The sequence below is a fragment of the Micrococcus sp. KRD012 genome (assembly GCF_017168555.1).
Classification (GTDB): domain Bacteria; phylum Actinomycetota; class Actinomycetes; order Actinomycetales; family Micrococcaceae; genus Micrococcus; species Micrococcus luteus.
The window spans coordinates 4,591-62,261 of sequence record NZ_JABFBB010000021.1 but is presented as its reverse complement, the minus strand read 5'-3'; the positions used below and the strand labels follow the sequence as shown (position 1 = coordinate 62,261).

Annotated in this window: 43 protein-coding genes, 1 tRNA gene and 1 pseudogene (1 of these 45 running past the window's edge); 9 read left to right on the top strand and 36 right to left on the bottom strand. The window is 72.6% G+C overall.

The annotated features are described in order from the left end of the window. The 4 genes in view from rapZ to uvrA are tightly spaced (at most 40 nt apart) and all read right to left on the bottom strand, a layout consistent with a single transcriptional unit that may run on beyond the window. On the bottom strand, window positions 1-397 hold the 5' portion of the coding sequence (gene rapZ / locus J1M37_RS08885; protein ID WP_036315303.1) for an RNase adapter RapZ. Its footprint begins 500 nt before the window's first position; only the first 397 of its 897 coding nucleotides appear in the window; its start codon is at window positions 395-397; the stop codon falls past the left edge of the window. Further along, complete coding sequence (gene uvrC, locus J1M37_RS08880) at window positions 394-2,319, bottom strand: excinuclease ABC subunit UvrC (protein ID WP_180949559.1); 1,926 nt, start codon at window positions 2,317-2,319, stop codon at window positions 394-396. The genes rapZ and uvrC overlap by 4 nt, the downstream gene beginning before the upstream one ends. Then, complete coding sequence (locus J1M37_RS08875) at window positions 2,312-2,983, bottom strand: lysophospholipid acyltransferase family protein (RefSeq protein ID WP_036315306.1); 672 nt, start codon at window positions 2,981-2,983, stop codon at window positions 2,312-2,314. Before J1M37_RS08875 ends, uvrC begins: the two co-directional genes overlap by 8 nt. Before the next feature lie 40 nt (window positions 2,984-3,023). Continuing rightward, entirely contained in the window at window positions 3,024-6,008 is a 2,985-nt protein-coding gene (gene uvrA / locus J1M37_RS08870) for an excinuclease ABC subunit UvrA (RefSeq protein ID WP_036315307.1), read from the bottom strand. A 114-nt stretch (window positions 6,009-6,122) separates the two neighbouring features. Between uvrA and J1M37_RS08865 the strand changes: the two genes are divergently transcribed. Continuing rightward, on the top strand, window positions 6,123-6,803 hold the full coding sequence (locus J1M37_RS08865) for an MBL fold metallo-hydrolase (protein ID WP_206452451.1): 681 nt from the start codon (window positions 6,123-6,125) through the stop codon (window positions 6,801-6,803). 30 nt (window positions 6,804-6,833) lie between these two features. On the opposite strand, the gene J1M37_RS08860 is transcribed toward J1M37_RS08865, so the two are convergent. Then, the gene (locus tag J1M37_RS08860; RefSeq protein WP_036382741.1) at window positions 6,834-7,757 is read right to left on the bottom strand and encodes a methyltransferase domain-containing protein; all 924 of its coding nucleotides are present in this window, start codon (window positions 7,755-7,757) and stop codon (window positions 6,834-6,836) included. A 42-nt stretch (window positions 7,758-7,799) separates the two neighbouring features. On the opposite strand from J1M37_RS08860, the gene J1M37_RS08855 reads away from it, so the two are divergent. Continuing rightward, window positions 7,800-10,433, top strand: coding sequence for a DEAD/DEAH box helicase (locus J1M37_RS08855; protein ID WP_036382743.1), 2,634 nt, complete (start codon window positions 7,800-7,802; stop codon window positions 10,431-10,433). A 32-nt stretch (window positions 10,434-10,465) separates the two neighbouring features. Next, the gene (locus tag J1M37_RS08850) at window positions 10,466-11,932 is read left to right on the top strand and encodes an alpha/beta fold hydrolase (protein WP_206452450.1); all 1,467 of its coding nucleotides are present in this window, start codon (window positions 10,466-10,468) and stop codon (window positions 11,930-11,932) included. A gap of 52 nt (window positions 11,933-11,984) precedes the next feature. Here the strand turns inward: J1M37_RS08850 and J1M37_RS08845 are convergent, their stop codons facing one another. The 7 genes and pseudogenes from J1M37_RS08845 to coaE (J1M37_RS08810) all read right to left on the bottom strand — a co-directional run bounded on the left by J1M37_RS08845 (window position 11,985) and on the right by coaE (J1M37_RS08810) (window position 21,163). After that, on the bottom strand, window positions 11,985-13,244 hold the full coding sequence (locus J1M37_RS08845) for a TerC family protein (protein WP_144826485.1): 1,260 nt from the start codon (window positions 13,242-13,244) through the stop codon (window positions 11,985-11,987). Between the two features lie 214 nt (window positions 13,245-13,458). Further along, window positions 13,459-14,430 (bottom strand): annotated as a pseudogene (locus J1M37_RS08835) (TerC/Alx family metal homeostasis membrane protein); the annotation flags it as partial. A 76-nt stretch (window positions 14,431-14,506) separates the two neighbouring features. Continuing rightward, window positions 14,507-15,271: a hypothetical protein gene (locus J1M37_RS08830; protein ID WP_122054304.1), complete on the bottom strand. Its 765-nt coding sequence runs from the start codon at window positions 15,269-15,271 to the stop codon at window positions 14,507-14,509. After that, window positions 15,268-15,906 (bottom strand): SatD family protein, encoded by a 639-nt coding sequence (locus tag J1M37_RS08825; protein WP_044658956.1) that lies wholly within the window; start codon window positions 15,904-15,906, stop codon window positions 15,268-15,270. The genes J1M37_RS08830 and J1M37_RS08825 overlap by 4 nt, the downstream gene beginning before the upstream one ends. 76 nt (window positions 15,907-15,982) lie before the next feature. Continuing rightward, window positions 15,983-18,112: an excinuclease ABC subunit UvrB gene (gene uvrB / locus J1M37_RS08820; protein ID WP_049147864.1), complete on the bottom strand. Its 2,130-nt coding sequence runs from the start codon at window positions 18,110-18,112 to the stop codon at window positions 15,983-15,985. 37 nt (window positions 18,113-18,149) lie between these two features. Next, window positions 18,150-18,797 (bottom strand): dephospho-CoA kinase, encoded by a 648-nt coding sequence (gene coaE, locus J1M37_RS08815; RefSeq protein WP_036315330.1) that lies wholly within the window; start codon window positions 18,795-18,797, stop codon window positions 18,150-18,152. Beyond that, window positions 18,794-21,163, bottom strand: coding sequence for a dephospho-CoA kinase (gene coaE / locus J1M37_RS08810; protein ID WP_206452449.1), 2,370 nt, complete (start codon window positions 21,161-21,163; stop codon window positions 18,794-18,796). The genes coaE (J1M37_RS08815) and coaE (J1M37_RS08810) overlap by 4 nt, the downstream gene beginning before the upstream one ends. Window positions 21,164-21,317: 154 nt before the next feature. On the opposite strand from coaE (J1M37_RS08810), the gene J1M37_RS08805 reads away from it, so the two are divergent. Further along, window positions 21,318-22,019 (top strand): IMPACT family protein, encoded by a 702-nt coding sequence (locus tag J1M37_RS08805; protein WP_036315334.1) that lies wholly within the window; start codon window positions 21,318-21,320, stop codon window positions 22,017-22,019. Continuing rightward, the gene (locus J1M37_RS08800; RefSeq protein ID WP_241250975.1) at window positions 22,012-23,229 is read left to right on the top strand and encodes a class I SAM-dependent methyltransferase; all 1,218 of its coding nucleotides are present in this window, start codon (window positions 22,012-22,014) and stop codon (window positions 23,227-23,229) included. Before J1M37_RS08805 ends, J1M37_RS08800 begins: the two co-directional genes overlap by 8 nt. A gap of 135 nt (window positions 23,230-23,364) precedes the next feature. Here J1M37_RS08800 and rpsA read toward each other — a convergent pair whose 3' ends face one another. The 3 genes from rpsA to polA all read right to left on the bottom strand — a co-directional run bounded on the left by rpsA (window position 23,365) and on the right by polA (window position 29,135). Next, the gene (gene rpsA, locus J1M37_RS08795; protein ID WP_036315338.1) at window positions 23,365-24,822 is read right to left on the bottom strand and encodes a 30S ribosomal protein S1; all 1,458 of its coding nucleotides are present in this window, start codon (window positions 24,820-24,822) and stop codon (window positions 23,365-23,367) included. 142 nt (window positions 24,823-24,964) lie between these two features. Then, a complete protein-coding gene (locus J1M37_RS08790; RefSeq protein ID WP_134377160.1) occupies window positions 24,965-26,338 on the bottom strand; it encodes a GNAT family N-acetyltransferase in 1,374 nt (457 codons plus the stop codon). After that, complete coding sequence (gene polA, locus J1M37_RS08785; protein ID WP_044658964.1) at window positions 26,322-29,135, bottom strand: DNA polymerase I; 2,814 nt, start codon at window positions 29,133-29,135, stop codon at window positions 26,322-26,324. The genes J1M37_RS08790 and polA overlap by 17 nt, the downstream gene beginning before the upstream one ends. A gap of 67 nt (window positions 29,136-29,202) precedes the next feature. Between polA and J1M37_RS08780 the strand changes: the two genes are divergently transcribed. Continuing rightward, a complete protein-coding gene (locus J1M37_RS08780; protein WP_127435055.1) occupies window positions 29,203-29,721 on the top strand; it encodes a PaaI family thioesterase in 519 nt (172 codons plus the stop codon). Window positions 29,722-29,752: 31 nt separating this feature from the next. On the opposite strand, the gene J1M37_RS08775 is transcribed toward J1M37_RS08780, so the two are convergent. From J1M37_RS08775 to J1M37_RS08745, 7 genes are all read right to left on the bottom strand, one after another. Beyond that, entirely contained in the window at window positions 29,753-30,130 is a 378-nt protein-coding gene (locus J1M37_RS08775) for a cation:proton antiporter (protein ID WP_041102700.1), read from the bottom strand. A 13-nt stretch (window positions 30,131-30,143) separates the two neighbouring features. After that, window positions 30,144-30,428 (bottom strand): monovalent cation/H+ antiporter complex subunit F, encoded by a 285-nt coding sequence (locus J1M37_RS08770; protein ID WP_010078747.1) that lies wholly within the window; start codon window positions 30,426-30,428, stop codon window positions 30,144-30,146. Beyond that, complete coding sequence (locus J1M37_RS08765) at window positions 30,425-30,859, bottom strand: Na+/H+ antiporter subunit E (protein WP_010078748.1); 435 nt, start codon at window positions 30,857-30,859, stop codon at window positions 30,425-30,427. Before J1M37_RS08765 ends, J1M37_RS08770 begins: the two co-directional genes overlap by 4 nt. Before the next feature lie 38 nt (window positions 30,860-30,897). Then, entirely contained in the window at window positions 30,898-32,568 is a 1,671-nt protein-coding gene (locus tag J1M37_RS08760; protein ID WP_010078749.1) for a monovalent cation/H+ antiporter subunit D family protein, read from the bottom strand. Next, complete coding sequence (locus J1M37_RS08755) at window positions 32,565-32,996, bottom strand: cation:proton antiporter subunit C (RefSeq protein ID WP_010078750.1); 432 nt, start codon at window positions 32,994-32,996, stop codon at window positions 32,565-32,567. The genes J1M37_RS08760 and J1M37_RS08755 overlap by 4 nt, the downstream gene beginning before the upstream one ends. Then, entirely contained in the window at window positions 32,993-35,866 is a 2,874-nt protein-coding gene (locus J1M37_RS08750; protein ID WP_206452448.1) for a DUF4040 family protein, read from the bottom strand. The genes J1M37_RS08755 and J1M37_RS08750 overlap by 4 nt, the downstream gene beginning before the upstream one ends. 70 nt (window positions 35,867-35,936) lie before the next feature. Further along, window positions 35,937-36,018 (bottom strand) — tRNA-Leu (locus J1M37_RS08745). Window positions 36,019-36,194: 176 nt separating this feature from the next. On the opposite strand from J1M37_RS08745, the gene J1M37_RS08740 reads away from it, so the two are divergent. Continuing rightward, complete coding sequence (locus tag J1M37_RS08740; protein WP_010078752.1) at window positions 36,195-36,791, top strand: ANTAR domain-containing response regulator; 597 nt, start codon at window positions 36,195-36,197, stop codon at window positions 36,789-36,791. Between the two features lie 18 nt (window positions 36,792-36,809). Here J1M37_RS08740 and pyk read toward each other — a convergent pair whose 3' ends face one another. The 14 genes from pyk to J1M37_RS08670 form a co-directional block, all read right to left on the bottom strand. Next, complete coding sequence (gene pyk, locus J1M37_RS08735; RefSeq protein WP_010078753.1) at window positions 36,810-38,297, bottom strand: pyruvate kinase; 1,488 nt, start codon at window positions 38,295-38,297, stop codon at window positions 36,810-36,812. Between the two features lie 76 nt (window positions 38,298-38,373). Continuing rightward, window positions 38,374-39,834: a glutamate synthase subunit beta gene (locus J1M37_RS08730; protein ID WP_049147616.1), complete on the bottom strand. Its 1,461-nt coding sequence runs from the start codon at window positions 39,832-39,834 to the stop codon at window positions 38,374-38,376. Further along, window positions 39,827-44,479, bottom strand: a complete 4,653-nt coding sequence (gene gltB, locus J1M37_RS08725; protein ID WP_049147614.1) for a glutamate synthase large subunit — start codon at window positions 44,477-44,479, stop codon at window positions 39,827-39,829. Before gltB ends, J1M37_RS08730 begins: the two co-directional genes overlap by 8 nt. A gap of 203 nt (window positions 44,480-44,682) precedes the next feature. Next, window positions 44,683-45,666, bottom strand: coding sequence for a prolipoprotein diacylglyceryl transferase (gene lgt / locus J1M37_RS08720; protein ID WP_010078757.1), 984 nt, complete (start codon window positions 45,664-45,666; stop codon window positions 44,683-44,685). Between the two features lie 2 nt (window positions 45,667-45,668). Next, window positions 45,669-46,475: a tryptophan synthase subunit alpha gene (trpA, locus tag J1M37_RS08715; protein ID WP_049147612.1), complete on the bottom strand. Its 807-nt coding sequence runs from the start codon at window positions 46,473-46,475 to the stop codon at window positions 45,669-45,671. Beyond that, a complete protein-coding gene (gene trpB, locus J1M37_RS08710; protein ID WP_206452447.1) occupies window positions 46,472-47,797 on the bottom strand; it encodes a tryptophan synthase subunit beta in 1,326 nt (441 codons plus the stop codon). Before trpB ends, trpA begins: the two co-directional genes overlap by 4 nt. A gap of 29 nt (window positions 47,798-47,826) precedes the next feature. After that, window positions 47,827-48,633: an indole-3-glycerol phosphate synthase TrpC gene (gene trpC, locus J1M37_RS08705; protein WP_049146874.1), complete on the bottom strand. Its 807-nt coding sequence runs from the start codon at window positions 48,631-48,633 to the stop codon at window positions 47,827-47,829. A gap of 5 nt (window positions 48,634-48,638) precedes the next feature. After that, entirely contained in the window at window positions 48,639-48,962 is a 324-nt protein-coding gene (locus J1M37_RS08700; protein ID WP_036338645.1) for an HGxxPAAW family protein, read from the bottom strand. A gap of 125 nt (window positions 48,963-49,087) precedes the next feature. Beyond that, window positions 49,088-49,693 (bottom strand): Trp biosynthesis-associated membrane protein, encoded by a 606-nt coding sequence (locus J1M37_RS08695; RefSeq protein ID WP_044658968.1) that lies wholly within the window; start codon window positions 49,691-49,693, stop codon window positions 49,088-49,090. Next, the gene (locus J1M37_RS08690) at window positions 49,693-51,243 is read right to left on the bottom strand and encodes a chorismate-binding protein (RefSeq protein WP_206452446.1); all 1,551 of its coding nucleotides are present in this window, start codon (window positions 51,241-51,243) and stop codon (window positions 49,693-49,695) included. Before J1M37_RS08690 ends, J1M37_RS08695 begins: the two co-directional genes overlap by 1 nt. Then, complete coding sequence (gene hisI, locus J1M37_RS08685; RefSeq protein WP_206452445.1) at window positions 51,240-51,620, bottom strand: phosphoribosyl-AMP cyclohydrolase; 381 nt, start codon at window positions 51,618-51,620, stop codon at window positions 51,240-51,242. Before hisI ends, J1M37_RS08690 begins: the two co-directional genes overlap by 4 nt. Before the next feature lie 44 nt (window positions 51,621-51,664). After that, complete coding sequence (hisF, locus tag J1M37_RS08680; protein ID WP_206452444.1) at window positions 51,665-52,435, bottom strand: imidazole glycerol phosphate synthase subunit HisF; 771 nt, start codon at window positions 52,433-52,435, stop codon at window positions 51,665-51,667. Between the two features lie 46 nt (window positions 52,436-52,481). Next, a complete protein-coding gene (gene hisG / locus J1M37_RS08675) occupies window positions 52,482-53,276 on the bottom strand; it encodes an ATP phosphoribosyltransferase (RefSeq protein WP_206452475.1) in 795 nt (264 codons plus the stop codon). A gap of 13 nt (window positions 53,277-53,289) precedes the next feature. Continuing rightward, window positions 53,290-53,553: a phosphoribosyl-ATP diphosphatase gene (locus J1M37_RS08670; protein WP_010078767.1), complete on the bottom strand. Its 264-nt coding sequence runs from the start codon at window positions 53,551-53,553 to the stop codon at window positions 53,290-53,292. A 1,358-nt stretch (window positions 53,554-54,911) separates the two neighbouring features. Between J1M37_RS08670 and J1M37_RS08665 the strand changes: the two genes are divergently transcribed. Together J1M37_RS08665 and J1M37_RS08660 are read left to right on the top strand one after the other, a co-directional pair. Beyond that, window positions 54,912-56,333 (top strand): hemolysin family protein, encoded by a 1,422-nt coding sequence (locus tag J1M37_RS08665; RefSeq protein WP_036337238.1) that lies wholly within the window; start codon window positions 54,912-54,914, stop codon window positions 56,331-56,333. Next, on the top strand, window positions 56,333-57,349 hold the full coding sequence (locus J1M37_RS08660; protein WP_036337237.1) for a CNNM domain-containing protein: 1,017 nt from the start codon (window positions 56,333-56,335) through the stop codon (window positions 57,347-57,349). The genes J1M37_RS08665 and J1M37_RS08660 overlap by 1 nt, the downstream gene beginning before the upstream one ends. The last annotated feature ends 322 nt before the right edge of the window (window positions 57,350-57,671 follow it).

Here is a 57,671-nt window from a genome sequence, read left to right as displayed (position 1 = left end):
CGCGGATGCCGTCCAGCAGCCGGGCGTTGCCCTGCATCGGGTGGGGGCGGCGGCCGGCCTCGAAGCGTTGCAGGAGGACGTGGTCCTCCGCATCGAGGAACACGGTGCGATACTCCACTCCGCTGTTGGCCAGGTGCTGCAGGGCGGCGTACAGCTCCTCGAAGTAGGAGCGCGAGCGCACGTCCACCACGATCGCCAGGCGCGGGAACGCCTCCGGCGAGCGGGCGATGAGCTCGGCCAGCGTGCCGAACAGGGCCGGCGGCATGTTCTCCACCACGTCCCAGCCGTGGTCCTCGAGCGCGTGCGCGGCGGTGGTCCGTCCGGCGCCGGACATCCCGGCGATCACGAGCACCTCGGATGTCGGCGGCTTCTCCGGCTGGAGGGTCTCCTCGGTCATGACTCCACTGTATCCGCGGGCGTGTCGGCCGTGAGCGCCGTGTGGACGGCCTCGGCCAGCCGCGGCCCGATGCCGGCGACCTCGGTCAGCCGGTCCACGCCGGCGGCCCGGATCTCGGCGACGGAGCCGAAGTGGTTCAGCAGCGCGGTGCGCTTGGCCGGGCCCAGGCCCGGGATCCCGTCCAGGGCGGAGACGGTCATCGCCTTGGACCGCCGGCTGCGGTGGCCCGCGATCGCGAACCGGTGCGACTCGTCACGGATGCGCTGGAGCAGGTACAGGCCCTCCGAGGTGCGCGGCAGGACCACCGGGAACTCGTCGCCCGGCAGCCACACCTCCTCGAGCCGCTTGGCCAGCCCGACCACGGGCAGGTCGTCCAGGCCCAGCTCCGCGAGGACCGCCGCGGCCGCGGCCACCTGGGGCGGGCCGCCGTCGACCACCACGAGCGAGGGCGGGTACGCGAAGCGGCGCCCCGCCTCCTGATCGCCCCCCTCGACCTGACCGGAGAGCGGGGCGCCCTCCGCGCGCTCCTTGGCCAGGCGGGCGAAGCGGCGCCGCAGGACGTCGCGCAGGGACGCCGTGTCGTCCCGGGCGGCCTCCCCCGTGACGTTGAAGCGGCGGTAGTCCTTCTTCTTCGGCAGCCCGTCCTCCATGACGACCATCGAGCCGACCACGTTGGTGCCCTGGGAGTGGGAGATGTCGTAGCACTCGATGCGCAGCAGGGGCTCGGTGATCTCCAGGGCTTCCTGCAGCTCCCGCAGGGCGGCGGAGCGGGTGGTGAGGTCCCCGGACCGCCGCGACTTGTGCAGCTTGAGGGCCATCTCCGCGTTCTCCCGGACGGTCTCCATGAGGTCCGCCTTCGAGCCCCGCCGGGGCACGCGCACGGCGACCCGGGACCCGCGCAGGCCCGAGAGCCACTCGGTGAGCTGTGCGGCGTCGTCGGGCTCGACCGGGACGAGGATCTCGTGCGGGATGCGCTCCGGCCCCTCGAGGTCGCCGTAGACCTGCTGGAGCAGGTGCGCGACCATCTCCGGCTCGGCGACGTCCTCCACGCGCTCCATGACCCAGCCGCGCTGGCCGCGGATGCGTCCCTGCCGGACGTGGAACACCTGCACCGCGACCTCCAGCTCGTCCGCGTGCAGGGCGAAGATGTCCGCCTCCGTGTTCTCCGGCAGCACCACGGCGTTGCGCTCGAACACGCGGCGCAGCGCGGCGATGTCGTCCCGCAGCCGGGCCGCGTCCTCGTAGCGCAGCTCCTCGACGGCACGGGCCATGGCCTTCTCCAGCTCGCGGATGAACCGGTTCGCGTCCCCGGCCATGAAGTCGCAGAAGTCCTGGGCCAGCGCGCGATGGTCCGCCGGGCTGATCCGGCCCACGCAGGGCGCCGAGCACTTGCCGATGTAGCCGAGCAGGCACGGCCGGTCCTGGGCGCGGGCCCGCTTGAACACGCCGGCCGAGCACGTGCGGACCGGGAAGACGCGCAGCATCAGGTCCACGGTCTCGCGGATCGCCTTGGCCGGGTGGAACGGGCCGAAGTACTTCACGCCGGGCTTCCGGTCGCCGCGCATCACCTGGACGCGCGGGAACTGCTCGTTCATGGTCACGGCCAGGTACGGGTACGACTTGTCGTCCCGGTACATGATGTTGAACCGGGGGCGGTACTCCTTGATCCACGTGTACTCGAGCTGGAGCGCCTCCAGCTCGGAGCCGACGACGGTCCACTCGACCGCGGCCGCCGTGAACACCATGGTCCGGGTCTTGGTGGCCAGCCGGGCGGGGTCCTGGAAATAGGAGCTCAGGCGGGCGCGCAGGTTCTTCGCCTTGCCGACGTAGACGACGCGTCCGTCCGCGTCGCGGAAGCGGTAGACGCCGGGCGACGTGGAGATCTCGCCCGGAGCCGGGCGGTAGGAGGCCGGATCAGCCACGGGCACCCGGGGCGGCGTTGTAGGCGTCCACGCGCTCCTGCCCCGAGAGCGCGCCGATGGCGTCCATGATCGCCGCCGTCGCGTCGCGGCGCTGCGGCAGGGTGTGTCGACGCCCGGGGTGGCCGAAGTCCAGGGGCGCGCCCACGCGCACGGAGAACCGGTGGGGACGGAAGCCGTTCGTGTCCGGCGGCTGGAGGTGCTGCGTGCCGACGAGGCCCACGGGCACCACGGGTGCGCCCGTGGCCAGGGCCAGCCAGGCCGCACCGGTGCGGCCGCGGTAGAGGCGGCCGTCGCGGCTGCGGGTGCCCTCCGGGTAGATGCCGACGCCCTGGCCGGACTCGAGCAGGCCCACGAGGGACTCGAGCGCGGCCACGGAGGCGGCCTGCTCGCCCCGGCGGACGGGGACGGAGCCCACGGACTCGAAGAACCGCCGCCGGACGCGGCCCCGCAGGCCCGTGCCCGTGAAGTACTCCTCCTTGGCGAAGAAGTGGACCGGGCGGGGGGCGAGGGCCTGGAGGATCACCGAGTCGACGAAGGACAGGTGGTTGGAGGCCATGACGAAGGGGCCCCGCGCAGGGACGTGCTCCATGCCGACGACCTCGGGGCGGCAGGTGAGCCGCAGGAGCGCGGCGGCGCTCCTGCGCACGGGCTCCGACGTCGCCATGGCTCTCCTTCGTCCGCGTCCTGCGTGGGCGGGGTCCATGCTACGCGAGCAGTTCCGCGAGGAACCGGCCCGTGTGGCTCTCCGCGACGTGTGCGACCTCCTCCGGCGTGCCCGCGGCCACGATCGTGCCGCCCCCGGAGCCGCCCTCGGGGCCGAGGTCGATCACGTGGTCGGCACTCTTGATGACGTCGAGGTTGTGCTCGATGGTGAGCACCGTGTTGCCCTTGTCCACGAGGGACTGGAGCACGTGCAGGAGCTTGCGGATGTCGTCGAAGTGCAGCCCCGTGGTCGGCTCGTCCAGCACGTAGATGGTGCGGCCGTTGGAGCGCTTCTGGAGCTCGGCCGCCAGCTTCACGCGCTGGGCCTCGCCGCCCGAGAGCGTGGTGGCGGGCTGGCCCAGGCGGACGTAGCCCAGACCGACGTCGACGAGCGTGTCCAGGTACCGCGAGATGCGGGTGTACGCGCTGAAGAAGTCCGCGGCCTCCTCGATCGGCATGTCGAGGACCTCGGCGATGTTCTTGCCCTTGTAGGTGACCTCGAGCGTCTCCCGGTTGTACCGGGCCCCGTGGCACACCTCGCACGGCACGTAGACGTCCGGCAGGAAGTTCATCTCGATCTTCAGCGTGCCGTCCCCCGCGCACGCCTCGCAGCGCCCGCCCTTGATGTTGAAGGAGAACCGGCCCTGCTGGTAGCCCCGGACCTTCGCCTCGGGGGTCTCTGCGAAGAGCTTGCGGATCGCGTCGAACACGCCGGTGTAGGTGGCGGGGTTGGAGCGCGGCGTGCGCCCGATGGGGCTCTGGTCCACGTGGACCACCTTGTCCAGGTGCTCGAGCCCCTCCACGGACCGGTGCCGGCCGGGCACGAGCTTGGCGCCGTTGAGCCGGTTGGCCAGGACCTTGTAGAGGATCTCGTTGATCAGCGTGGACTTGCCCGAGCCGGACACACCCGTCACGGCCGTGAGGACCCCGAGCGGGACCTCCACCGAGACGTCCTTCAGGTTGTTCTCCTGGGCGCCGCGGACCGTCAGCACGCGCCCCTTCTCCGGGACGCGACGCCGCTCCGGCACCGCGATGGAGCGGCGCCCGGAGAGGTAGTCGCCGGTGACGGACCGCGTGTTCGCCTTGAGATCCGCCAGGGAGCCCGAGTGCACGACCTCGCCCCCGTGCTCGCCCGCGCGAGGACCGATGTCCACGATCCAGTCCGCCTCGGCGATCGTGTCCTCGTCGTGCTCGACGACGATGAGGGTGTTGCCGAGGTCCCGCAGGCGCAGGAGGGTCTCGATGAGGCGGCGGTTGTCCCGCTGGTGCAGGCCGATGGACGGCTCGTCGAGCACGTAGAGGACGCCGACCAGCCCGGAGCCGATCTGCGTGGCCAGGCGGATGCGCTGGGCCTCGCCTCCAGAGAGGGTGCCGGCCGGCCGCTCCAGGTTGAGGTACTCCAGGCCGACGTCCAGCAGGAACGCCAGCCGGGCCAGGATCTCCTTGAGCACCTGGTCCGCGATCTGCCGCTCCCGGTCCGTCAGCCGCAGCCCCGAGAAGAACTCCATGGCCTCCCGCATGGGCAGGCGGGTGGCGTCCGCGATGGACAGGCCGCCCACGAGCACGTTCAGGACCGTGGGGTTGAGGCGGGCCCCGTGGCACGCCGGGCACGGGATCTCCCGCATGAACGACTCGTAGCGCTCGCGGGCGCCGTCCGACTCGGTCTCCCCGTGCTTGCGCATCACGTAGGGGATGACGCCCTCGAAGCCCGTGGTGTAGCGGCGCTCGCGGCCGAACCGGTTGCGGAACGTCACCTCCACCTTGAAGTCCTTGCCGTGCAGGACGGCGTCGCGCTCCGCCTCCGTCAGGTCCTTCCACGGGGTGTCCAGGGAGAAGCCCATCTCCTTGCCCAGCCCGCCGAGCACGCGCAGCCAGTAGTCCGAGGTGGACTTGCCGAGCGACCACGGCACGACGGCGCCCTCGCGCAGGGACAGCTCGTCGTTGGCGACGACGAGGTCCGGGTCCACCTGCAGACGGGAGCCGATGCCGGTGCACTCGGGGCACGCGCCGAACGGGTTGTTGAAGGAGAACGAGCGCGGCTCGATCTCGTCCACGGTCTGCTCGTGCCCGTTGGGGCAGGAGAGCTTCTCGGAGAACGAGCGGTACCGGGGGTTGCCCTCGGCGTCCCGCCCGCCGAACTCCGCGGTGTTCTTCCTGCCCTTCTCGGCGACCGGCTCCACGTCCACGAACTCGGCCACGACGAGGCCGTCCGCCAGCTTCAGGGCGGTCTCCACCGAGTCGGTGAGGCGCTGGCGGATGCCCTCCTTCATGGCGAGGCGGTCCACGACGACGGCGATGGTGTGCTTGACCTGCTTCTTCAGCACGGGCGGGTCCGAGAGCTGGACGGTCTCCCCGTCCACGACGGCGCGGGCGAAGCCCTGCGTGGACAGGTCCTTGAACAGGTCCACGAACTCGCCCTTGCGGCCGCGGACCACGGGCGCGAGCACCTGGAAGCGGGTGCGCTCGGGCAGCTCCTCGAGCTGGTCCACGATCTGCTGCGGGGTCTGCCGGCTCACCGGCTCGCCGCACTGCGGGCAGTGCGGCACCCCGACACGCGCCCAGAGCAGGCGCATGTAGTCGTAGATCTCGGTGATGGTCCCCACCGTGGAGCGCGGGTTGCGGTTGGTCGACTTCTGGTCGATGGACACGGCCGGGGACAGGCCCTCGATGAAGTCCACGTCCGGCTTGTCCACCCGGCCCAGGAACATGCGGGCGTAGGAGGAGAGCGACTCGACGTAGCGTCGCTGGCCCTCGGCGAAGATCGTGTCGAAGGCCAGGGAGGACTTGCCCGAGCCGGACAGACCCGTGAACACGACCATGGCGTCCCGCGGGAAGCTGACGTCCACGTCCTTCAGGTTGTGCTCGCGGGCGCCCTGGACGACGATGCGGTCCCGCTCGCCCGAGCGCGCGCCGCCGGGGCCGGAGGCGAGGCCGCCGGGGTGGGCCTCGACGGCGGAGGAGACGGTGGTGGAGGAGTTCTTGGGCACGCGGCCAGCATAGGGGCGGGTACGGACACGACACCGGGGTCTCGCCTGTGGGCGAACCCACCGCGGGCCGGGCCCGCCCTGGCGCCTCACCGCCCCGTCCGTACACTGTTGCGCATGCCCGAGACCGCCCGGAACCGCCTCCTGCACGATCTGCCCGCCGCCACGGTGCGCACCTGCTCCGTGTCGGAGATGGACAACAACGTGTACCTGCTCACCTCCAAGACCACGGGGGCGCAGGTGCTGATCGACGCCGCCGCCGAGGCCGAGGCCATCCGCGACCTCATCGCCTCGGCCGCGGACGACACCCCGTGCGAGCCGCGCCTCGAGATGATCGTCACCACGCATCGACACTGGGACCACGTGCGCGCGTTGCCGGCGCTGGCCTCCCTGACCGGGGCCCGCACGGCGGCCGGCGAGGACGACGCCGACGCGATCGCCGAGGCCACGGGGGTCGCCCCCGACGTGCGCCTGCGCCACGGGGACACCGTGGGGGCGGACGGGCTCCGGCTCGAGGTGGTGGCCCTGCGCGGCCACACGCCCGGGTCCATCGCGCTGGTGTGCCGCCCCGAGGCGGACGAGCCGGCCGTGCTCTTCACCGGCGACTCCCTCTTCCCGGGCGGGGTGGGCAACACCGAGGGCGACGACGGCCGGTTCCGTCAGCTGTTCACGGACGTGAGCGATCGGATCTTCGACGCGTTCGACGACGACGTGGTGGTCCACCCCGGCCACGGCGCCTCCACGACCCTGGGCGCCGAGCGCCCCCACCTGCCGGAGTGGGCCGAGCGCGGCTGGTGACGGTGCGCCCGGGCGGTCCCGGGCCCAGCGTCAGGCCGGCTTCTGCCCCGCCATGAACAGGCGCCGGGCCGGGAAGATCGTGACCGGGCCGCCGTCGTCGGCCGTGACACCGGGCACCGGCGGGTACGCCTCGCGCATGGCGGCGCGGTACCGGTCCACGAACGCCTCGAGCAGCCCGGCGCCCTCGGCGGCGCCCTCCTCGGCGTCCCAGCGGGCCAGGGCCTGCAGGCTCGGTCGCAGGGCCGCGCCGGAGGTCCACCGGAACACCGGGTCCTCGCCCGTCAGCACCTGCTGGTACTCCGTCTCCCAGACGACCGGGGACCACCCCGCCTCGAGGAATAGCCGCGTGTACTCCTCGGGCGGCGCCACGGTGCGGGTCGTCGCCACCCCGTGCAGCGGCTCGGAGAAGGCCGGGTCCTCCGCCAGCGCCACGATCGCCGCGTGGGAGGGCTGCTCGTAGGGCCGCGGGATCTGCGCCGCGAACCACGCCCCCGGCGTGAGGTCCCCGAGCCAGCGCCGGATCAGGCGACGGTGCGTCGGGATCCACTGGAGCATCGCGTTGGACACCACGACGTCCGTCGCCCCCGACGGGCGCCACTGCGAGGCGTCGACCGCCTCGAAGCGCAGGTTGGCGGGGGCGCCCGTGCGGGCCGCCTGCTCCCGGGCCCGCTCCAGCATGGCGGGCGAGTCGTCCAGACCGATCACCTCGGCGTCCGGCCAGCGCTCGGCCAGCGTCCGGGTCAGGGTCCCCGGGCCGCAGCCCAGGTCCACCACGACGCGCGGGGCCTCGGCGCGCACGCGCCCCACCAGGTCGTGGAAGGGGCGGGCGCGGTGTTCGGCGAAGCCCTCGTACTGCGCGGGATCCCAGGTGAACCCCCCGCCCTGTCGGCCGGTCACGTCCCCCACGACGGCGTCGGTGTCCGGGTGCGGGCTCTCGGGCGCGATCTGACTCATGGCGGCACCGTATCGCGCGGAGCGGCCGATACCCTGGGGGCGATGACTTCTGCCGCCACGAACCCGCCCTCGCTGACCGACCGCATCGACGCGCTCCCGCCGGCCCCGGACGCCGACGACGTCTTCGGGGCCTTCGCGGCCTGGACCGAGGACCGCGGGATCTCGCTCTACCCCGCCCAGGAGGAGGCCGCCCTCGAGCTGGTCCAGGGCCGGCACGTGATCCTGGCGACGCCCACCGGCTCCGGCAAGTCCCTGGTGGCGCTGGCCGCGCACGCCGACGCGCTCGCCCACGACGCCGTCTCCTACTACACGGCGCCGATCAAGGCGCTCGTCTCGGAGAAGTTCTTCGCGCTGGTGGACGTGTTCGGCGCGGAGAACGTGGGCATGGTCACGGGTGACTCCACCGTCAACGGTGACGCGCCGATCATCTGCTGCACGGCCGAGATCCTCGCCAACCGCGCGCTGCGCGAGGGCTCGGGCATGGAGATCGGCACCGTGGTGATGGACGAGTTCCACTACTACGCGGACCCTTCCCGCGGCTGGGCCTGGCAGGTGCCCCTCCTCGAGCTGCCGCAGGCCCGGTTCCTGCTGATGTCGGCCACCCTCGGCGACACGACCCGCCTCGAGGCGGACCTGACCGAGCGCACCGGGCGCGAGGTCGCCGTCGTCGCCCACGCGCAGCGCCCCATCCCGCTGACGTTCGAGTGGTCCGAGGTGCCGCTGCAGGAGAAGGTCGAGGAGCTCGTGGGCACCCACCAGGCACCGGTGTACATCGTGCACTTCTCGCAGCTGGACGCCGTGGAGACGGCCCAGGGTCTGTCCTCGATCTCGGTGACGTCCAGGGAGGAGAAGGAGGCGATCGCCGCGCGGATCGCCGGCTTCCGCTTCTCCGCGGGCTTCGGGCACACCCTGAACCGCCTCGTCCGGGCGGGCATCGGCGTGCACCACGCGGGCATGCTGCCCAAGTACCGCCGCCTCGTGGAGAAGCTGGCCCAGGACGGGCTGCTCAAGGTCATCTGCGGCACGGACACGCTGGGCGTCGGGATCAACGTGCCGATCCGCACCGTGCTGCTCACCGCGCTCTCCAAGTTCGACGGCGAGAAGACCCGCCTGCTCCAGGCCCGCGAGTTCCACCAGATCGCCGGCCGGGCGGGCCGGGCCGGCTTCGACACCTCCGGCACCGTGGTGGTCCAGGCCCCCGAGCACGTGATCGAGAACAAGGCGGCCGAGCGCAAGGCCGCGGCGAAGTTCGCGAACGTCAAGGACGAGGCCGAGCGGGCCAAGCGCATGAAGCAGTCCGTGAAGTCCGGCAAGCGCAAGACCCCGCCGGCCGGCTTCGTCTCGTGGGGGCCGGCGACGTTCGAGCGCCTCGTCTCCGCCGAGCCGGAGCCGCTGGTCTCCCGCATGCGGATCACGCACTCCATGCTGCTGAACATCCTCGACCGGCCCGGCGACCCGGTGATCGCGGTCCGGCGCCTGCTGCGCGGCACCCACGAGACCCCGGCCCGCCAGGCGGTGCTCATGCGCCGCGCGCTCGGGATCTTCCGGGAGCTGCTGGCCACGGGCGTCGTCGAGCGTCTGCCCGAGCCGGACGCCGAGGGCCGCACCGTGGACCTCACGGTGGACCTGCAGCCGGACTTCGCGCTCAACCAGCCGCTCTCCCCCTTCGCCCTCGCCGCGCTCGACCTGCTGGACCCGGCCGATCCCGACCACGCGCTCGACGTGGTCTCCGTGATCGAGGCGACCCTCGACCCGCCGCGCCAGGTGCTCTCCGCCCAGGTCAAGCACGCCAAGGGCGAGGCCGTGGCCGCCATGAAGGCCGAGGGCATGGACTACAACGACCGCATGCGGGCCCTCGACGAGATCACCCACCCGCGGCCGCTGGCCGAGCTCCTCGAGCAGCAGTTCGAGCTCTACCGGCAGGACGCCCCGTGGCTCGCGGAGTTCGAGCTGACCCCCAAGTCCGTGGTGCGCGACATGTTCGAGCGGGCCATGGGCTTCGGCGACTACGTGCGGTTCTACGGGATCGCCCGGTCCGAGGGCGTGCTGCTGCGCTACCTCACGGACGCGGTCAAGGCGCTGCGCCACACGGTGCCCGAGGCGGCCCGCACCGAGGATCTCCAGGTGCTGCTGGACTGGCTCGACGAGATGGTGAAGCAGACCGACTCGTCCCTCCTGGAGGAGTGGGAGGACCTGGTGGCCGGGGACATCGACGAGCTGCGCCGGGACATGGAGGCGCTCGAGCCGCCGGCGCCGCCTCGCCTGACGGACAACGAGCCCGTGTTCCGGGTGATGGTCCGCAACGCGATGTTCCAGCGGGTGCGCCTGTTCGGCGACGAGCGGGACGAGGCGCTCGCGCGCCTGTCCGGCGAGCTGTCCGCCGACGACTGGGCCGACGCCCTCGACGCCTACTTCGACGACCACGAGGACATCGACGACGGCCCCGCCGCGCGCGGCCCCGAGCTGTTCCGCGTGGCCGCGGCCCCCGACGTCGCCGCCCCGCTGGAGCTGGCCGGCCCGCGCTGGTGGGCGGTGCGGCAGGTCCTGAAGGACCCGGACGGGGACCTGGACCACGGGATCAACGCCGTGGTCGACCTGGACGCCTCCGACGAGGCGGGCCATCCCGTGATCCGGGTGGTCTCCGTGGGCGCGCCCGAGTCCGGGTGGGGCCTGTGAGCGCCGGGGACGCTCGGGCGGCAGGACGGCCCGTGGCGGGCGACCCGCGCGGCTTCGCTCCCCTCGAGCCGGCCCGCCACCGCGTGGGCGAGCGCACCGAGCTCTACGACGGCACCGTCACGGTGGACCACTGGTTCTCGGTGCCGATCGACCACGCGCTGGGCCTCGCCGAGGCCGAGGCGCAGGACGCGGCGGGCACCGGCGTCGGGCCGCACGGGCGCGGCACGCTGACCGTCTTCGCCCGCGAGATCCGGGCGAAGGACGACCCCGAGGGCGAGCGCCCCTGGGCCCTGTACCTCCAGGGTGGCCCCGGCAGTGCCGGGCCCCGCCCGGCGCGCCTGAGCGGCTGGCTCGGCGCGCTGGCCGAGAGCCACCGCGTGCTGCTGCTGGACCAGCGCGGCACGGGGCGTTCGACCCCGGCCACTGTGGCGACCCTGACCGCCCCGGGCGCCTTCGCCACGGACGAGGCGCGCGCCGAGCACCTGGTGCACCTGCGGGCGCCCTCGATCGTGCGGGACGCCGAGATGCTGCGCCTCGCCCTCGGCGCCGGGCCGTGGACCACACTGGGCCAGAGCTTCGGCGGGTTCTGCACGCTGAGCTACCTCTCCTTCCACCCCGAGGGCCTGCAGCGCAGCCTGGTGACCGGCGGCCTCGCCCCGCTCACCGGCCACGCCGACCGGGTCTACCGGGCCACCTACGCCCGGATGCGGGCCCGCGCCGAGGAGTTCTTCGACCGGCACCCGGCCGACCGCGACGCGTGGGCGGAGGCCGTGGGGCTGATCCGCGCCGCCGAGGACGCGGGCGCCCCGATCCCCCTGCCCGGCGGCGGGCCGCTCACCGTGGGACGGGCCCAGGCCCTGGGCATGCTGCTGGGCGGCAACACCCGCGTGGACCGCCTGCACTGGGTCCTCGCCGAGGCCGTGGACCGCACCGGGCCCGCGCCGCGCCTGTCCGAGACGTTCCTGGCCGCCGTCGCCGACCAGGACGACCGCCTCGTCAACCCGCTCTACACCGTGCTGCACGAGGCGATCTACGCGCAGCCGGCGGACCTGGCCGGCGGCCGGGCGGACACCGGCTGGTCGGCGTCCCGGATGCTCGCCGAGCACCCGGACTTCGACCCGGAGGCGACCACGGTCCCGCTGCCCACGGGCGAACACGTCATGCCCTGGTCCGTCGAGGTCGACCCCCGGCTGCGGCCCCTGGCCGGCACGGCGCGGCTGCTCGCCGAGCGCACGCAGTGGGGCCCGCTCTACGACGTGGCCTCCCTGGCGCAGAACACCGTCCCCGTGGCCGCCGCCGTCTACGCGGACGACGTGTACGTGGACCGGGACCTCTCGATCGAGACCGCGCGGCGCGTCCGCGGCCTGCGGGTGTGGGAGACCGGCGCCTTCCACCACGACGGCATCGCCGACGACGGGCCGGCGATCCTCGACCGGCTCCTGGCGATGACCGCGCCGGACGGCGCCGGGACGACGACGGCCCCCGACCCGGTCGACTGACCGGCCCGGGGGCCCGGGCGCCGGCGGAGGGCTCCCCGGCGCCGTGATCGGCTCAGACGGTGGGCCCGTCCTGCCGCACGATCTGCTCGGAGACCCCGCGCGCGTCGTCGTCACGGGGATCGGCGAGCCGGGTCTCGTGGGCCGTGCGGATGATGGCCGACCACGCGTCCTTGTGCTCGAGCAGCTGGTCGCGCCAGCGCTGGTCCACGGCCTCGGCCCGGGCCGTCCAGCGATCCATCAGGGCGGCGGCGCGCTCGCGCTCGGCCGGGTCGGCGTCCTCGGGCAGCTTCGAGTACCGGTACGAGTACTTCTCGGCGTTCTGCAGCGCCCGCAGGGCCTGGCCCTTCGGCGAGGCCAGGGAGATCGCCACGGTGATCGCCAGGATCACGACGACGACCACGAGGGACAGCGTCGTGGGGATCTCGACGACGGGCACGTTCTCGCCGCCGTTGATGAACGGCAGGTTGTTCTCGTGCAGGGCGTGCAGGATCAGCTTCACGCCGATGAACGCCAGCAGCGCGGAGAGCCCGTAGGCCAGGTAGACGAGGCGGTCGAGCAGGCCGTCGATCAGGAAGTACAGCTGGCGCAGGCCCATGAGCGAGAACGCCGTGGCGGTGAAGACGATGTACGCCTCCTGGGTCACGCCGAAGATCGCGGGGATGGAGTCGAAGGCGAAGAGGATGTCCGTGGCGCCGATCGCGATCATCACGAGGAGCATCGGCGTCATGAGGCGCTTGCCGTCCACCGTCGTGAAGAGGCGGTCGCCGTCGAACTGCTCGGAGGCGGGCAGGAACCGCTTGACGAGGCGGACCATCACGTTGTCCGCCTCGTCCTGGGCGCCCTCGGCGTCGCCGGACATCTCGCCCTTGAGCTGGCCGCCGGCGATGATCAGCAGGAACAGGCCGAAGAGGTAGAACACGTCCGACCACGCGGCGATGACGGCGGCGCCCAGCAGGATGAACAAGGTGCGCGAGATCAGCGCGAACGTGATGCCGAACAGCAGCACCTTCTGCTGGTAGTCGCGGGGCACGCGGAAGCTGGCCATGATGACCAGGAAGACGAACAGGTTGTCGACGCTGAGCGCCTTCTCCAGCAGGTAGCCGGTGTAGTACTCGACCGCGTGCTGGGTGTCGCCGAAGGCGAAGAACACGAGGCCGAAGATGAGCGCGAGGCCGACGTAGACGCCGGACCAGATCGCGGCCTCCCGGATCGTCGGCGTGTGCGCCTTGCGGACATGGGCGAAGTAGTCGAATGCGAGGAGGCCGACGATCAGCGCGATCGTCAGGCCCCAGGTCAGGCCGTTGATTTCCACGGGTCACCTCTCGGCGTCAGGGGTCGGGACGGTGCCGCAAGTCTCTCCGCCCGCCGCGACCGCGGCCCGGGCCCCTGTGTCCGGCCGGCGGCGCGCTCTCGGCGGCCGCGGCGTGCTGACGTCCACAGTGTTCGGGATACTCCCCTACGTCGCCGGTCAGTCTACCCGGTCGCACGACGACGCCCCGACCCGCGGCGGGCGGAGCGGGGCGTCGTCGGGCCCGCTGGTGCGGGCCGCGGGTCAGCGACGCCACGGTGGCCAGCACCAGGGTGCCGACGATGACGCCGAGGGAGACGAACGTGGAGATCTCCGGGACGGCTGTCACCGGGTGGCCGCCGTTGATGAAGGGCAGCTCGTTCTCGTGCAGGGCGTGGAAGACGAGCTTGACGCCGATGAAGGCGAGGATGAACGCGAGCCCGTGCTTGAGGAACACGAGACGGTCCATGAGCCCGCCCAGCAGGAAGTAGAGCTGGCGCAGGCCCATGAGGGCGAAGATGTTGGCGGTCAGGACGATGAACCAGTTCTGGGTGAGGCCGAAGATCGCCGGGATGGAGTCCACCGCGAACATCACGTCCGTCAGGCCGATCGTGATGAACACGACCACCATGGGGGTGAACATGCGCCGGCCGTCCACGGTGGTGCGCAGTCGGTTGCCGTCGTAGTCGGGGGCCACGTTGAGGCGGCGGGTCAGGCGGGCCACGACGCCCGGCTCGGACTCCTCGTCCTCGCCGTCGTCCTTGAGCTGCTGCCAGGCGGTCCAGAGCAGGAAGGCGCCGAAGATGTAGAACACCCACGTCAGGTGCTCGATGGCGACGGCGCCGACCGCGATGAACACCGCGCGGGCGATCAGCGTGATGATGATGCCCACCATCAGCACCTCCTGCTGGTAGCGGCGGGGCACCTGGAACGTGGCCATGATGATGAGGAACACGAACAGGTCGTCCACGCTGAGGCTGTACTCGGTGACCCAGCCGGCGAGGAACTCGGTGCCGTGCTGTGCATCGCCCAGGGCGAAGAGCAGCCCCGCGAAGACCAGCGCCAGCGCCACGTAGAACCCGATCCACAGGCCGGCCTCCTACATGGAGGGCTCGTGGGGGCGGCGCGCGACGTACAGCAGGTCGAGCAGGAGGATGACGCCGAGGACCACAAGGGTCGTGATCTCGAAGACGGGACTGAGCACGTCCATGGAGGGGTTCCTTTCGTGGGGGCCGCGCCAGTGTAGACGGGTGCGGTCCCGCGCGCGGACGCGGGTGGGCCCGGTCTCAGGCTGCGCCGGGAGCGGTCAGGCCCAGGGCGAGCCAGACGACGACGGCACCGGCGGCGGCCAGGCCCCAACTGGCGAGGGAGCCGATGAGGAACTCCTCCGCGCGCGAGCCGGCGCCGCGGTCCGCCGAGATCTCCGGGAAGCGCACGATGCCCTTGGCCGCCATCAGGGCCGCGATCACCGGATAGGCCTGCGCGAGCCCCAGGACGACCATGAGCAGTCGCTCCATGGGCCCGATGTAGCGACCGCCGCGCAGGCCGTCGGCCGCGGGGTCCGTGGGCGCGGCGGACGGCACGGTCGTGGGCTCCGCCGCGGGGTCCTCCGCCTCCTCGTCGCCTCCGTCGGCGGGCCGGCCCGCCAGGGCGAGGACCGCGCGGGTGACCCGGTTGCCGGTCTCGGTCAGGGCCAGCGCCACCGCCAACAGCGTGAGGGCCGGGGGCGCGGAGCGCAGGCCCGCGGGCGCCAGGGTCGACTCGAGCACGGCCACCAGGCCGACCACGGCCACCACCGCGACCACCCCGAGCGGCCGGTCCGGGTGCAGCCACGTCCAGCCCATCAGCAGGCCGAGGGACACCAGGCCGCCGCCCACCGCGACGGCCACGCCGGTCGGCGCCAGCACGGCCACCAGCACCGCGGCGAGGACGGCGGCCACGGCCGCGCCGGCCCGGGCGAGCCACCGCCGCCGTGGGGCGGGCCAGGCGCCGGGCAGGACGGCGTCGAGCAGGTCGTGCAGCCCCAGGGCGAGCAGTGCGAGGGCGGTCACGGCGCGACCTCCGTCGCCGCAGCGGCGAGCTCGGCGTCCAGCTCGAGCAGCCGGCCGATCCCGGACCGCGCGACGGTCTGCGACACCGCGGACTGCGTGATCCGCTCCGCCCGTGCGGCCTCCGCCTGGGTCGCCCCGCCCAGCAGGGCTGCGGCGATCCGGCGTTCGCGGGCCTTGAGCCGGCCGAGGACGTGGTCGCGCAGCAGGGCGAGCCCGTCCACGGCGGCGGTGAGGGACGGGTCCGCGGCACGGAAGGCGGTCGCGGCGCCGGCGGCCCGCTCGTGCGCGTGCTCGACGGCCTCGCGGGCCCGATACCAGGCCGTGCCGTCCTCGATGCCGTCTCCGCCGGCGTCCAGGGCCCGCCGCTGCCCCAGGCCGATCCCGAAGCGCAGGTCGAGGCCCGGGGGCAGGGCGAGCGTGACGCGGACGGTCAGCCGGAGCGCGTCCGGCCAGGTGCGGTGCAGCGCCTGGAACTCGTCGCCGACGCTGGCCCAGGCGGGGCGCAGCGGCGGGACGTCCTGTTCCGCGGCCGCGAAGGCGGCCAGGATCTGCTCCTGCGCGCGCTCCCGGTCCGGGAGGGCGCGGGAGCCGACGATGTCCGCGATCACGGCCGCGACCGGGGGTGCTGCGCTCATGGCGTCACACTATCACTGATATGACGACATTCATCAGTGTTTTCATAACACCCTGGGTCGGCATCATGCCGGGTGGTCACTGCTCCCGCTTCATCTGCCGCAGCTCCTTCTTGAGCTCGCCGACCTCGTCGCGCAGGCGGGCGGCGAGCTCGAACTGCAGGTCCGCCGCCGCCTGGTGCATCTGCTTCGACATCTGCTCGATCAGATCGGCCAGGTCCTTGGCGGGCAGCGACGCCGGGTCCACCGCCGGAGCCTCGGTGCCCTCCCCTGTGGTCGCGTCCCGGTCCAGCGAGCTGAGGCCTCGGTGGCCCATGCCGAAGTCGAACCCGGACTTCACGCCGCCCATGCCCTTGAGGAAGTCGGCGGTGTCCGCGTCCTCCCGGGCCAGCTGGTCCGTGATGTCCGCGATGCGCTTGCGCAGCGGCTGGGGGTCGATCCCGTGCTCCTCGTTGTACGCGATCTGCACGGCCCGGCGCCGCTCGGTCTCCTCGATCGCCCGCCGCATGGAGTCCGTGACGTTGTCGGCGTACATGTGGACCTCGCCGGAGACGTTGCGGGCGGCGCGGCCGATGGTCTGGATGAGGGAGGTGGTGGAGCGCAGGAACCCCTCCTTGTCCGCGTCCAGGATCGCCACGAGCGAGACCTCGGGCAGGTCCAGGCCCTCGCGCAGCAGGTTGATGCCCACCAGCACGTCGAAGGTGCCCTTGCGCAGCTCCCGCAGCAGCTCCACGCGGCGCAGCGTGTCCACATCCGAGTGGAGGTACTCGACCTTCACCCCCGCCTCGAGCAGGTAGTCCGTGAGGTCCTCGGCCATGCGCTTGGTCAGCGTGGTCACCAGGACGCGCTCGTCCTTGGCCGTGCGCACCCGGATCTGCTCGAGCAGGTCGTCGATCTGGCCCTCGGTCGGCTTGACCACCACCTGCGGGTCCACCAGCCCGGTGGGCCGGATGATCTGCTCGACGTAGCCGTCCGCCTGGCCGAGCTCGTAGGCGCCCGGCGTCGCGGAGAGGTACACGGTCTGCCCGATCCGTTCGAGGAACTCATCCCACTTCAGCGGGCGGTTGTCCATGGCCGAGGGCAGGCGGAAGCCGTGCTCCACGAGGGTGCGCTTGCGGGACATGTCCCCCTCGTACATCGCGCCGATCTGCGGGATGGTCACGTGGGACTCGTCCACCACGAGCAGGAAGTCGTCCGGGAAGTAGTCCAGCAGGCAGTGCGGGGCGGAGCCGGCGGGACGGCCGTCGATGTGGCGCGAGTAGTTCTCGATGCCGTTGCAGTAGCCCATCTGCTGCATCATCTCGAGGTCGTACGTGGTGCGCATGCGCAGCCGCTGCGCCTCGAGGAGCCTGTCCTGGGACTCCAGCTCCTGCAGCCGCTCCCGCAGCTCGTCCTCGATGGTGGTGATCGCCCGGCCCATGCGCTCGTCGCCGGCCACGTAGTGCGAGGCCGGGAAGATGTACATCTCCTCCTCCTCGCGCACCACCTGGCCGGTGAGCGGGTGCAGGGTCTGGATGGACTCGATCTCGTCCCCGAAGAACTCGATGCGCACCGCGAGCTCCTCGTACATGGGGATGATCTCCACGGTGTCCCCCCGCACCCGGAAGGTGCCGCGGTGGAAGTCGACGTCGTTGCGCACGTACTGCATCTGCACGAACCGCCGCAGGAGCACGTCCCGGTCCATCTCCGCACCGCGGCGCAGGGTGACCATCTGCTCGATGTACTCCTCGGGCGTGCCGAGGCCGTAGATGCAGGAGACGGTGGCCACCACGATCACGTCCCGCCGGGTCAGCAGCGCGTTCGTGGCCGAGTGGCGCAGCCGCTCGACCTCCTCGTTGATGGAGGAGTCCTTCTCGATGAAGGTGTCCGTCTGCGGGACGTACGCCTCGGGCTGGTAGTAGTCGTAGTAGGAGACGAAGTACTCGACCGCGTTGTTGGGCAGCAGCTCGCGGAACTCGTTGGCCAGCTGCGCCGCGAGCGTCTTGTTCTGCACCATCACCAGCGTGGGCCGCTGGAGGCGCTCGACGAGCCACGCCGTCGTCGCCGACTTGCCCGTGCCGGTGGCGCCCATCAGGACGACGTCCTTCTCCCCCGCCTCCACGCGCTCGGCGAGCTCGGCGATGGCCTTCGGCTGGTCACCGGAGGGCTGGTAGGGGGAGATGACCTCGAACGGGGCGACGACGCGGTTGATCTTCTGGGCCAGGCTCATGGCAGAACCCTACGTCGCGCCCCGGACACCCCGGCGGTCAGTCCGCCGAGGGCTCAGCCGCGCCGGGGGCGAGGAACCGGTCCCACACCTGGTTCGCCACGGACGCGAGCCGCTCGAGGTCGGCGTCGTTGACGATGACCACGTCCGCGACGGCGCGCCGCTGCTCGTCCGTGGCCTGGGCCGCGATCCGCGCCTCGGCGTCCGCGCGGCTCATGCCGCGGTCCTCCACCATCCGGCGCAGGCGCTCCTCGAGCGGGGCCTCCACCACGATCACGAGGTCGAACGCGTCCGCCTGCCCGGTCTCCACCAGCAGCGGCACGTCCTGGACCACGACGGCGTCCGGCCCGGCCTCGGCGACGATGCGCCGGGCCGCAGCCCGGATCCGGGGGTGCACGATGCGGTTCAGGCGCTGTCGGGCGCCCTCGTCCCCGAAGACGATGCGGGCCATCTCGACGCGGTCGAGCTCACCGTCCGCGGTGATGACGCGGTCCCCGAACTCGTCCTGGACGGCGGCCAGCCCGTCGGTGCCCTTCTCGAGGACCAGCCGGGCGAGGGCGTCCGAGTCCACCAGGAGCGCGCCACGCTCCTGCAGGACACGGGCCACCGCGGACTTGCCGGCGGCGATCCCGCCGGTCAGGCCCACATGGACGCGCGGCCGTTCGGCCACCGGGTCGGTCTCGGTCATACGCGCTCTCCTCGGGCGGCCTCGAGCTGAGGCTGGATCTTGGCCTCCCAGTATGCCCGGACGGCCTCCTGCAGGTCCTCGAGCGAGCCGTCGTTCTCGATCACGGTGTCCGCGATCTCGGCCCGCTCCTCGTCCGCCGCCTCCTCGTCGATGAAGGCCCAGGCCCGCTCGCGGGTCATGTCGTGGGACTCCATGAGCCGGGCGACGCGCACCTCGGCGGGAGCGGAGACGGCCAGCACCTGGTCGAAGTCCTGTCCGGAGCCGGTCTCGGCCAGCAGGGCCAGGTCGACCACCAGCACGGAGTCCTCGCCGATCTCGCGGGCCCGGCGGTTCGCCTCGTCGCGCACCGCCGGGGAGACGATCTCGTACATGCGCGTCCGGGCGGTCGAGCTCTCGGTGGTGAGCCGGTTGAGGGTGCGCGCGTCCAGGGTGCCGTCCGCGCGGACGATGTCCTCGCCGAAGACCGAGCGGAGCTCCTCGAGCACGGGGTTGCCGGGCACGAGGATCTCCCCCATCAGGTCGTCGAACTCCACGACGACGGCGCCCAGCCGCTCGAGCTCCGCGCCGACCTCGGTGCGGCCCGCGGCGATGCCGCCGGTCAGGCCGACGGTGACGAGGGCCTTGGCCGCGTCGATGCGCTGCTGGTGCCACGTCTTCGGGGTGTGCGTGTCGTTCTCCGGCTCGGTGCCGACCTCGAACTCGGGGCGGATCACGAAGTCCGAGACGTCCACGCCGTCCTCGGTGGCGCGGCGGCGGTACTCCTCGACCGGCAGCACCTGCTTCCACTGGCGGGTCCGCATGGGCCGCGCGGCACCCGCGTCCTCGCGCAGGGCCTGCAGCAGCAGTGCGGCCTGCGTGACGGTGATGAGCAGGATGGGCAGGCCGATCACGATGATGACCTCCTGCAGCGCCGCCAGGCCGTTCTCGCCCGCGGTGAGGATGATGGCCGCGCAGACCGCGCCGATGGACACGGCCCAGAACACGGACTGGCGGCGGGGCGCCGCATCCTCGTGGCCGTTGGCCATCGCGTCCATCACGAGCGCACCCGAGTCGATCGAGGTGATGAAGAACAGCGTGATGACCACGAGCGCCACGACCGCGGCCACCGTGTAGAGCGGCATGCCCTGCAGGTGCTGGAACAGGGCGGCCTGGACGTTGCCGTCGGTGACGATCGTCTGCGTGAGGTCGCCGCCCTGGCCCGGCGCCGGCGCGGTGGCGCGGTCCGACTGGAACGCGGAGTAGCCGTAGATGCCCATCCAGATGATGACGAACGCCGTGGGCAGGCCCAGGCCGGCCACGATGAAGGAGCGGATGGTGCGGCCGCGCGAGATGCGGGCGAAGAACATCCCCACGAAGGGCGCCCACGTGACGGTCCAGGCCCAGTAGAAGACGGTCCAGTCACCGGACCACTGGCCCGAGTTGTACGTGTCGTTGTAGGTGGAGAGCACGGGCAGCATGGAGGCGTACTCGCCGATCGCCTGCACGGTGCCGCGGATGACGTCCATGCTGGAGACGGCCCACATCAGGACGTACACGAGCAGGGCGATCGCCAGCAGGATGTTGGCGTAGGACAGCCGCTTGACGCCCTTGTCCATGCCGACCAGCACGGAGGCCGTGCCCACGGCGGTGACGACGGCCAGGATGAGCGCCTGGACCCAGCCGGCCACGGGGGTGCCCAGCACGTAGTTCATGCCCGCGTTGATCTGCAGGGCGCCCAGGCCCACGGACACGCCGAGGCCGAACACGGTGGAGACCACGGCGATGATGTCGATCGTCTTGCCGATGGGGCCGTGGATGCGATCGCCGAGGAGGGGCTGGAAGGCGGAGGACACGCGCGGGGGCAGCTTGCGCTTGTACGTGAAGTAGCCGAAGCACAGGCCCGGGACGAGCAGGATCGCCCACATGTGGATGCCGAAGTGGAAGTTCGCGATCGCCATGGCCTCCGAGGCCGCGCGGTCGGAGAACGGCTCCGTCCCCGCCATGGGCGGGTTGGCGTAGTGGTTCATCGGCTCCGCGATGCCCCAGAACATCAGCACCGCGCCGACGCCGGCGGCGAACATCATGCCGAACCAGGTCAGGCCGGAGTACTCCGGCACCGCGTCGTCGTCGCCGAGCTTGACCCGGCCGTACCGGGTCACGGCGAGGATGAACAGGAACGCCACCAGCAGGGTCAGGCTGAGGGTGTAGATCCAGCCGACGTCGTAGCGCAGCCAGCTCGAGACCACGCCGAAGGCCGCCTGGACCGTGCCAGGGAACAGGCCCATCGCGGCGGTGAAGAGCACGACCGCGGCGGCCGAGCCGAAGAAGATCGCCGGACTCGTGCGGAGCCCCAACGTGTCGTGCAGGCGAGTGAGCGGGGAAGTCATGAGTCTCCCGGGACAGGGTCGTGGGAGGCCCGCGGCGGCACGCGTGCTCGCTCACCGGTGGGCCGGTGCCGGGTGGCACGGTCTTCCACTGTACCGAAGCTCACGTCCGGGCTCGACGGCGTGCCCGTCCTCGGCCAGCCCCTAGGGTGGGGTCATGCCCGATCCCGCCCCCGCCCCGACCGCGCGCTGCACGGTCCTGCCGGCGTCCGCCCGCGACCCCGACGGCTGGCTGGAACGGGAGGTGGAGATCCGCCGCAGCCGCTTCCTCACCTACCTCGGGCGCGTCGAGGACGAGGCGCAGGCGCGCGAGATGGTCGCCGTCCTGCGGCGCCGGCACCACGACGCGCGGCACGTGTGCAGCGCGTTCGTCCTCGGCCCCGCCCGGGACCGGATGCGCTCCAGCGACGACGGCGAGCCCGCCGGCACGGCCGGCGTCCCCATGCTCGAGGCCGTCCTCCAGCGCGAGACCGCGCCGGGCCGGACCGACCTGACGGACGTGTGCGCCGTCGTCGTGCGCTGGTTCGGGGGGATCAAGCTGGGCGCCGGGGGCCTGGTGCGCGCCTACTCGGACTCGGTGTCCGGGGCACTCGACGCCGCCCCGCTGCGCACCCGCTCCCGGCTGGCCCTGCTCGCGGTGGAGGCGCCCCACACCGACGCCGGCCGGTGGGAGAACGAGCTGCGCGCGGCGGGCGTGTCCGTGCTGGAGGCGAGCTACGGCGCCGCGGGGGTCCGCCTGACGGTCGGCGTGCCGGACACCGAGGAGGCCCGCGCGGCGTTCGCGGCGCGGCTCGCGGACGTCACGGCCGGCGCGGGGCATGCGGAGCGGATCGGAGAGGACTGGGTGGACCATGAGTGAGCCGTTGCCCCGGGGGGTCACCCCCGATGTCGCCCGTGGCGGGCTGCCGGACGACCTCACCGCGGGCGTGGACTTCGCGGCGCTGGATCGGTGGCCGCTGCCGACCGAGCCCGACCGCCAGGCCCACGACGCGGCGGACCTGCTCCTGCTCGACACCCTGGCCGGGTGGATCGCGAGCGGGCACGTCCCCGGCCCGGTGGCCGTCCTGGAGGACCGGCACGGCGCGCTGACCCTGCCCCTGCTCACGGCCGGCCACGACGTCCGGATCCACCAGGACGACGCCTCCGCCGAGCGCTCGCTGGACGCGAACCTCGCCGCGTGGCGCGCCGCCGGTCGCCTCGGCGGGGAGACGGGCGAGCTCGAGCGAACGGCCACGCCTGAGGAGGCGGCCCGGGGCGCCCGGACGGTCCTGCTGCCGCTGCCCCGCTCGCTCGACGAGCTCGACCGGCTGTCCCGGATCGTCGCAGCCGTGGCCGACCCCGGCGTGGTCCTGCTGGCCGGCGGCCGCGACAAGCACATGAGTCCGCGCATGAACGCGGTGCTCGGCGCGGCGTTCGAGGACGTCGTCGCCGGACGGGGCCGCCGCAAGGCGCGCGTGCTCACGGCCCGGGGCCCGCGTCCCGGCGTGACCCCCCGGCCACCGGAGGAGGCCGACCGCGACGTCCCCGGCGTGGGGAGCCTGCATCTGGTGGCCCACGCCGGCGCCTTCGGTGGTGCCGCCGCCGACCCGGGCTCCCGTCTGCTGCTCGCCTCGCTCGCCGACGACCCGCGCCCGCCGGGGCGCGTCGTGGACCTGGGCTGCGGCAACGGGCTGCTCTCGGTCGGGGCAGCGCGGCTGTGGCCGCACGTCACCGTGGTGGCCACCGACCAGTCCGCCGTGGCGGTGGCCTCGACGCTGGCCACGGCCCGTGCGAACCGCGTGGCGGACCGCGTCCGGGCCGTGCGCGACGACGCGCTGGCCACGTGGCCGGACGGGACGGAGGAGTGCGTGCTCCTGAATCCCCCGTTCCACGACGGCAACGCCGTGGACCCCTCCGTGGCCCACCGGCTGGTGGCGGCCGCGGCGCGGGTGCTGGAGCCGGGCGGCCGGCTGTGGTGCGTCTGGAACTCGCACCTGCGGTACCGGTCGGTGCTGGAGGACCTCGTCGGGCCGACCCGGCAGACGGCGCGCGACCGCACGTTCACCGTGACGGTCTCCGAGCGCCGCTGAGCGCGGCCGCCGGGCCCCGTCCGCTCCCCCGCGGCCGGTCCCCCGGGACGCGACGACGCCCCGCCCCTCCGGAGGGAGGGACGGGGCGTCGGGTGCTCGGCGCGGACCGTCAGGGACGGCCACGCACCGCGGCGATCAGTTGCCGGTGAGCTTCTCGCGCAGGGCGGCGAGGGCCTCGTCGGAGGCCAGGGTGCCTCCGTCCGAGGACGGGGCCTCGGAGGAGTAGGACGAGCCGCCCAGGCCCGCACCGGCGTCGGCGCCGGCGGTGGCCTCCTCCTGGAGGGAGCGGCGCACCTGCTCCTTGTGGGCCTCCCAGCGGGCCTGAGCGTCGGCGTACTGCTGCTCCCAGGCGGCGCGCTCGGTCTCGAAGCCCTCCATCCACTCGTTGGTCTCGACGTCGAAGCCCTCGGGGTACTTGTAGTTGCCCTCCTCGTCGTACTCCGCGGCCATGCCGTAGAGCGCCGGGTCGAACTCGGTGCCCTCGGGGTCCACGCCCTCGTTGGCCTGCTTGAGGGACAGGGAGATGCGGCGACGCTCGAGGTCGATGTCGATGACCTTGACGAACAGCTCGTCGTTGACCGACACGACCTGCTCGGCGGTGTCGATGTGGCGCGAGGCCAGCTCCGAGATGTGCACGAGGCCCTCGATGCCGTCCTCCACGCGGACGAACGCACCGAACGGCACGAGCTTGGTGACCTTGCCCGGCACGACCTGGCCGAGGGCGTGGGTGCGGGCGAAGAGCTGCCACGGGTCCTCCTGGGTCGCCTTCAGCGACAGGGAGACACGCTCGCGGTCCATGTCCACCTCGAGGACCTCGACGGTGACCTCCTGGCCCACCTCGACGACCTCGGACGGGTGGTCGATGTGCTTCCAGGACAGCTCGGAGACGTGCACGAGGCCGTCCACGCCGCCCAGGTCCACGAAGGCGCCGAAGTTGACGATGGAGGACACGGTGCCGTTGCGGACCTGGCCCTTCTCCAGCTTGTGGAGGAAGTTGGAGCGGACCTCGGACTGGGTCTGCTCGAGCCAGGCGCGGCGGGACAGGACCACGTTGTTGCGGTTCTTGTCCAGCTCGATGATCTTCGCCTCGAGCTTCTGGCCGATGTAGGGGGCCAGGTCGCGCACGCGGCGCATCTCCACGAGGGAGGCCGGGAGGAAGCCGCGCAGGCCGATGTCGAGGATGAGGCCGCCCTTGACCACCTCGATGACGGTGCCCTCGACGACGCCGTCCTCCTCCTTGATCTTCTCGATGTCGCCCCAGGCGCGCTCGTACTGGGCGCGCTTCTTCGAGAGGATCAGGCGACCCTCCTTGTCCTCCTTGGTGAGGACCAGGGCCTCGACGGTGTCGCCCACGGCCACGACCTCGTCCGGGTCCACGTCGTGCTTGATGGACAGCTCGCGGGACGGGATGACGCCCTCGGTCTTGTAGCCGATGTCGAGCAGGACCTCGTCGCGGTCCACCTTGACGACGGTGCCCTCGACGAGGTCGCCATCGTTGAAGTACTTGATGGTCGCGTCGATGGCGGCGAGCAGGTCCTCGGCAGAGCCGATGTCGTTGATGGCGACCTGCGGGGCGTTGGAAGTGGTGGTCATGTAGGAGGGACTCCGTTGGGATCGGGGGTCACGTCGGGATCGATGCCGCCGGTGGGCGGCATCCGGGCACCAGAGGGGCCCCACCCGGCGTGGGTCGTGATGGACATGTATCAAACGCGCACGAATGTGCTCGTCCAGCGTATCAGAAGCCGACGAGGGTGTGCAGGGGTCGGCTGGGTCGCACAAGCCCGTCGAACGCCTCCGCCGCGCCGGCCCGCAGCTCCGCCACGACACCGGCCTCCGCCAGCACCGCGGCGCCGGCCCCGCGGGAGTGCCCGCCGAGCCAGAGCGCGGAGAACCGGGCCGCGTCGAGCCGGAGCCCCGCGCCCATGCGGACGGCGTCGGCCGCGGGGCCCAGCCGCTCGGCGGCGCCGCGCCCCTGGCGGACGGTGAGCCGCCACGTCCCGTCGATCGCGCCGAGCGCGTCCTCGACGGCGACGACGACCTCCCCGTCGCCCGCCCAGCCACGGGCCGCCATGGCGGCGGGCAGGTTCAGGACCCGCAGGTACAGGTCGTCGGAGCCGCGGTGCCGGCTCACCCGCCGCTCGTCGACGAAGAGCGCCTCGAGCCAACCGGGCTCGGGTGCGCGGCCCCACTCGATCCGCTCGACCAGGTCCAGCCGGGCCAGGTGGTGGACGAGCCCGCGCCGCGCGTCGGCGGTCGCCGCGAGGAACGCGGTGACGGTGATCGTGGGCGGCTCCTTCTCCCAGCCCTCGAACCGATACAGCGCGACGCCCTGGACCCGCCCGTCGTCGTCGCGGTGGACCGCCGCGTACAGCCCCGAGCCGCGCCCCTCGTTCCGACTCGCCTCGCGGTCCTCCCAGCGAGGCACGCTGAACGAGGTCCGCTGGACCGAGCCCGGGGTGGCCGGCAGCACCCGCCCGTACAGCTCGTCCACGAGGCCGGGGATCTCCCGCGGCTCCTCGACCGTGACCCGCCCGCCGGCCGGGGCGCCCGTGAACGCGGGGGCGCCCGAGACGTCGATCCGCACGGCGTGCCACCGGGTGGCGGCCCCGAAGCCGAAGCGGCCGTAGATGGCGGCCTCGGTCGCGGTCAGGGCGGCCGCGCACAGGCCGGCGTCGCGGGCGTCCGCGAGGGACCTGAGCATCATGGCCCGCAGCACGCCGCGCCGGCGGGCGTCCGGCGAGACGGTCACGTCGGTGATCAGCCAGGCGTCGACGGTGCGGCCGGGCCACGTGGTCAGCGGCTGCACGAAGTCCTCGAAGGTGGCGGCGGGGCGGCGGGCCGCCGGGTCGTCCCCCGGCGCGTAGACGCCGAGCCGGCGCCGTCCGTCGGCCGCGTGGGCCTCGAGCTGCTGGCGGAGCGCGGCGCCCGTGGGCACCGTCTCGTAGAAGCCCCGTTCGACCGCGGCCGCGAAGTGCGATGCGGCGGGGTCCTCGGGGCCGAGGACCCCGAGGTCGCGCAGCGCGAGGCCGTGCTCGCCGAGCCGGTCCTCGGCGGCGTCGGCCAGCCGCCGCAGCGACGGACCCTCCGGCGCGTCAGTGTGCGGCGTCATGCCAGCTCCTTCCCTGGCCGACGTGCACGTCGAGCGGCACGGAGAGCTCGGCGGCCCGGCCCATCCGCTCCTTCAGGAGCGCCGTGGCCTTGTCGAGCTCGGCGGCCGGGACCTCGAGGATGAGCTCGTCGTGGACCTGCAGCAGCAGGCGCGAGGCCAGCCCGTGCTCCTCGAGGCCGGCCTGCACGTCGAGCATCGCGCGCTTGATGATGTCCGCGGCCGAGCCCTGGATGGGGGCGTTGAGCGCGGCGCGCTCGGCCATGTCCCGCAGCTGACGGTTGTCCGAGCTGAGGTCCGGGAGGTAGCGGCGGCGCCCCTCGATCGTCGAGGTGTACCCGTCCTGTCGGGCCTGCGCGACGACGTCGCGCAGGTAGTCGCGCACGCCGCCGAAGCGGTCGAAGTAGCCCTTCATGAGGCCGCGCGCCTCGTCCACCGAGATCTTCAGCTGCTTGGACAGCCCGAAGGAGGACAGCCCGTAGGCCAGGCCGTAGCTCATCGCCTTCACCTTGGCGCGCTGCTCGGCGGTGACGTCGTCCGGGTCCACGCCGAACACCTGCGAGCCGACGAACGAGTGCAGGTCCTCGCCCTCGCGGAAGGCCTGGATCAGCCCCTCGTCCTCGGACAGGTGCGCCATGATGCGCATCTCGATCTGGGAGTAGTCGGCCGAGAGCAGCACGGCCTGCTCGCCGGCCACCTCGTCCGCCACGAACACCTCACGGATGCGGCGGCCCGCCTCGGTGCGCACCGGGATGTTCTGGAGGTTCGGGTGCAGCGAAGACAGCCGGCCCGTGGCGGCGGCGGTCTGCGAGTAGGTGGTGTGGATGCGGCCGTCCGGGGCGACGGTCTCGAGCAGCCCCTCCACGGTCTGCCGGAGCTTCGTGGCGTCACGGTGGGCCATCAGGTTCTCGAGGAACGGGTGCCGGGTCTGCTCGAGCAGGTCCTGCAGCGAGTCCACGTCCGTGGAGTAGCCGGTCTTCGTCTTGCGCGTGCGCGGCATGTTGAGCCGCTCGAACAGCACCTCCTGCAGCTGCTTGGGCGAGCCGAGGTTGACCTGCATCCCGCCGGTCTCCTCCGCGACGGACGCCCACGCGGACTCCTTGGCGGCGTCGGCGGCGTCGGTGAAGTCCTCGCGCAGGCCGGTCAGGGCGTCGACGTCGACGGCGATGCCGGTCAGCTCCATCCGGGCGAGCAGCCGCGAGAGCGGGATCTCGAGCTCTTGCAGCAGCCGCTGGGCCCCGCGGTCGAGCACCTGGGGCGTGAACTGGGTGGAGAGACGGCGCACCACCCAGGCGGCCCGCACGGCGTCCGCGGCGCGGTCCGCGCGTTCGGCGGCGGCCTGCCCGCCGTCGAGGTCGAACGTCCCCTGCGCCCGCTGCTGCGCGGGCTCGCGCGGGGCGGTGAGGGGGGTGTGCAGATGCGCCTCCGCCAGCGCCTCGAGCGAGGTGTCCCGCCGGTCCGGCTGGATCAGGTAGGCCGAGAGCAGCACGTCGTCCACCACGCCGTCCAGGGCCGCGTCCGGGCCGAGCCCGTCGCCCTCGGTGGGCGCGGCCAGCGCCTTGAGCGTGCGCTTGAGGTCGTGCACGGCCTTGGCCAGTCCGCCCTCGCCCAGGGCCTCGCGCACGGCGGCCACCAGCGCCGGGTCCGGGGCGTCGCCGTCGAGGGTGACGTGCAGGCCCGCGTGCTCGCCCACCAGCGCGACGCCGACGGGCGTGCCGAACGTGCCGGGCACGGGCACCTTGCGGCGGGGCAGCAGGGCCGGGCCCTCGACGTCCACGTGGACGCCGAGCAGGTTGCCGGCCTCGGCGGCGAGGAAGGATCGCACGTCCTCGGCCGTCGTCGCCTCGGTGAACTCCGGGGCGGCCTCGACCTCGGGGGGCGGCGCGTCCTCGCCCACCCGCTCGCCGAACACCTCGAACACGCGCTCCCGGATGCGGTTGAACTGCAGCGCGTCGAACAGCTCCTCCACGGGCTCGCGCTCGGGCATCTCGAGCCGCATCGCCTCGAGCCCGATCGGCAGGTCGAGGTCGCGCACGAGGGCGTTGAGGCGGCGGTTGCGGCGCACGTCCTCGAGATGCTCGCGCAGCGCCTCCCCCTTCTTGCCCGTGATCTCGTGCGCGTGTGCGAGCACGCCGTCGAGGTCCCCGTACTGCTTCAGCCATTTCGCGGCGAACCCGGGACCGACGCCGGGGACGCCGGGCAGGTTGTCCGCGGCCTCGCCGACGAGGGCCGCGAGCTCGGGGTACTGGGCGGGGGCGACCCCGTACTTGGCCATGACGGCGTCCGCGTCCATCGGCGGGATGTCGGAGACGCCCTTCTTGGGGTAGAGCACGGTGGTGCGCTCGGAGATGAGCTGGAACGCGTCCCTGTCACCGGAGACGACGACGGCCTCCCACCCCGCCTCCTCGGCGCGCGCGGACAGCGTGGCCACGATGTCGTCGGCCTCGTAGCCCTCCAGCGTGAGCGTGGGGATGCCCAGGGCCTCCATGACCTTCACGGTCAGCTCGATCTGGCCCGCGAACTCCGCGGGCGTCTCGGAGCGGCCCGCCTTGTACTCACCGTACTCCTCGGAGCGGAACGTGGGCCCGGAGAGGTCGAACGCCACGGCCACGTGCGTGGGCCGCTGCTGCCGGATCATGGTCAGGAGCATGGCGGTGAAGCCGTACACGGCGTTCGTGTGCTGGCCCGTGTCCGTGGCGAAGTTCTCGGCGGGCAGCGCGTAGAACGCGCGGAACGCCATCGAGTGTCCGTCCAGGACCAGCAGCCGCTGCGGGGCCTCTGGGGTCGGATCTGCCGCCATGGGTGCTCACGTCTCCTCTCGGCGCGCGGCGCGGGGCGCGCCGGTCGCGTGTGCCAGCCTAGTGCTCATGAGTGAGCACACCGAGACCACCCCCGCCGCCTCCGAGCGCGTGTACCGCCCCGGCGTCACCCCCGAGCTGAGCCCCGCCGAGCTGGAGGCGGCCTGCGCCGAGGCCGGTCTGACGCCCGAGCTTGTCACCGCCCTCGGCGGCGCGGCGATCAGCCCCCTCGCCCAGAAGATGGGTCTGCGCTTCCTCGAGCTCACGGCCGAGCGCGCCGTCGCCACGCTGCCCGTGGCGGGCAACGAGCAGCCCGTCGGGCTGCTGCACGGCGGCGCCCACCTCGTCCTCGCCGAGTCCCTGGGCTCGATGGCCGCGAAGATCCACGCCGGGCCGGACCGCAACGTCGTCGGGGTCGAGATCAGCGCCACGCACCACCGGGCCGTCCGCTCGGGCCTCGTGACCGGCACCGCGACCGCCGTCCACCTGGGCGGCACCCTCGTCACCCATGAGGTGGTGATGACGGACGAGCAGGGCCGGCGGCTCTCGACCGTGCGCATGACGAACATGCTCCTCGACGCGCGCTGAGGCACGCCGCCCGGGCGGGCCGGCCCGTGCCTCAGTCCATGTCCGGAAGGCGCGGGGCCGCTCGGCCACCCTCGCGGCCGGGGGTATCCTCGGCGAGCTCGTCGTAGTGCCCCGGATTCATGGGCACCCCAGTGAGGTAGGCCGAGCGGCCCAGGGCCATGGTGGCCACCGAGGCCGAGCCCAGCTGCAGCACCAGGATCAGGGCCACCTTCACGAACGCGGCCACCCCCGGGGCCAGTAGCAGGGCGCCCACCACGATCAGGATCATCCCGACGCCGCCGGCGGTGCCCACGGCGGAGACGCGGGTGTAGGGGTCGGGGAACCGGATCAGACCGAGTCCCGCGGTGACGAACGCAAGGGCTCCGATCACCACGAGCACGGAGCCGGCGGCGGTCAGGACGACGTCCACGGGTGCGACCTCCTCAACGCTTGCCGCGCGTGAGCGCGCGGGCCAGGGACATGCCGGACAGGAAGGCCACGACCGCGGCGATCAGGACCAAGTCGAACGTCCACGGGTTGTCCGCCCGGACGCCGAACAGCACGAGCATCCCGAGCACGCTGAACGTGAGCAGGTCGCCCGAGACCGCGCGGTCCGCGTCGAGCGGGCCCACCACGATCCGGTACGCGGACACGAGCGCCGACACGGTCAGCAGCGCGATGGCCAGGTCGATCCCCACCAGGGACCAGTCGTAGGCGAAGGGCATCATGCCACCCCCGTCTTCCGCATCGCGTGGAGCATGCGCGCCTCCATGTCGTGGATCTCCGCGCGCAGGGCGTCGGCGTCGTCAGCGTACAGGCCGTGCACGTAGAGCAGGCGCCGCGCGTCCGGGTCACCGTCCTCGTCACCGACGGCGCCGGCACGCCGGGTGCCCAGCGTCAACGTGCCGGGCGTCAGGGTGATCAGCGCCGAGAGCAGGGTGACCTCGGCGTCCGTGCGGCAGTTGCTGCGCACGCGGGCGATGCCCGAGCGCGCCTGGACGCCGGGGGTGACGAGGTCCTTGATGACCGCCTTCGAAGAGGTCACCAGGGCCCACGCGTACCAGCACCAGAACACGAGCCACCGCCAAGGCCAGGACACGGCGGAGGCCGTGCCGGGCGCCAGGTCGACGGTCCCGTCGGCGGGGGCGACGGTGTGCATGGGGGCGTCTCCTTCCGGAGGCTGCGGGAGTGCGGTGCTCATGGGTTGAGCACCGCCTCGATGTACCTGCTGGGGTCCATCAGGCCCTGAGCCGCGAGGTCGGTGACGGTCCACAGGGCCTGACCGCCGAGCCCGAGGGCGAGGGTGGCCATAGCTAGGACGACGGCGGGGGCGGCCAGCCGGCCTGGGATGCGGGAGCGCGTGACGTCCTCGTCCGGATCCACGGTCACCGGCAGCACGCCCGTGGGCGGATCGAGGGTTTCCTGCGAGGCCCACGACTCGGTGCGCTCGTGGTCGGTGCTCGAGCCGCGGCCAGAGGGCGACGGCACGGAGCCCGCCCGGCCCACGATGGGCATGGCCGCGGTGGCCAGGCGCTCGCGGTGCCCGTGTGGGGCCGTCGGAGCGCCCCAGAACCAGGCGTCCCACACCCGCAGCAGAGCCCACAGGCTCACCAGGGAGGCGCCCAGCACCAGCGCAGCGGTGACACCGCGGCCGGCGTCCAGGCCGGCGCTGACGAGCATGAGCTTGCCCACGAACCCGGAGAAGGGCGGGATGCCGACCAGGGAGAGCAGGCCCACGAAGAAGGCGACGGCGATCAGCGGCTCGCGCCGGGCCAGGCCCTGCAGGTCCGCGAGACGGCCGGTGCCGTAGCGCACCTCGATCGCGCCGGCCGCCATCAGGAGGCAGCCCATCGCCACCATGTGGTGCACGAGGTAGAACAGGCCCGCCGCGAGACCCAGGCGCGTGGAGAGCCCGAGTCCGACGAGGATGCCGCCGATGCCGCTCACCATCTGCCACGACAACACGGCGCGCACACCGTGCTCACCGACCGAGGCGAGCGCACCCACCACGAGGGTGGCGAGGGACAGGACCAGGATGAGCGGCAGCAGACGCGCATCGCCGTCGTACATGACGGAGTAGATCCGGTAGAGCCCGTACACGGCGACCTTGGTGTGCAGGGCGGCGAAGAGGGCCGTCACCGCCGGGGAGGTCGAGGAGTACGCCCAGGCCAGCCAGCCGTGCAGCGGGGCCACCGAGGCCTTGATGGACAGTGCGAACAGCACCATGCCCGCGGCGATCGCGATGCGTGGGTCCGCCGCGGCGGACCCGGCGAGCATCGCGAGGTTCACCGAGCCGGTCAGCCCGTAGACGAAGCCGACGCCGACCAGGAGGATCGTGGAGGTTAGCAGGTTGAGGGTGACGTACAGCCGCGCCCCGTCCACTCGGCGCAGGGGCTCACGGCGGTTGGCGGAGAGGACGTAGAGGCCGTAGCTGGGCACCAACATGACCTCGATGAACACGAACAGGTTGAACAGGTCCGCCGTCAGCAGGGCGCCGTTGACTCCGCCGATGAGGATCAGGAGCAGCGGGGCGAAGAACTGGGAGTTAGCGACGCGGGAGCCGTAGGCGAACGCCGCGCCCACGATCGTGAGGGCGCTCGTGAGCACGAGCATCAGGGCGGACAGCATGTCCGCTGCGAAGCCGATCCCGATGCCCCCGGGCCAGCCGCCCAGCGAGGTGGCGAGCACGGACCCGTCGAGGGCGTGGACGCCCAGGGCCAGCCCGCCGGTGGTGACGAGTCCGAGCACCGCGAACAGGACTGCCCGGTGGAGGCGGGGACGCTCCCCCGCCAGCACGAGCAGACCGGCGGACAGCAGCGGGACGGCGGCGAAGAGGGGCAGCAGCTGGCCCAGCGGGACGGCGCTCATCGACGCACCTCCGGGCCCTGGCCGGCGTAGTGCTGCGCGATCCGGCCGGCCGCGGCGTGCCGCTCCTCGCGCGGGAAGCGTGCGTCGGCGGCGGCCTGCTCCAGGGAGTCGCGGGTCTCCCCCGGCGAGGCCACCGCGTCGTCCGCGCGCCCGGTGACGGCCAGCGCGAGCAGCAGCACGGTGATCGCGAAGGCGATCACGATAGCGGTCAGGACGAAGGCCTGCGGCAGGGCATCGGCCTGCACCTCGACGTCTGAGGTCCCCGCGAAGGGCAGCCCGCGGCGGTCGGTGCCGCCCGCGGCGATGATGGCCAGGTTGGCGGCGTGGCCCAGCAGGACCATGCCGAGGATCACGCGCAGCAGCTCGCGCTTGGAGAACAGGTAGAACGCGCCGAAGGTCAGAAGTCCCACGGTAAGGGCGACGGTCATCGGGTGACCTCCTCTCGTGCAGTCGTGGTGGTCGAGGCCGAGGGATCGGAGGACGGGGCCGCCGGCGCGACGCCGGGGTCACGGCTCGAGGCGCGGAGCGGGTCCTCACCCGGCCGCTCGGGGCCGAGCAGGGAGAACGCGGCCACGATCAGGCCGATCACGGCCAGGTACACGCCCATGTCGAACGCGAGCGTGGTGGAGAGCCCGTAGTCCAGGACCTTCACTCCCGCGGCTCCGAGGAAGCCCTTGCCGGTGAGGTAACCGACGATCCCCGTCGCGGTGCCGACGGCGATGCCCGAGCCGATGAAGGCCAGGTACGGCCACCGCAACTCCGGGGCCGTGTCCGAGTCGGCGGCCAGGTAGAGCAGGGCGTAGCCGGCACCGGCGACCAGTGCGGCGATGAAGCCGCCGCCGGGCTCGTAGTGCCCGCGCAGCAGCAGGAACGCGGACAGCAGGATGATCAGCACGCCGAAGACACGGCCGAACACCCGGATGTGGACGAGGTTCTCGCGCACGTGGGCGAGTGGGGAGCGCATGTCCACGGCGGAGGGCTGTGGAGGCGTCGGCCGACGGTTGAGCAACAGGGCCGCGATGGTCAGCGCCGTCGCCCCGAGCACGGTCATCTCGCCCCACGTGTCCACGGCGCGGAAGTCCACGAGGATCACGTTCACCACGTTGGTCCCCCCAGCCTGGGCATAGCTCTGGGTCAGGTAGAAGTGGGCGATCTCCGACATGCTGGAGCGGCCGGTGAACGCGAGCACGCCCAGGGTCGCGGCGACGCCGGCGACGGAGGCGGCGAGGACCGCCTGCATCCTGCGCGGGGTCGGCTCGTCGCTGAAGCGGGCGGGCAGGCGGCGCAGCAGCAGCACCATGACGCACACCGTGAGCACCTCGACCATCAGCTGGGTCAGGGCCACGTCCACGGCGCCGAGGGTGAGGAACCACAGGGTCATGCCGAACCCTACGACGCCGACCACCACCATGGCGGCGATGCGCGTCTTGGCGCGGATGGTGGCGATCACGCCGGCACCCACCAGGACGACCAGCACCCAGTCGTGCCAGCGCGAGGGCTGGCCGACGACGGCGGGCAAATCCTCGATCGTGGCGACACCGGCCACGGCGAGGAGCCCCAGGACCAGGGCGGGGATGAGGAGGTGGGGGCGGGGAGCCAGGGTGCCGGAGGCGCGCGAGACGACCGCGCCGACGCCGATCAGCCGGTGCCGAACCTCGTCCACCGCATCCAGGGCGGAGAACGGCAGGGCGGCGTGGGAGGCCACGCGCTCCACCGGGCGGCGCAAGGCCACCAGCAGCAGACCGAGCACGATGATGGCGGCGGAGACGAGCAGGGCCGTGTTCACGCCGTGCCACAGCGCCAGGTGCGCGTGCACCTCCGCGCCGGAGGCGGCCTCGGCCGCGTAGGAGACGGGGGTGTCCAGCACACCGGGCAGCAGGCCCAGGGCCACGCCCGCGGCCGCGGCCAGCACGGGCACGCCCCAGAAGGTGGCAGGAGCCTCGTGGACCTCGTCCTCCCGGCCGGTCGGCCACGAATGGGCGGCCCCGTCCGGGCTTGGACCCCAGAGGCCCAGGGCGCCGAGCACGAGACGGCCGGAGTAGGCCACGGTGAACACGGAGGTCAGGGCGATGCCGGCGGTGACGAGGACGGGGAGCCATGCGGGACCGGGGGTCCCGAGAGCGGCCTCGACCAGGCCCTCCTTGGAGATGAAGCCGAACAGCGGCGGGATGCCCGCCATCGACAGGGCGGCGACGGCGATCGCCGTGCCGGTGACCGGCATGCGCACGTGGCGGGCCGCGAGCTCTCGCAGGTCGCGGGTGCCGGCCTCGTGGTCGACCACGCCGATCAGCATGAACAGCGCCGACTTGAACAGCGCGTGCGCCACGGTGTGCACGATCGCCGCGGTAAGCGCGACGGGGGTGCCGATGCCGATGGCGGTCACCAGCAGGCCCAACTGGCTCATCGTGGAGTAGGCCAGCAGACCCTTGAGGTCGTGGCGACGGATCGCGGAGACGGCGCCCAGCAGGGCCGTGATGAGGCCCGAGCCGATCAACAGCGCGGACCACACCGGGTTCCCGGCCAGGACCGGGCTGAACACCAGCAGCAGGAAGATGCCGGCCTTGACCATCGCCGCGGCGTGCAGGTAGGCGGAGACCGGGGAGATGGCCACCATGGAGTCCGGCAGCCACGCCTGGAACGGGAACTGGGCGGACTTGGTGAACGCGGCCACCGCCAGCAGGACGGCGACCGTGGTGGTGAAGCCCGCCTCGGACCACACGTCCGAGGCCAACACCCCGGACAGCGAGGCAGTGCCGGTCCGCACGGCCATGAGGGCGACGGCGGCCAGCAGCGCGAGGCCGCCGCCCACGGTCACGAGCAGGGTCCGGATCGCGGGGTCGCGAGCATGGTCCCCCGAGCGCCCGATGAGGAAGAAGGAGGTGAAGGAGGTGAACTCCCACGCGACGAAGAGGACCACGATGTTGTCGGCGAGCACCAGCAGCAGCATCGACGCCGCGAACGCGGTCATCAGCAGGTAGAAGGAGCCGGGTCGGCTCTCCGTGCGGTCCCGACTGAGGTACCGGCTGGAGTAGGCGAGGATCGCGGCGCCGATGACGAGGACGATCATGGCGAACACCAGGGCCAGGCCGTTCAGCCGGAGGTCGAGGTCCACCCCGACCGCGGGGATCCACGGATGGTGCTCCGTCCGGACGTCGCCCGTCCACGCCGCGATCAGCACGCCGGCCGCGGCCAGCAGGGGTGCGGCCAGGACCCAGCCCGCGTCCCTGCCCAGCGCCCGGGAGGCCGGGACGGCCGCCACCACCGAGAGGAGGGTCAGCAGGAGGCTGGTCAGGAGCACAGGACACCACTCATCTCGGGTCGATCGGTCACGGACACGGCGCCCACGGCGGGTGGCCGCGCGCCGACGGTGCCCGAAGTGGGACTCGAACCCACACGCCTCTCGGCACCGCATTTTGAGTGCGGCGTGTCTACCGATTCCACCATTCGGGCAGTGCCGCCCGGAGGCGGGACTCGATCACCCTATCAGCGCCCCGACCCGGCGTCCCCGGCCTTCCGGCGGGGGGTCACCGCCGCCGCGCCCGCGCCGCACTCATCGCGCACGGTAGCCTGGTGGACCACCAGCGGCGCCGCACCGACGCCGTCCCGGCCCGCGCGAAGGAGCTGCCGTGTCCACGCTGACGCCTCCCGAGGAGACCGGCCTGCGGGCCGTCGTCGCCGAGGACGAGACCCTCATCCGCCTCGACCTGGTGGAGGTGCTCACCGGGGCGGGCTACCGGGTGGTCGCCGAGGCCGGCGACGGCCGCGCCGCCGTCGAGGCCGTGCGCGAGCACCGCCCGGACATCGTGGTGATGGACGTGAAGATGCCCGTGATGGACGGCATCGCGGCTGCGGGCGAGATCGCCGGGGAACGGCTCGCCCCCGTGGTCATGCTGACCGCCTTCAGCCAGCGCGAGCTGGTGGAGCGCGCCCGGACCGCCGGGGCCATGGCCTACGTGGTCAAGCCCTTCACCGAGGCCGACCTGGTCCCCGCCATCGAACTGGCCGTGGCCCGCTTCGACGAGCTGCGCAGCCTCGAGGCCGAGGTGCGGGACCTGGGCGACCGCCTGGAGACCCGCAAGATCGTGGACCGGGCCAAGGCGCTGCTCCAGGAGCGGATGCGCCTGACCGAGGCCGAGTCCTTCCGCTGGATCCAGAAGACCTCCATGGACCGGCGCCTGACCATGCGGGAGGTCGCGCAGGCCGTCATCGACCAGGTCGGCTGAGCGGCGCCCGCGCGCTCGTCAGAGCGGGGAGCGGGCCGGCCAGAAGCCGACCGGCTCGCGCGTCTGCGGCGAGGCGGCGGACGAGCCGCCCGCGGCGTCGTCGCCCACGCGGTGCACGCGCAGCGTGTTCGTGGAGCCCACGGCCCCGGGAGGGGACCCGGCGGCGATGACCACGAGGTCGCCGTGCTGGGCGATGCCCTCCGATGTGAGCGACTGCTCCACCTGGAGGGTCATCTTGTCCGTGGAGTCCTGGAACGGGACCATCTTCGGGTAGACGCCCCAGGTCAGGCACAGGATGTTGTGCGTGTGCTCGTGGTGGGTGAACGCGTAGATCGGCTGACGCGGCCGCAGGCGACTGAGCCGACGGGCCGAGTCGCCGGACTCGGTGAACGTGGCGAGGAACGGGATCTCGAGCTGGTTCGCGACCTCGACGGCGGCCCGGGTGATCGCGCCGCCGCGCGTGCGGGGACGCGAGCCGAGCGGGTGGATGAGCTCGAGGCCGTGGGTCTCGGTGGACTCGATGATCCGGGCCATCGTCTGGACCGTCTCGACCGGATACGCGCCCACCGAGGTCTCGCCCGAGAGCATGACGGCGTCCGCGCCGTCGAGCACGGCGTTGGCGCAGTCCGAGGCCTCGGCGCGCGTCGGGCGCGGGCTGTCGATCATCGACTCGAGCACCTGCGTGGCCACGATGACCGGCTTCGCCCAGCGGCGGGCGAGGTCCACTGCGCGCTTCTGCACCACGGGCACGTCCTCGAGCGGCAGCTCCACGCCGAGGTCGCCGCGGGCCACCATGATGGCGTCGAACGCGTCCACGATGGCCTCGAGGTTCTCCACCGCCTGGGGCTTCTCGATCTTGGCGATGACCGGGACCCGGCGCTCCTCCTCGTCCATGATCTCGTGCACCCGGTCCACGTCCGCGGCGTCCCGCACGAAGGACAGCGCCACCATGTCCACGCCGGTGCGCAGCGCCCAGCGCAGGTCCCGCTCGTCCTTCTCGGACAGGGCCGGCACGTTCACCGCCACGCCGGGCAGGTTGATCCCCTTGTTGTCCGAGACCATGCCCGGCACCTCGACCTCGGCCAGCACGTCCGTGTCCGTGACCTCGACGGCGCGCAGGCGCACCTTGCCGTCGTCCACCAGGAGCACGTCACCGGGGGCGACGTCCCCGGGCAGCCCCTTGTGGGTGGTGCCGACCAGCTCGCGGGTCCCGGGCACGTCCCGGGTGGTGATGGTGATCCGATCGCCCCTCTCGAGCAGATGCGGGCCGTCGGTGAAGCGGCCGAGGCGGATCTTGGGGCCCTGGAGGTCCGCGAAGATCGCGACCGGGCGCCGCTCCTCCACGCTCAGCCGACGCACCCGCTCGTAGGACGTCTCATGCACCGCGTGGTCGCCGTGGCTCATGTTGAGGCGGACGACGTCCGCCCCCGCGCGGATGATGGCGCGGGTGGTCTCGTCGGAGTCGGTGGCGGGCCCAAAGGTGGCGATGATCTTCGCGTGTCGCATGCGACCCACGATAGGGGGCGGGCCCGCCCTCGGTGGAGGGCGGGCCCGCGTGGCGTCGGAAGATGAGACGGAGGACTCAGCCGAGGACGAGGCCGCGGTCGTCCGGGTCCACGGGGTGCGGCAGTCGGGACCAGCGCTCGAGCGACTCGTCGACCTCCTGCGCGCACGCACGCCCCTCGGCGATGGCCCAGACCACCAGGGAGGCGCCGCGCCCGGCGTCGCCGCACGCGAACACGCCCGGCTCGTCGGTCTCGTACCCGTCCTTCCGGGCCACGAGCCCGCGTGTCACGTGCACGCCGAGCTGCTGCGTGAGCAGCCCCTCCTCGATGCCGGTGAAGCCCAGCGCCAGCAGCACCAGGTCCGCCTGGACCTCGCGCTCGGTGCCCGCCTTGGGCCCGCGCGTGCCGTCCTCGCGGTACTCGGTCTCCGCCACGCGCAGGGCGCGCACGCGGCCGTGCTCGTCGCCGAGGAACTCGACCGTGGAGGCAAGGTGCGCGCGGGCGCCGCCCTCGGCGTCGGCCGTGGTCTGCTGGTGGACCTTGGGGATCGTGGGCCACGGCTGGTGGACGGGGCGCTCGACCGGCAGCTGCTGGCCGATCGCCAGCGTCGTCACGGACGCCGCCCCCTGGCGGTGCGCGGTGCCGATGCAGTCCGCGCCCGTGTCGCCGCCGCCGAGGATCACCACGTGGCGCCCCTCGGCGGAGATCTGGTCCGGGACCTCGTCGCCGGCGACCGCGCGGTTGGACTGCACGAGGTAGTCCATGGCGAGGTGGATCCCGTCGAGGCCGCGGCCGGGGACGGGCAGCTCGCGGGCCACGGGGGCGCCGGTCGCCACGATCACGGCGTCGAAGCGGGCCTTGAGCTGGTCCCAGGGCAGGTCGACGCCGATCTCCACGCCGGTGCGGAACCGGGTGCCCTCGGCCTCCATCTGCGCCAGGCGCCGGTCCAGGACGTCCTTCTCCAGCTTGAAGTCCGGGATGCCCAGCCGCAGCAGGCCGCCGAGGCGCTCGTCGCGCTCGTAGACCACCACGGTGAAGCCGGCGCGGGTGAGCTGCTGCGCCGCGGCCAGTCCCGCCGGGCCCGAGCCGACGACGGCCACGGTGTGGCCGTTCAGGCGGGCCGGCACGACCGGCTCGAGCCAGTCGTTGTCGAAGATCTGCTCCGCGATCGCCACCTCGGTCTGCTTGATGGTGACCGCGGGCTGGTTGATGCCCAGGGTGCAGGAGTCCTCGCACGGGGCGGGGCAGATCCGCCCGGTGACCTCGGGGAAGTTGTTGGTCGAGTGCAGTCGCGCGGCGGCCTCGGCCCAGCGTCCCCGCCGGACCAGGTCGTTCCACTCCGGGATGAGGTTGCCCAGCGGGCACCCGGAGTGGCAGAACGGGATGCCGCAGTCCATGCACCGGCCGGCCTGGGTGCGCACGATCGCCTCGTCCTGGCGGACGTACACGTCCTTGAAGTCCATGATGCGCACCGGCACCGGACGCGTGGGGCGCTCGACGCGCTCCCGGTTCTTCAGGAATCCGCGCGGATCAGCCACGGGTCACCTCCAGCAGTCGGTCCCAGACGGCCTCCCCGTCCGGGTCGAGTCCCTCGGCCGTCGCGGCCTGACGGGTGCGCAGCACGAGGTCGTACTGCCGGGGCAGGACGGTCGTGAAGCGGTCCCACGCGGCGTCGGCGGCGTCCCCGCCGGCCCGCAGGTCGGCGAGCAGCGCGGCGGCGACGGCGGAGCCCGTCTCCGCGCGGTGCAGCTCCAGCAGCTCGGCGATCCGCAGCCGGTCCTGCGCGGACGGCGCCTCGAGGATCAGGGCGTCCTCGCGGACGGCGAGTGGGTTCAGGTCCTCCCGGTCCAGGTCCAGCACCCAGGCCCGCCCGCCGGACATGCCGGCGGCGAGGTTGCGGCCGGTCTCGCCGAGGATCAGCGCCTCACCGCCGGTCATGTACTCCAGGCCGTGGTCGCCGATGCCCTCGGCCACCGCGGTGGCGCCGGAGTTGCGCACGAGGAACCGCTCCCCCACGCGGCCGCGCAGGAACAGCTGGCCCGAGGTGGCGCCGTAGCCGATCACGTTGCCGGCCACGGTGTTCTCCTCGGCCACGAACGGGGCCTCGGCGTCGGGGCGGACGATCACGCGTCCCCCCGACAGGCCCTTGCCGACGTAGTCGTTGGCGTCGCCCGAGAGCCGCAGGGTGACGCCGGCGGGCAGGAAGGCGCCGAGGGACTGGCCGGCCTCGCCCGTCAGGCGCACGGTGATCGTGTCGTCGTCCAGCTCGTCGGCGAGCCGCGTGCTCGTGACGTGGTAGCCCAGCAGCGTGCCCACGGACCGGTCCGTGTTCACGACGGCCTCGTCCATCACGACGGGCGTGCCCGTCGTGAGCGTGTCCCCCAGCCGGGCGATGAACCGGTGGTCGATGTGGGAGGCGAGGTCGTGGTCCTGCTCGGTGGTGCGGCGCATGGGCGCGTCCTCGTGGCCCGGACGCCGGCCGACGGAGGGGTCCGCGAGGATGCCCGAGAGGTCCAGGCCCTCGGACTTCCAGTGGTGCAGGGCCGCGTCCACGTCGAGCAGCTCGCGGTGGCCGATCGCCTCGTCGAGCGTGCGGAAGCCCAGCTGCGAGAGCAGCTCGCGGACCTCCTGCGCGATGAACTCGAAGAAGTTGACGACGAACTCGGGCTTGCCCGTGAAGCGCGCGCGCAGCTCGGGGTTCTGGGTGGCCACGCCCACGGGGCACGTGTCCAGGTGGCACACGCGCATCATGATGCAGCCGGAGACCACGAGCGGGGCGGTCGCGAAGCCGAACTCCTCGGCCCCGAGCAGTGCGGCGATCACGACGTCCCGGCCGGTCTTGAGCTGCCCGTCCACCTGGACGGTGACGCGCTCGCGCAGGCCGTTGAGCATGAGCGTCTGCTGCGCCTCGGCCAGGCCGATCTCCCACGGGGTGCCCGCGTGCTTGAGGGAGTTCAGCGGGGAAGCGCCCGTTCCGCCGTCGTGGCCGGAGATGAGCACGACGTCGGCGCGCGCCTTGGCGACGCCCGCGGCCACCGTGCCCACGCCGGACTCGGAGACGAGCTTGACGTGGACCCGCGCGGTCGGGTTGGCCCGCTTGAGGTCGTGGATCAGCTGCGCCAGGTCCTCGATCGAGTAGATGTCGTGGTGCGGCGGCGGGGACACCAGGGAGACGCCCGGGGTCGAGTGCCGCGTGCGGGCGACCCACGGGTACACCTTGGTCCCCATCAGCTGGCCGCCCTCGCCGGGTTTGGCGCCCTGGGCCATCTTGATCTGCAGGTCGGTCGCGGTGGCCAGGTACAGGCTGGTGACGCCGAACCGGCCCGAGGCGATCTGCTTGATCTTCGAGCGGCGCTCCGGGTCCAGCAGGCGCTCGGGGTCCTCGCCGCCCTCGCCCGAGTTCGAGCGGGCGCCGAGGCGGTTCATGGCGATCGCGAGGGTCTCGTGCGCCTCCTGCGAGATGGAGCCGTAGGACATCGCGCCGGTGGAGAAGCGGCGCACGATCGACTCGACGGGCTCCACCTCGGAGACGGGCACCGGCGGCCGCTCGCCCGTACGCAGGCGCATGAGCCCGCGCAGGGTCATGAGCTCCTCCGCCTGGTCGTCCACGCGACGCGTGTAGTCCTTGAAGACGTCGTAGCGCCGCTCCCGCGTGGAGTGCTGGAGGCGGAACACGGTCTCGGGGTTGAACAGGTGCGGCGCGCCCTCGCGCCGCCACTGGTACTCGCCGCCCACCTCGAGCTCGCGGTACGGGTTGATGTCGTTGCCGTCCGGCGGATACGCGAACTCGTGGCGCGCCTGGATCTCGGCGGCGACGACGTCGATGCCCACGCCGTCGAGCGGGCTCGTGGTGCCCACGAAGTAGCGGTCCACGAAGCGCCGGGACAGGCCGAGCGCCTCGAACGTCTGGGCGCCGGTGTAGGAGGCGACCGTGGAGATGCCCATTTTGGACATGATCTTCTGGACGCCCTTGCCGAGCGCCTTGATCAGGTTCGCCACGGCCTGCTCGGCGGTGACGCCCGAGACCTCTCCCGTGCGCACGAGCTCCTCGGCGGACTCCATGGCCAGGTACGGGTTGACCGCGGAGGCCCCGTAGCCGAGCAGGACGGCCACATGGTGGACCTCGCGCACGTCGCCCGCCTCGACGATCAGCGAGCTCTTGGTGCGGTTGGCCGAGGCCAGCAGGTGGTGGTGCACGGCGGAGGTCAGCAGCAGGGACGGGATCGGCGCCCACTGGGCGGTGGCGCCGCGGTCGGACAGCACCACGTACTCCACGCCGCGGTTGACGGCGGCCGAGACCTGCTCGCAGATCGCCTTCAGCTGGGCGCGGAGCTCCTCGACGCCTCCGGCCACCCGGTACACGCCGTTCACCTTGAGGGTCAGGCGGGTGCCGTCGGCGTCGCGCAGGTGCTGGATGCGGGCCAGCTGGTCGTTGTCGATCACGGGGAACGGGACGTCGACCTGGCGGGTGCGCACCTGCTCGAGGGAGAGCACGTTGCCCTGCGGGCCGATCGCGGTGCGCATCGAGGTCACCTGCTCCTCGCGGATCGCGTCGAGCGGCGGGTTCGTCACCTGGGCGAAGGACTGCACGAAGTAGTCGAAGAGCAGCCGGGGCCGCTTGGCGAGGACGGCGATGGGCGTGTCCGTGCCCATCGCACCGAGCGGCTCGGCGCCCGTCTGGGCCATCGGCCCGACGAGGATGCGCAGCTCCTCCGAGGTGTACCCGAAGATGCGCTGACGCTGCAGGATCGACTCGGAGGTGTGGCGGACGTGCTCGCGCTCGGGGAGCGACTCCAGGTCCAGGAGGTTCTGGCGCACCCAGTCCTCCCACGGCTGGGCGGAGGCGACCTCGGCCTTGATCTCGTCGTCGCCGATGATCCGGCCCTGCTCGGTGTCCACGAGGAACATGCGCCCCGGGGCCACGCGCCCCTTGCGCACCACCGCCGAGGGCTCGATCGGCACGACGCCGACCTCGGAGGCCAGGACGACGAGGCCGTCGTCGGTGACCCACCAGCGGGCGGGGCGCAGGCCGTTGCGGTCCAGCACGGCGCCCACCTGGGTGCCGTCGGAGAAGGCGACGGCGGCCGGTCCGTCCCAGGGCTCCATGAGCATGGAGTGGTACTGGTAGAAGGCGCGGCGGGCCGGGTCCATGGTCGCGTGGTTCTCCCACGCCTCCGGGATCATCATCATGATCGCCTGGGTGAGCGGGCGCCCGGAGAGCATGAGCAGCTCCGCGACCTCGTCGAAGGAGGCCGAGTCCGAGCCGATGGGGCTGATCAGCGGGAACAGGTCCTCGGGGACCTCGCCGAGCATCGGGTGCTTGAGCTGGCCCTGACGGGCGCGCATCCAGTTGCGGTTGCCCTTGACCGTGTTGATCTCGCCGTTGTGCGCGATGGTGCGGAACGGCTGGGCCAGCGGCCACGAGGGGAACGTGTTGGTGGAGAACCGCGAGTGGACCACGCCCAGCCGGGTGGTGAACCGCTCGTCGGAGAGGTCCGGGTAGAACGGCTCCAGCTGGGCCGTCGTCAGCATGCCCTTGTAGACGATCGTCTGGGACGAGAGCGAGGGGAAATAGACGCCGGCGCGGGACTGGGCGCGGCGGCGCACCCGCCACGCCCGCACGTCCAGCGACTGCCCCGGCTCGGTGCCGTCCTGACCGTCCGCCAGGGACAGGAACAGCTGCTCGAACGCGGGCATGGCCGCCCGGGAGCCGACGCCCAGGGCCGAGGGGTCGGTGGGCACCTCGCGCCACGCCAGGACCTGCAGCCCCTCCTCCTCGGCCAGCCGCTCGACGGCCTCCTTCGCCTCGGCGCGCTCGCCGTCGACGGGCGGCAGGAAGGCGGTGCCGGCGACGTACTCGCCCACGGGGGGCAGCTCGGCGTCGACGACGGCACGGAACAGCTCGTCGGGGATCTGGGTCAGCAGGCCGGCGCCGTCGCCGGTGCCCTCGTCGGCGCCCACCGCCCCGCGGTGCTCGAGCGCGCGCAGGGCGGTCAGCGCGTGCTGGACGATGTCGTGGCCCGGGGTGCCCCGCAGGGTGGCGATGACGGCGAGGCCGCAGTTCTCGGTCTCCCGGGACGGGTCGTAGAGGCCCTGGGCGGCGGGGACGTCCGCATAGCGGACGAAGGGATCCACCGGTCCCCCCGCGCGGGGGGCCGAGGCGGGCGAGGATGCCACGGGCATGGTGCCGTCCTTTCCGGAGAGCAGGGGCTCGGACGGGGACGGCGCTGGCCCCGACGCTCGGGGCCGACGGCCCCGAGGTGGAAGAGACGCTACCGGGCGCGACGTCCCACTGTGCGGAACCGGACGTTCTGTGACACGCCGAATGTCCACCATGTGGGACACCGGGGCCCCGGGCGCCCCTCGCGGGCGCGCCGGGGAGCGGGTCAGCGCCGGACGGCGTCGTCCTCCGCCGCGCCCACGGCGTGGGACCCGGAGCGGCCCGCGGCGACGGCGGCGCCGTCGTCGCCCTCGGGGGCGTGCCCGGCGCGCCACACGCTCTGGTGGGCGTGGGGGCCGGCGGCCGCGCCGCGATGGCGCAGCAGGATCCCGACGATGAACGCGAGGGCGATGACGAACACCAGCAGGGACGTCCACACGTTGAGCCGCTGGGTGACGCCGAAGAGCGTGACCATCTCGGCGTCGTCGATGCGCAGCATCTCGATCCACGTGCGGCCCGCGGTGTACCAGGCGACGTAGGACCACAGCATGAGGCCGTGGCGCAGGTGCAGCGCGCGGTCCACGAGGAGCAGCAGCGCGACCCCGGCCAGGTTCCACAGGCACTCGTAGAGGAACGTGGGGTGGAACAGCGTGTCCGGGGCGTAGCCGGCCGGGAAGTTCGGGCTGGCCGGGTCGACCTCGAGCCCCCAGGGCAGGGTCGTCGGGCCGCCGAAGAGCTCCTGGTTGAACCAGTTGCCCCACCGGCCGATGGCCTGGGCCAGCAGGATGCCCGGCGCGACGACGTCGCCGAAGGCCGTCAGCCGCAGCCCGTAGCGGCGGCACGCGATCCACGCGCCCACGGCGCCGAGGGCGATCGCGCCCCAGATACCGAGTCCGCCGTTCCACACGTACAGGATCTGGATCGGGTCGCCCGTGCCGTCGAAGCCGGGCCCGAAGTACCGGTCCGGTGAGGAGAACACGTGGTAGAGCCGCCCGCCCACGAAGCCGAACGGGATGGCCCACAGGGCGATGTCGAGCACGCGGTCCTCGGGGCCGCCGCGGGCGCGCCACCGGCGCTCGGCGAGCCACAGGGCCAGGACGATGCCCAGGATGATGCACAGCGCGTACGCGTGGATCTTCACCGGGCCCAGCTGGAACCCGTCCCACCCGGGGGCGGGGAAGGCGGCGAGCGGGGCCAGGGCGGCGGTCACCCTCAGCCCTCTCGGACCGTGCCGGCCGCGAGCTCGCGGGTCAGCGTGCCCACGGCCTGCGGCCCGCCGTCCGTCAGCGCGCGCACCAGGGCCGTGCCGACGATCGCGCCGTCGGCGTAGGCGCCGATCTCGCGGACGTGCGCCGCCTGGGAGACGCCGAGGCCGACGCACACGTGCTCCGCCCCGGCATCCTGGGCCCGGCGGACCACGGTCTCGGCGACGGTGGACACCGCGTCGCGGGTGCCGGTGACGCCCATGACCGACACCGCGTACACGAAGCCGCGGGAGGAGTCGACGGTGAGGCGCACCCGCTCGTCCGTGGACGAGGGCGCGGTGAGGAACACGCGGTCCAGGCCGTGACGGTCCGAGGCCTCCATCCAGGCGCCGGCCTCCTCGGGCACGAGGTCAGGGGTGACGAGACCGGCGCCCCCGGCCTCGGCGAGGCGGCGCGCGAACTCGTCGACGCCCATGCGGTCCACGAGGTTCCAGTACGTCATCACCAGCACCGCGGCGTCAGTGCGCTGGGTCACCCGTCGGATGATGTCGAAGACGTCGGCCACGTGGAAACCCGCCTGCAGGGCGGCCTGGGTCGCGGCCTGGATCACGGGGCCGTCCATCACGGGGTCCGTGTAGGGCAGGCCCAGCTCGATGACATCGGCGCCGTTGTCCGCGGCGGCGACGACGGCCTCGACGCACTCGTCCACGGACGGGTAGCCGGCCGGCAGGAAGGCGACGAGGCCGGTGCGGCCGGCCGCCTTCGCGGCATCCAGGGCCGCGGCGGTCTTGGAGTGCACGGTCATGCCGGTCACTGCTCCTCTCCGGGGGTCATCTCCTCGAGCGGGTCCTTCTCCTCCGCGGCCGTGCCGAGGCCGAACCAGGCCGCCGCGGTGGCGACGTCCTTGTCCCCGCGGCCGGAGAGGTTCACGATGATGATCCGCTCCTGACCCTCCGGGGCGTCCGGCCCCACGAGGCCCTCGTCCGCCCAGCGGCGGGCCAGGCGCAGCGCGCCGGCCAGGGCGTGGGCCGACTCGATGGCGGGCGTGATGCCCTCGGTGCGCGTGAGCCGGAGGAAGGCGTCCATGCACTCGGTGTCCGAGACCGGCTCGTAGACGGCGCGGCCCGTGTCGTGCAGGAAGGCGTGCTCCGGGCCGACGGCCGGGTAGTCCAGGCCCGCGGAGATCGAGTGGGAGTCGATCGTCTGCCCGTCCTCGTCCTGCATCAGGTACGTGCGGGCGCCGTGCAGCACGCCGGTGCGTCCGAGCGTGATGGACGCGGCGTGGCGGCCGGTCTCGAGGCCCTCGCCGCCGGCCTCGAAGCCGTAGAGCTCCACCCCAGGGTCGTCGAGGAAGCCGTGGAACAGGCCCATCGCGTTGGACCCGCCGCCCACGCACGCCGCGACGGCATCCGGCAGGCGGCCGGCCTGCGCCAGGATCTGCTCGCGGGCCTCTTCGCCGATCACGGAGTGGAAGTAGCGCACCATGGCGGGGAACGGGTGCGGGCCCGTGACCGTGCCCATCAGGTAATGCGTGGTGTCCACGGAGGCGACCCAGTCCCGCAGGGCCTCGTTGATCGCGTCCTTGAGGGTGCGGGCGCCGATCGCCACGGGGATCACCTCAGCGCCGAGCATCTGCATGCGGGCCACGTTCAGGGCCTGGCGGCGGGTGTCCTCCTCCCCCATGTACACGGTGCACTCCATGCCGAACAGCGCGGCCGCCGTCGCCGTGGCCACGCCGTGCTGGCCGGCGCCGGTCTCCGCGATCAGACGCGTCTTGCCCATGCGGCGGGCGAGCAGCGCCTGGCCGATCACGTTGTTGATCTTGTGCGAGCCGGTGTGGTTGAGGTCCTCGCGCTTGAGGAAGATGCGCACGCCGGGGGTGTCCGCGGCGAACCGCGGCACCTCGCTCAGCAGGGAGGGCCGGTTCACGTAGTCCCGGAACAGGGTCCGCAGCTCGGCCTCGAAGGCGGGGTCCTGCCGCGCCTCCTCGTAGGTGCGGGTGAGCTCCTGCAGCGCGGCCATGAGGGACTCGGGCATCCACTGCCCCCCGTAGTCGCCGAAGTAGGGCCCGGCCTGACCCTGATACGGCCCCTCGAACTCGATCGCGGGCTCGGTGCTCGGACGGTCGGCGCTCATGGCGACCACGCTCCTCGGGTCTGGTTCGGTCAGCGGACGGTGAGGGACGCGGCGCGGAACGCGCGCAGCGCCTCCTCGGGGGCGCCGTGGCGCACGAGGGCCTCGCCCACGAGCACGACGTCGGCGCCCGCGGCGGCGTAGGCCTTGATCTGCTCCTCGGACTCGACGCCCGACTCGGCGACCCGGACGACGTCCTCGGGCAGCCCGTCGGCCAGCGCGGCGTAGCGGGCCGGGTCGACGTCGAGGGTCTTGAGGTTGCGCACATTGACGCCGAGGATGCGGGCGCCGGCGGCGACGCCGCGCTCGATCTCCTCGGGCGTGTGGGCCTCCACGAGGGCGTGCATGCCCAGGGACTCGGTGAGCTGCAGGAAGCCGGCCAGCTCGGCGTCGTCGAGGGCGGCCACGATCAGCAGGACCAGGTCGGCCCCGTGGGCGCGGGCCTCGTGGATCTGGTACTCGGTGACGGTGAAGTCCTTGCGCAGGACCGGCAGATCGACGGCGGCACGCACGGCGTCCAGGTCGGCCAGGCTGCCGCCGAAGCGGCGGGCCTCGGTGAGCACGGAGACGGCGCTGGCGCCGCCGCGCTCGTACGCGCGGGCCAGGGTGGCCGGCTCGGGGATCTCGGCGAGCGCCCCCTTGGAGGGGCTCGCCCGCTTCACCTCGGAGATCACCCGGATCCCCGCGGGGTCGGTGCGTCCGCCGTGCAGGGCCGCGTGGGCGTCACGCGGCGCGGGGGCGGCGGCCACCAGCTCGGCCAGGCGCGCCTCGGGCAGGGCACGGCGGCGAGGCTCGAGGTCCTCACGGACGCCGTCGATGATCTCCTGGAGGACGGACACGCGGATCAGTGACCGTGCTGGCCGCGACCCGCGCCGGCCTTGCCGGCGACGATGCCCACGACGACGCCCACGGCCATCAGGGCCACGCCGATCCAGACGACGACGCTCCAGTCGGCGAGCAGGCCGACGCAGCCGGCCACGAAGCCGACGAGCACGAGCGCCACCATGGCCCACGCGCCGGGCGAGTTGCCGTGGCCGGGCAGCTCGAGGTGGGTCGGGTCGTTGAGCACCAGGCCGTCCTCGGTCACGACGACGTCCTCGACGGCGCCGCGGCGGGCGGCGCGACGGGTGGTGGGCTCGGTGTGCGCGGTGTTCGCGGTGTGGCTCATGGCTGTCCCTCACTGGTGCGTGGTGTACATGACGACTGTCCCTCATTGTGCCATGCGGGCACGGGGCCGGGCCCGCGTGACCCGGGACGACCCGGGCGGTGCGGGGCGGTCCGAGAGACGGGCACTCACGTGGGGTCGTTGCCGCGGGACAGCTCGTCCCACGCGTCCATCTGGTCCACGCGCCGGCGCTGGGCCGCCTCGCGGGCGGACTGCGCGGGCTGCTCCCCGGCGGCGGCCGGGCCGGGCTCGGAGGCCGCAGGCGCCTTCTCGTAGCGCCGGGACGAACGCCAGCCACGGCCCGCCAGTGCCGCCACGACGCCGCACAGCGCCGCGAGGACGCCGCCAGCCGCCGCGACCCACGGCCACGCCGTCACGGCGTAGTCCTGCGCGAGCGCAGTGGTCCCGGTCGCGTCGGCGACCGCGGCGGCCGCCGTCGTCGCCGGATCCAGGGCGGCGGTGACCGAGGTCGAGGCGATCACGACCCCAGCCAGCGCCATGAGCACGCCGACGATCACGGCGCCGAGGCGCCGGGCGGTGGTCAGGGCGAGGGCACCGGCCATCACGACCAGGGCCATGGCGGTGGCGACGGGCGCGGCGGCGCCGCCCGACGTCGTCGCCTCGGAGGCGATCCCGCCGGACAGGCCCGTGGCGGTCACCCAGGTGCGGCCCGCCGTGAGCAGCACGAGCCCGCCGGCGGCCAGCGCGGCGAGGACCACGGTGCGGCGGCGCATCACGCCTGCCCCAGCTCGCCCGCGGTCAGCACGGACCGCAGCGGCGCCGTCGCCTTGGTGACGGTCTCGGCGGTCTCGGCGTCGGGATCGGAGTCGGCGACGATGCCGGCGCCGGCCTGCACGTGCGCCTGGCCGCGGTGCAGCGTGGCCGAGCGGATGTTGATCGCCATGTCCATGTTGCCCGCCAGGTCGAAGTAGCCGACGACGCCGCCGTAGGGCCCGCGCTCGGTCGGCTCCCACTCGTCCAGCAGCTGCAGGGCGCGGGGCTTCGGGGCGCCGGACAGCGTGCCGGCGGGGAAGGCAGCGCGGAGGACGTCGAGCGCGTCGACATCGTCGCGCATGCGGCCCTCCACGTGGGAGACCAGGTGGAGGATGTGGCTGAACGCCTCGAGCTCCATGAACTGGGTGACCTCGACGGTGCCGGGGCGGCACACGCGCGAGAGGTCGTTGCGGGAGAGGTCCACGAGCATGAGGTGTTCGGCCCGCTCCTTCTCGTCCTCCAGCAGGTCCTTGCCGAGGAGGCGGTCGTCCTTCTCGGTGGCCCCGCGCCGCCGTGAGCCGGCGATCGGATGGGTGACCACGCGGCGGTCCCGCACGGTGACGAGCGCCTCGGGCGAGGAGCCCACGATCTCGTACGGCTCCCCGTCCGGGGTCTCGAAGGAGAAGAGGTACATGTAGGGGCTCGGGTTCACCGTGCGCAGGACGCGGTACACGTCCAGACCGGTGGCGTCCGTGGTGACCGAGAGGCGGCGGGAGACGACGGCCTGGAACACCTCGCCGTCACGGATCGCCCGCTGGGCCTTCGCGACGGCCTCGCGGAAGCCTTCGGCACCCCACCGGTCCTCGGCCTGGGCGGCGACCCCGTCCGCGTCCGCCTCGAGCCAGCGGCGCGGGACGTCGCTGACCGGGTCCGCGGCCGGGGCGGCCAGGCGCTCGACCATGGCATCCAGGCGGGCGAGCGCGTCGTCGTAGGCGCGGTCCGCGCCGGTGGCCAGGCCGTTGCCGTTCACCGCGTTGGCGATCAGCGTCACGGTGCCGTCCAGGGCATCGTGCACGGCCAGGTCGGTGACGAGGTTCATCGCGAGGTCGGGCAGGCCGAGGTGGTCCTCGGGCGGGTGCGGCAGGCGCTCCCACGCGCGGACCGTGCTCCAGCCCAGGAAGCCGGCCATGCCGGAGACGAGGTGCGGCAGAACGCCTCCGACCTCGGCGCGCACGTCCGTGCGCAGCAGGCGCAGGCACGCGGCGAGCACGTCCAGGGCGCGGCCCTGCGTGGGCAGCCCCTCGGGCGGGGTGCCCTGCCAGTGCGCCTCGCCGTCCCGCGAGGTCAGGGTGACGGATGAGCCGGCCCCGATGAAGCTGTACCGGGACCACGCCGCGCCCGGGGTGGCGGACTCCATCAGGAAGGTGCCGGGGCGGGAGCCGGCCAGGCGCCGATGGATCGCCAGCGGCGTGAGGCCGTCCGCCAGCACCGTGCGGACCACGGGGATCACGCGGGCGGTGTCCGCCAGACGCAGGAACTCCGCACGGGAGGGAGTGGTGGCGGCGGTCATCGGGCGGCCTCCTCGGGGTCGACGGCGGCCGCCGGCATGACGATCTCGCGGCCGGTGAAGCAGGTGCGGGTGCCCGTGTGGCAGGCGGGGCCGGTCTGGTCCACGGTGAGCAGCAGGGTGTCGCCGTCGCAGTCCGCGTGGACCGCGCGCACCCGCTGCAGGTGGCCCGAGGTCTCCCCCTTGCGCCACAGCTCGCCGCGCGAGCGGGACCAGTAGGTGGCCCAGCCGGTCTCGAGCGTCGCGCGCAGGGACTCCTCGTTCATCCACGCCATCATGAGCACCTCGCCGGTGCCCTCCTGCTGGGCGATGGCGGGCACCAGGCCCCGGTCGTCGAAGGTCACGGAGGCCACGAGGTCGTCGGGCGTGGAGAGGCTCATGGAGGTCCAGTCTAGGGAGCCGGAACGGGGCGTGGTCGCCGGGGTCAGCGGACGGTGTGCCCCGCCTGCCTCAGGGCGTCCTTGACGCGGGCGAGCATGTCGTCCGGGCCGAAGTGGAACAGGGAGGCGGCGAGCACCGCGTCCGCGCCGGCCGCGACGGCGGGCGGGAAGTGCTCGGGCTCGCCGGCGCCGCCGGAGGCGATCAGCGGCACGCGCGTCACGGCGCGCACGTCCCGGATCATCTCCAGGTCGAAGCCCTCGCGCGTGCCGTCCGCGTCGATCGAGTTGAGCAGGATCTCCCCCACACCGCGCTCGGAGGCCTCACGGCACCAGGCGACGGCGTCGATGCCCGTGCCCCGGCGGCCGCCATGGGTGGTGACCTCGTAGCCGGAGGCGCAGCCCGGGTCCTCCGTGCGCCGGGCGTCGAGGGAGAGCACGAGGACCTGGGACCCGAAGCGGCGGGTGATCTCCGTGATCATCTCGGGCCGGGCCACGGCCGCGGTGTTGACGGAGACCTTGTCCGCCCCCGTGCGCAGCAGCCGGTCCACGTCCTCGACGGCGCGCACGCCGCCGCCCACGGTCAGCGGGATGAAGACCTCCTCGGCCGTGCGGGTCACGACGTCGTAGGTCGTGGCGCGGTCCGAGGTGGAGGCGGTGACGTCGAGGAACGTGATCTCGTCGGCGCCGGCGGCGTTGTAGCGGCGGGCGAGCTCGACCGGGTCGCCCGCGTCGCGCAGGTTCTCGAAGTTCACGCCCTTGACCACACGCCCGGCGTCCACGTCCAGGCAGGGGATGACACGCACGGCGAGGCTCACGTCGGCTCCTTCGTCTCGGGGGGCTCGGGCGGGACGGCGCGGGCCGTCAGAGGCGGATCGCGTGGATCGCGGAGATCAGGATGCCGCGGGCGCCCAGGGCGTACAGCTCGTCCATGACGCGGTTGGCATCCGGCTTGCGGACCATGGAGCGCACGGCGACCATCGTCTCGTCCCGCAGCGGGGAGACCGTCGGTGACTCCAGCCCCGGGGTGACCGCGGTGGCCGCCTCCAGCAGGTCACGACGGATGTCGTAGTCGATCATGACCCACCGGCGGGCCACGAGCACGCCCTTGAGGCGGCGCAGCAACACGTCGAGGCCCTCGGGGCGCTCCCCCGCGCGGCCGATCAGCACGGCCTCCGAGTCGAGGATGGGCTCGCCGAAGACCTCCATGCTGGCGGCGCGCAGGGTGCTGCCGGTCTCCACGACGTCGGCGATCGCGTCCGCCACGCCGAGCTTGACGGAGGACTCCACGGCGCCGTCGAGGTGCACCACCGTGGCGTCCAGGCCGGTGCGGGCCAGGTAGTCGGAGAGCAGGCCGTCGTAGCTCGTGGCGATGCGCTTGCCGGCGAGCTGCTCGGCGGAGGTGAAGGAGCCGACGGGGGCGGCGAGACGGAACACGGAGCGGCCGAAGCCGAGCGCCATGATCTCCTCGGCGGTGTCCCCCACCTGCGCGTCGCAGAACAGGTCGCGGCCGGTCAGGCCGACGTCGAGGGTGCCCTGGCCGACGTAGACGGCGATGTCCCGGGGACGCAGGTAGAAGAACTCGACGTTGTTCTCGGGGTCCACGAGGACGAGCTCGCGGGAGTCCCGGCGTTGCCGGTAGCCGGCCTCGGTCAGGATCTCACGGGCGGCCTCAGAGGTGGCGGTAGACGTCCTCGAGGCTGATGCCGCGGGCGATCATCATGGTCTGCACGTGGTACAGCAGCTGCGAGATCTCCTCGGCGGCGGCCTCATCCGACTCGTACTCGGCGGCCATCCAGACCTCGGCCGCCTCCTCGACGACCTTCTTGCCGATCGCATGGACGCCGGCGTCGATCTGGGCCACGGTGCCGGAGCCCTCGGGGCGCTCCTGCACCTTGCGCGTCAGTTCCGCGTACAGCTCGTCGAAGGTCTTCACGGGACCACCCTAGCGACCCTGCCCCTCCAGCCCAGACCGGAGTCGGTCATTGTGACGTACGGGACGGCGGGGTCTTCGCCACGCGCTGCACCTACGGGCCCACGTGGGACGTGCCGGCCGCTCAGCGTCCTCCCCCTCCCATGTCTGCACGTTCCTTCACTCCCATCGGGGCACGCGCGCGAGGCGGCCGTGGACGTGGGGATGACGGGCTGAACGTGCCCGTCCGGTCCGCACGCATGGCCCGGGCGACCTCCGACAGGTGGGCACGACACGCTCGTTTCTGACCCCAGCGACGACACCGCTCCTTGCACACCTGAGACACCACCAGGTCGATCACTGCCCCGAACCCCGCCCGGGCCCACCGCACCAGATCTCTTCCGCGACGCACACATCCATCTCGTCGACTGTCCACGCGTCCGGGCCTCGGGTCCAGGCCCTGGAGGTCACCGGCGGGCGGCGCGGCCGCGCCCACGTCGCCGACGGGGAACAGGAATGATGCGGCGAGAGGATCTGGGGGTAGCCGTCGTGGCCCTCCTCCCCTTCCCGGACGAGGAGCAGAGCCCCGCGCTCGGACCCGCGAACTGGAGCATGACCCACCACGATGAAGGCGACCCATCCCGTCCCGCACACCGAGTGAGCGCCCGGTTGCAGCGAGCGCAGAAGATCCTCTCCCGCTGGCGGGTGGCCACGGGCAATGCGGTGGAAGGCATGGAATGGGAGCGGGATCCCGGTGATGCGCAGCTCGTGGAGATGGCTCGGCTGCCCAGCAGTGCCGAGCTGCCCAGCGCTGGAGCCTGGCTTCCGGGGCTGGAGATCCTCATGGGCCTTCGTCGCAGACCTGGTGCCGGGCCCCCTCAACCACCGGCTCGCCACGTGCTCGTTCTATCGGGAGAAGGCTTCGGCGCCCGTCCCCTCGGCGCGTCGCCATGCTCGCCCTGACGTGAGCCGACGTTCGTGGGTGCGGGGCGTCGGCCGACTCCCACGGGGGTGGCCTCACACGCACCCGACGGTCTGTCCCACCACGTCTCAGACCCTCCGACACTTCTGTCCAACAGCTCGGTTTGGGACCGTTTCTGACGTGATGCTCTCGTGGGCGGACGGGGCGTGTAAAGGGGTATACCCGGCTGGACATCCTGGCGGGCAGATGCCCGATGTCGGCGGCGAGGCCACACCCCAACCTTGCCCTGCGACCGGTTACCGGTGGTAATGTGCCGCCATTATTCATTCGACCCCTTATGGAGCCCCTGAATACATGAGCGACGGCCCAGCCGCCTGCCCTGGTGACAGTCCGAGCGTCACCCCCACCCCACCCCGCAGCTGGCGGGGTCGCCTGCACCTCGTGGGGAGGTGACTCAGGCATGGATCCAGTCCTGACACTGATCCTCGGATCCCTCATCATCCTGGCGATCATCGCCGCCAACGGCTTCTTCGTGGCCCAGGAATTCGCGTACATGTCTGTAGACCGCGTCCGCCTGCAGACCGCCGCCAAGGCCGGCGACCGCGCCGCCGCCCGCGCACTGCAGGTCACTCGCCGCACCTCCTTCATGCTCTCCGGCGCGCAGCTGGGGATCACGGTCACAGGCCTCATGGTGGGCTACGTGGCAGAGCCGATGGTGGGTGCGGCCCTGACCGAGTTGCTCGGCGGCACCGCACTGCCTTCTGAAGTGGTCATCGCCATCTCCACGCTGGGCGTACTGGTGGTGGCCACCCTGGTGCAGATGATCATCGGCGAGCTGTACCCCAAGAATTTGGCCATCGCCAACCCCGAGCCCCTGGCCCGCGCTCTGGCCCGGCCCACACAGATCTACCTCGGCCTGTTCGGCTGGCTCATCTGGGTCTTCGACAAAGCGGCCGAGGTGCTGCTCAAGCTCCTGCGCATCGAGCCAGTGCACGACGTCGACAGCACCGCCTCCGCCGAGGACCTGGACCGCATTGCCCTGGACTCCAGAGCTTCCGGATCCTTGCCCGCGGAGGTCTCCGTCCTGATCGACCGGGTGCTGGACTTCCCAGACCAGGACGTGCAGCACGCGATGGTGCCCCGCTCGCGTGTGGACGAGGTTCAGCCCCAGACCTCCCTGGCTCAGGTGCGCGACCTGATGGCCACCGGCCACACCCGCTACCCGGTGATCTCGAACGAACACGAACCGCTCGGGGTAGTCCACCTCACCGACCTGCTCGGTGAGACCCGGATGGCCCCGGACACCCCCGTGTCCGCCCTGATGCGCCCTGCACTGGTGCTGCCCACGATGATGTCCCTGCCCGACGCAGCCCGGGAGCTCGACGGCTCAGGGCAGCAGATGGCGTGCATCGTGGACGAGTTCGGCGGCTTCGTCGGCGTGCTCACAGTGGAAGACCTCGCGGAGGAGCTCGTGGGCGAGCTCACGGACGAGCACGACCTGCACCCCCAGGAGGAGATCACCGCCACAGGCCTGCACTCCTGGGTCCTGAGCGCAGAGGCCCACCTGGACGAGCTCGAGCGCCTCGTCGGGCACCCCCTGCCCGTGACCGAGGCGGAGTCCGCCGCCGGTCTGACCATCGACGCTCTGGGCCGTCTGCCCCGGGAAGGCGAGGTCATCACGATCGACCTGCCCGAGGACCCACGAGACTTCGGGGCTGAGGAGGTCTACGACCGCCACCTGCAGGTCGAGGTCCTCTCCATCCAACGCAGGGTCCCAGCTCGACTGCGGATCCACCTCATCGAGGTGCCCCGCTCTGACACCGCCGGCAGCCATGCCGCCCACGAGGCCCAGCCCGACGCCACCACGGACGAGGAGCGATGATGCACGGTCCACTGATCGTCATGCTCGTGACCACAGCGCTGATCGTGCTCAGCGCGATCTTCGTCATCATGGAGTTCTCCCTGCTGGGCGCCCGCCGGCACCGGCTAGAGGCCGAGGCAGGACGCAGCCGCGCCGCGCGGGCCGCTCTCAAGGGAGTCGACGAGCTGACCCTCATGCTCGCCGCAGCCCAGTTGGGCATCACCTTGTGCACCTTCGCCCTGGGGGCGATCACCAAGCCGGCCGTCGACGCATGGCTCGGCCCCGTCCTGGAGGACTGGGGCATCCCCGCAGCGGCAGCCGGAACCGCCTCCTTCGTCCTGTCCTTGCTGGCCGTGACCTTCCTTCACCTGGTCATCGGGGAGATGGCCCCCAAGTCCTGGGCCATTGCCCACCCCGAGACCGCAGCCAAAGCCGTGGCCGTGCCCGCACGCGCCTTCGTCTGGACCGTTCGCCCCCTGCTGCTGCTGGCCAACCGGCTGGCCAACCGCCTGGTGACCCTCAGCGGCGTCACCCCCGTGGACCAAGCCGCCGTGGGCGGCTACGACGCAGCGGCCATTCGTCAGCTGGTTGAGCACTCCGCCGCCGCCGGCACCCTGGACCGGCAGAACCATGAAGCCTTGGCCGGTGCCCTGGACCTTCAGACCCTCACTCTCGGGGACCTCCTCCCCCAGGGTCAGCACCCGGTCAAGGTCGCCCCCGACGCCGACGTCGAGGCGGTCCAGAATGCCGCTGCGTGCTCAGGGCACTTGCGTATCCTGGTCCAGCCGGACCATACCCCTGAGAGCGTTCCGGGCGTCGTCCACGTGCGGGACACCCTCACGATGGAGCCTTCTGCGCCAATCCAGCCGCTTATCCAGCAGGCTCTGACGCTGCCCTCCACCACACCGTTGCACGAAGCACTTGCCTCCATGCGCCGCAACAGCCGCCAGCTGGCCGCAGTGACCCAGGACAACCGGTTCACTGGGGTCGTCACCCTCACCGACGTCTTGCGCGGAGTGTTGCCCCGCGCGGCTTGAGTCCACACCTCGGCAACACCACCGCGGGGGCCGCTGAAACGGCCCCCGCGGTGGTGTGGACAAAGAATCAGAATCGGCACAGTGGCCTCGCCCCCCATTCCGGCCTCAATGGGCTCAGTCATGCTCCGACTCACGGGCGTGTAACGGCTAAATCGGTCGTTTGTGGCGGCTGCTCGGTGTGCCGCCCGGTGTCATGTGTGGCTTGCGCCGCTATATGGCGGGGTTCTGTCGGAGCTCAGTGGCGGCCTCCAAGCACGCGGGCAAGAGGGCGCTGCGAGTGAGGCTCACGTTCCGCAAGCCGATCCTTCACCGGGACAGCGGC

Coding starts and splice junctions, on each gene's coding strand:
- J1M37_RS08695 (WP_044658968.1), bottom strand. CDS start 49,693: ATGCGCCGCCGCACCGTGGTCCTCGCCGCGCTGGCCGCCGGCGGGCTC.
- J1M37_RS08700 (WP_036338645.1), bottom strand. CDS start 48,962: ATGAGCCACACCGCGAACACCGCGCACACCGAGCCCACCACCCGTCGC.
- polA (WP_044658964.1), bottom strand. CDS start 29,135: ATGGCGGCAGATCCGACCCCAGAGGCCCCGCAGCGGCTGCTGGTCCTG.
- J1M37_RS08780 (WP_127435055.1), top strand. CDS start 29,203: ATGAGTGAGCACACCGAGACCACCCCCGCCGCCTCCGAGCGCGTGTAC.
- coaE (WP_036315330.1), bottom strand. CDS start 18,797: ATGACCGAGACCGACCCGGTGGCCGAACGGCCGCGCGTCCATGTGGGC.
- J1M37_RS08660 (WP_036337237.1), top strand. CDS start 56,333: ATGCACGGTCCACTGATCGTCATGCTCGTGACCACAGCGCTGATCGTG.
- uvrB (WP_049147864.1), bottom strand. CDS start 18,112: ATGAGCCTGGCCCAGAAGATCAACCGCGTCGTCGCCCCGTTCGAGGTC.
- gltB (WP_049147614.1), bottom strand. CDS start 44,479: ATGCCCGTGGCATCCTCGCCCGCCTCGGCCCCCCGCGCGGGGGGACCG.
- J1M37_RS08690 (WP_206452446.1), bottom strand. CDS start 51,243: ATGACCGCCGCCACCACTCCCTCCCGTGCGGAGTTCCTGCGTCTGGCG.
- coaE (WP_206452449.1), bottom strand. CDS start 21,163: ATGACTTCCCCGCTCACTCGCCTGCACGACACGTTGGGGCTCCGCACG.
- rpsA (WP_036315338.1), bottom strand. CDS start 24,822: ATGACCACCACTTCCAACGCCCCGCAGGTCGCCATCAACGACATCGGC.
- J1M37_RS08860 (WP_036382741.1), bottom strand. CDS start 7,757: ATGAGTCAGATCGCGCCCGAGAGCCCGCACCCGGACACCGACGCCGTC.
- trpB (WP_206452447.1), bottom strand. CDS start 47,797: ATGAGCGCCGACCGTCCGAGCACCGAGCCCGCGATCGAGTTCGAGGGG.
- hisI (WP_206452445.1), bottom strand. CDS start 51,620: ATGAGCCTCTCCACGCCCGACGACCTCGTGGCCTCCGTGACCTTCGAC.
- J1M37_RS08805 (WP_036315334.1), top strand. CDS start 21,318: ATGCCCGATCCCGCCCCCGCCCCGACCGCGCGCTGCACGGTCCTGCCG.
- J1M37_RS08760 (WP_010078749.1), bottom strand. CDS start 32,568: ATGAGCGCCGTCCCGCTGGGCCAGCTGCTGCCCCTCTTCGCCGCCGTC.
- J1M37_RS08865 (WP_206452451.1), top strand. CDS start 6,123: ATGCCCGAGACCGCCCGGAACCGCCTCCTGCACGATCTGCCCGCCGCC.
- J1M37_RS08665 (WP_036337238.1), top strand. CDS start 54,912: ATGGATCCAGTCCTGACACTGATCCTCGGATCCCTCATCATCCTGGCG.
- J1M37_RS08755 (WP_010078750.1), bottom strand. CDS start 32,996: ATGACCGTCGCCCTTACCGTGGGACTTCTGACCTTCGGCGCGTTCTAC.
- J1M37_RS08855 (WP_036382743.1), top strand. CDS start 7,800: ATGACTTCTGCCGCCACGAACCCGCCCTCGCTGACCGACCGCATCGAC.
- J1M37_RS08800 (WP_241250975.1), top strand. CDS start 22,012: ATGAGTGAGCCGTTGCCCCGGGGGGTCACCCCCGATGTCGCCCGTGGC.
- J1M37_RS08790 (WP_134377160.1), bottom strand. CDS start 26,338: ATGACGCCGCACACTGACGCGCCGGAGGGTCCGTCGCTGCGGCGGCTG.
- pyk (WP_010078753.1), bottom strand. CDS start 38,297: ATGCGACACGCGAAGATCATCGCCACCTTTGGGCCCGCCACCGACTCC.
- J1M37_RS08765 (WP_010078748.1), bottom strand. CDS start 30,859: ATGCACACCGTCGCCCCCGCCGACGGGACCGTCGACCTGGCGCCCGGC.
- J1M37_RS08825 (WP_044658956.1), bottom strand. CDS start 15,906: ATGAGCGCAGCACCCCCGGTCGCGGCCGTGATCGCGGACATCGTCGGC.
- J1M37_RS08875 (WP_036315306.1), bottom strand. CDS start 2,983: ATGGCGACGTCGGAGCCCGTGCGCAGGAGCGCCGCCGCGCTCCTGCGG.
- J1M37_RS08770 (WP_010078747.1), bottom strand. CDS start 30,428: ATGATGCCCTTCGCCTACGACTGGTCCCTGGTGGGGATCGACCTGGCC.